Genomic DNA, 57,671 nt, shown 5'->3' on the forward strand with positions numbered 1-57,671 from the left:
GATCAAAGGACAGCGCCGGATTCACTTCTGCAAAATGATAATGCGATCCTATCTGCACCGGCCGATCACCGGTATTTTCCACTCGCAACGTGCGCACTTCACGACCGGGATTTAACACAATGTCTCCGCTCGCAGTTTTTATCTCGCCGGGTCTCATAACGTTACTCCTTCACTCATACCACCCCCTTCTGCGCGTATTTTCCGCGTCACTCAATCAGTCGCTTCACTCAATGAGAGAGCCCTCAGCCAATGAGAGGCCTCAGCCAATAAGCGGTCACACTCAATTAATCGGGTCGTGGACGGTCACCAGTTTGGTGCCATCCGGAAACGTGGCTTCTACCTGAACTTCGCTGATCATCTCGGCAATCCCATCCATGACCTGATCACTGGTGAGAATTTTTTTCCCCTCGCTCATCAATTGCGCCACGGTTTTACCTTCCCGTGCGCCCTCAATAATCTCCATACTGATCAGCGCCATGGCTTCCGGATAATTCAGTTTCAAGCCCTTGGCCAAACGCCGTTCCGCCAACAGGGCTGCCGTAAACAGCAGTAACTTGTCTTTTTCTCTGGGCAATAATTCCATCGCTAACACCTTACTTTCTTAATCGTTCAAACGGGCAAACGCTTGAATCTATGAATTCTGTGTCGATAAACGCTTTAACGGCTAGCCTCTGAGCCTGAGGCCTTTGCGGCAAAGAGACTCAGGTGAACCAAATGCGCGGCGGGCACGCTAGCCGCGCCAGTAACTGCGGCCGCAACTGCGCCCACCAGCGCTGGAACAGCTGCCGCGCCTGTTCGGAGCAGTGGCCCAAATAGCGCCCGACGACAAAATCTCCCACCTGACTCAGCCCCACCAGACTTTCGCCAACCAGACTCTCGCCAGCCATCCCCGGGCCAGCGCTGTTCAATAACGCTTCAGAATGGTGGTGGTTTTGCTGCGCAATCCACTCAGCCCGCTGGATGCTTTCTTCGGATTTCGCGCCAAAGGGGGAGTCGGTGGCAAAGGGGCCGGCCACAAAAACCGCGTTAATCGGTTTCGCTTGCATCCCCGCCATCGCGTTAAAAAGGCGACGGGTTTGGGCGTTCAAATGAAACTGTTCGACAAACACCGGCTCCCCCTCACACGTTACAGTCAACCGCTGGGAGACTTCGGCCTCCTGCGCGTCCAGCTTGCACGCCGGCAACCCCAGCGACGTCACCTCCCAGCCAATGAAGCGAGCGCCGGCGTGCAGGTCTACCCGGGTCTCCAGACGTGTGCGGGCGTTGGGGTAGATAATCGTTTCCAAAGGCAACCACTCCAGGCTAGAACCCGCCCCCACCTGAAAATGATTGAGTTGATGCTGCAGCGCCCGATCGGCGCGGGCCCGATACACCCGCCCGGCGCCCGGCGTCGTTAACAGGGTTTGGGCGCCATTGCCGACCTCCACGTCCAGCTGCAAACGATCACCGGACACCAGACCGCCAGGGGGGTGCAACACATACAGGTGCGCCAGCTCATCCCCTTCCGGATAAAAAGGTTTTTGCACATAGAGCGGCCCTTCGTGCTCGTTATGAACCAGTCGTGTCCCCCGGGGGCCGAGCTGTAAACGCAAGTTCAAGCGGGCGTGCCAATTTAAATGAGCGGGGGAAGAGACGGCCTCCTCCCCGGTCGTAACATCGGTAATACCGGTGTCGTTTTTGAGTACGGCGGTTAAAGCACTGTTCACATTTACACGGCCAAATGCTGTTTAATCAAATCGTCATTGAGGTTCGCCATCTTGTCGCTTGCCACAACACGCCCCTTCTCCATCAGGCGGAACTCTTCACCCACCCGGCGAGCAAAGCCCAGTTTCTGCTCTACGAGGATCACGGTCAAGCCATCTTCCTGATTCAGTTTTAAAATGACGTCGCCAATTTGTTTGACGATGTTGGGCTGTATGCCTTCATTGGGCTCATCCAGAATCAACACTTTCGGGTCAATCACCAGAGCCCGCCCAATCGCCAGCTGTTGTTGCTGACCACCGGACAGGTCGCCCCCCAATCGACTTTTCATGTCTTTTAGTACGGGAAACAGTTCGTAAATTTTGTCCGGTATGTCTTTGGTTTTTTCCTTGCGACAGGGCAGGCCGGTGCGCAGATTTTCTTCCACGGTCATTAACGGGAAAATGTGCCGGCCCTGCGGCACATAGCCAATCCCCATGTGGGCCCGGGCATCGGCAGGACGCCCCTGAATCGCCTGTCCCTCAAACTCGATACTGCCACTGGTCACCGGCAGCAGACCCATCAAGGCTTTTAACAAGGTGGTTTTGCCAACACCGTTACGCCCCATGATGCACGTGCAGGAACCCTGTTTAATGTCCAGGTCCAGATCCCAAAGAATTTGCGTACCGCCATAATGCTGGCTGACTTTATTGATGGCAATCATGCTCTTTCTCCCCTGGCTGCAGCGATCTCTTCGCCCCGGGCATCAGCGCTCTCTTCTCCCAGGTACACTTCGATCACATCCCGGTTGTTTTGCACTTCATCCATGGTGCCTTCCGCCAATACGCTGCCCTGGTGCAACACCGTCACGGTACGGGCGATGCTGCGCACAAACTCCATGTCGTGCTCAACCACAATCACCGTCCTATCCCCGGCGAGCGAGGTCAGCAACTCCGCCGTGCGCTCGGTCTCCTGGGCCGTCATGCCCGCCACCGGCTCATCGATTAATAATAGCCGCGGATCAGAGGCCAACAACATGCCTATCTCCAACCACTGCTTTTGCCCATGCGATAACGCGCCAGCCAACATAAAGCGCTGCTCCTTGAGCCCGATCAAATCAAGAATGCTATCGATACGGTCAATATCCGCCGAGTTCAGTTTCACCCTCAAGGTATACCAGATACCCTTGTCAGCCTTGAGGGACAATTCCAGATTATCGAATACCGTATGCGCTTCAAACACTGAAGGTTTCTGAAATTTACGGCCGATGCCCAGCTGGGCAATTTCCGGCTCAGAGCGCTGCAGCAAATTGATCGTCTGGCCAAAGTACACGCTGCCGCTATCACATTCGGTCTTTCCGGTGATCACATCCATCAGCGTCGTTTTACCGGCGCCATTGGCGCCGATTAAGCAGCGCAGTTCACCGTCATTGACGTACAGGTTTAAATCGTTCAACGCTTTAAAACCATCAAAGCTCACGCTCAACCCTTCCACATACAAAATCATGTTGTGAGAAACATCCACCATCGAATGTTCGGGAGCGAGAAAGGGCCAAACCTGATCGCGACGGAAGATTTCCCGTGTTGTGTCCAATACCGTCATGCCGACGCTCCTTCTGATCCTTGTACGCGGTCTGATCCTGAGGCACCTTTTTTCAGTGATTCCACCCGCTGTTCAATAAAACCGGCAATGCCTTTCGGCAGAAACACCGTGACCAATACAAACAGCGCCCCCAGGGCAAACAACCAGCCATCGGGCATGATCGCGGTAAAACGGGTTTTGGCGTAATTCACCAAAACGGCACCGATGATCGCCCCATAGAGCGTCCCGCGCCCACCGAGAGCGACCCACACCACCACTTCGATGGAGTTTATCGGAGAGAATTCACCCGGGTTAATGATCCCCACTTGCGGTACATACAATGCCCCCGCGACCGCAGCCAGCAGCGCCGAATAAACAAACAACCACACTTTAAAACGCTCAGTGCGATAGCCCATGAATCGCGCTCTGGCCTCGCCATCGCGAATCGACACAATCACACGACCAAAGCGCGAGCTCATGATGAAGTGACTGAGCACATACGCCAGCATCAACATCAAGGCCGTGATTGCGAACAGCGCCACCCGCACCGTATCCGACTGTAAACTGAACCCCAGGATGTCTTTAAAATCCGTCAGGCCGTTGTTACCGCCGAACCCCATTTCGTTGCGGAAAAACGCCAGCATCAAGGCGTAGGTGAGGGCCTGGGTCATGATCGACAAATACACACCGGTCACCCGTGAGCGAAACGCCAGCCAGCCGAAGACAAACGCCAGCAGTCCCGGCACCGCCAGCGCAATCACCATGGCAAACCAGAACTGATCCATCCCCAACCAGTACCAGGGCAGAGAATCCCAGCTCAAAAACACCATAAAATCCGGCAGTTCCGGGTTGCCATAAACCCCGCGATCACCAATCTGACGCATCAGGTACATGCCCATGCCATAGCCACCCAGGGCAAAGAAAGCCGCATGCCCCAAACTTAAAACCCCACAATAGCCCCACACCACGTCTACGGCCAACGCCAGTAACGCGTAGCACAAATACTTGCCCAGCAAGGTAATGGTATAGGTGCTCACGTACAGCGGTGAATCGGGCGATAGCCAAAGATTCGCCGCTGACGCCAGCAGCGTCAGCGAAAACAATACCACCACCACGATGGCCGTCGTCTTGGAAGTAAAACCGGAGGTTAAACTGCCTGCCGTCAACGGCGTTTTTGCAATCATCATTCAGCCGCCCTCCCTTTCTGTGGAAACAGGCCTTTGGGTCGTTTCTGGATAAACAAAATAATGAACACCAAAATAATAATGTTGGCCAACACTGCACCGGTGGCCGGTTCAAGAAATTTATTGGCAACGCCCAACGAGAAGCTGCCCACCAGGGTACCCAACAAATTACCGACGCCGCCGAACACCACCACCATAAAAGAATCAATAATATAAGACTGTCCCAGGTTGGGTCCGACGTTGGTCAGCTGACTCAGTGCCACACCGGCCACGCCGGCAATACCTGACCCCAAACCAAAGGTCATGGAATCAACCCGCTCGGTTTTAATGCCCATGGCCCGGGCCATGTCGCGATTTTGCGAGACAGCACGGACATTCAGACCCAGTGAGGTTTTCTTCATCACCAACATCAGCAAGCCGAAGACAATCAGTGAGAAAATCAAAATAGACAGGCGGTTATAGGTCAGGGAAAAAATCGGATTCAATTCAATTGATCCACTCAGCCAATCCGGCGTAGACACCTGACGGTTTAGCGGTGAGAAGATGGTACGCACCAGCTGCTGCAAAATCAGGCTGATACCAAACGTCGCCAGCAGGGTTTCCAAAGGCCGTCCATGCAAAAAGCGAATGACACTACGCTCAATCAACACACCCACACTGCCCGACACCAGAAAGGCGGCGGGGATGGCTACCAGAATGGTCCACTCCAGGTGATTGGGCATCAACAGCTGTACAACATAGGTGGTATACGCACCCAGCATAATCATTTCGCCGTGGGCCATATTGATCACCCCCATCACGCCAAAGGTGATGGCCAGGCCGATTGCCGCCAACAAAAATACCGAGCCCAGACTCAGGCCAAAAAACAATTTCTCCAGCAAACCATAATAGGCAATACGACCGTCAATGTCTTTTAACGCACTTTCCGCTGCAGACCGAACCAGAGGATCAGCTTCCTTAAATTCACCGTCAGAATTTTTATCCATCAACCGCATCAACAGGTTTTTTACCGGCAGCTCCAGCCGGCTCGACAAGGCGCGAATGGCGGCAACCCGCTCTGTCGAGTCGACTGAAGTGGATACGGTATTCATCGCCAGCCCCACATCCAGCAGCTGCTGTACCTCTTTAACCGTCTCTTTCTCACGCGCCTCTTGAAACAAAGCCACCGCACTGTCAGACATAGCGCTCAACATGGTTTCTGCGGCCGCTTTGCGTTCCGACTCTTCGCCGTAGAGTAATTGAATCCGGGCAATGCTGTTACGCAACTGTTTGCGCAAACTGTTATTAACCCGAACTTTCTTGAATTTTTTAATGGACAATCCGTCCACCAGTTCACCACCGAAAACGGAATACGCCACGGCGTTACCGCTGGCATTTTCTTTGACCTGATACAACTGCAAACCATCTGGCTGATAATACAATTCGCCATTCAGCATGGCTTCGAACATTGGCAGCATCTCGCGACCGGAATGCTGATCCAGCTGTTTCAAAATTTTCGACTTATCCCTCAGGCTGGCCGCGACCAGCTCTTGAAATAAGACTTTTACTTCCGCCGAAATGGAAACGGCATATTGATCAGGAGCAGGATTCTCACTATTGGGTTCCTGTGCATGGAGCCAGGAGCTGCCCAATGACAGAGACAGCGCCATTAACAGCCCGAATCTCACTATAATCTGCTTCACCACAGTCATCTGCTTCACCACAGTACCTCGTCATTGCAAAACATCATTGCGCTCTGGAGAGCGCATGTTTCCTGCCGGCCAACACAAACCTGCCCAAACGCTGATGCAGTTCAGGCAGGTGTGACGGCTGCGATCAACTTGATCGTTATTAACCGTTAGTGTTGCCGGACCAACCTAGTAGGTCTGGCCTGAGCAAGTTTTGGTTTTGGTGTTGTAGTTGCCACACAGGATGGGCGCGGTCCAATCTGCAATCAGATCTTTTGACCCTTCCAGAAAATCAGACCAGGCATCACCTTTTACTTCACCGTCGGTGCTCCAGACCACTTCGAACTGGCCGTCATCCTGAATCTCGCCAATCAATACCGGCTTGGACAAGTGATGATTTTTATTCATGACCGCAGTTCCGCCCGTCAGATTGGGCGTGGTCACACCGATCATCGCCTGCTCAACTTTATCCACATCCGTGGTGCCAGCTTTCTCCACCGCTTTGGTCCACATGTTAAAACCAATATAAGTGGCTTCCATAGGATCATTGGTTACCCGTGTGTCGTCTTTGGTGTAGGCGTGCCAGCCATCAATGAACGCCGAGTTTGCATCGCTCTCCACACTCTGGAAATAGTTCCACGCGGCCAGGTGACCGACCAGGGGCTTGGTGTCGATACCGGACAATTCCTCTTCCCCTACAGAAAAGGCCACTACCGGAATGTCTTCAGAGGAAACGCCCTGATTGGCCAACTCTTTGTAAAACGGGACATTGGCGTCACCGTTGATGGTGGACACCACCGCGGTGGCTTTACCGGCACTGCCAAACTTTTTAATGTCGGAGACGATGCTCTGCCAGTCAGAGTGACCGAACGGGGTGTAATTCACCATGATATCTTCTGGCGCCACGCCTTTCGCTTTCAGGTAAGACTCGAGAACTTTGTTGGTGGTACGAGGGTACACATAGTCGGTACCCGCCAGCACCCAGCGCTTCACCTCAAGGTCATTCATCAGGTAATCGACGGCAGGAATGGCTTGCTGATTGGGTGCCGCCCCGGTGTAAAACACGTTTTTCGAAGACTCTTCCCCTTCGTACTGCACCGGATAAAACAGCAACCCGTTCAGCTCTTCAATCACCGGCAGCACGGATTTGCGAGACACCGAGGTCCAGCAACCGAAGATCACATCCACCTGATCCTTGGAAATCAGCTCACGCGCCTTCTCTGCAAACAGCGGCCAGTTTGACGCCGGATCAACCACCACGGCTTCCAGCTTTTTACCCAGCAGTCCGCCCTTTTTATTTTGCTCTTCCACCATCATCAGGACCGTGTCCTTGAGCGTGGTTTCACTGATGGCCATGGTGCCCGAGAGTGAGTGCAATACGCCCACCTTGATGGTGTCCGCCGCCACAGCAACGTATGAAAATGCAGAAGCACCAATGCTGAGGGCTAAGCCTGCGGCAATTTTTTTCAGTTTCATAATTGTTATTCCTTAAATTGTCTGTTGAAAATTCCGGAAGATGAAAAGCTTACAATTGAATTTGAAAACCTAACGTCAGGGCATTGACGTCTGGGCCACCGTAGCCACTGATGTTGGCATCGCCGTCGATGTAATTGAGATTGACGCGGGCATTGTGGCCCGAGATCACATAATTCAGCCCAATTTCGGTGGAGTCGGTGGTGTCCGCATCGCTCGGGTCATTCTCGACATAACGCACGTAAGGCTGAAATTTACCCGGCCCCACTTCGGCGCCAAACATAAACGCGGCGGTGGCAAAGTAAGAGGTGCCATCGAACAGACAGAAACAGTCGCCGGTCGCCTCTGCCGGCGGTGTGGCCAGGGTGTAGTCCGCATCGAAATCTTTATACTCGCCTTCAAGGGTTAACACGTTGCTGCCAAACACCGTCTCTGACAACACATCCACGGTGTAGCCACTGAAGTCACCGGCTTCACCTTCGCTGCCGGTGCCGTCACTTTGTGTTTGAAACGAGACAGCAGCGGTTAAGATGTTGCCCAGACCGCCGTAGTAGGTGGAACTGGTGTAATAGCCCGGGTTCGCTTCCATATTCAAGAAATTGAAGGCAAAGCGACCGGCAAACAGCAGGTTGTCCTCTTGATTGGAATAGCCGTTAATGCCATCAAAGGCACCGATGGCGTACTGAAATTTACCCAGTGTGCCCCACACCGTGACACCGTCATCGCGACCGTAGCGACCCGCCACGTTGCCGCCCTGATCCGACGGGTAAAGCGGCACGGTGTATTGATTCCAGCTCAACGCGTAAAAGGGGCCGTTCATTTCGATGCGGTCGGCCGGGGTTAACATGCGCCCCACCCAGACATTAAACGCCGGGCTCATTTCAAACTGGGCGATTGCGTCCAGCACGATCATTTCTTCATCACTGACCTTGTCAGTATTGAAGGTAAACTTAATGTATTCGTGCACTTGACCTGTCATGTACAGACGCATATTGGCGACAGCAAAATCGTTGCTGCGGTCATCGCCGCTGGGCGCGCCGTCCTCAATCGATTGGTATTGAGCTCGCAAGCCTGCGCCGACGCTCAACCAGCGGGTTTCGTCCAACTCAACTTTTGCGCCCGCCATGGCTGGCGATGACAGACACGCCACGCCCAACAGACCGGCGGACACTCCGGCCCGCCAACTTAAACGTCGATACAATGAAGAAATCAGTTCCTTGTTCATAGTGATACCCTAAGACCCCAATGTTGTTTTTAAACAGCGGTGAAACTTTCCTGCCAACGGCTGATCTGAGAAAGGTCGTTGTTAAGAAAAACTGCTGTTAAGCGGATTGCTGCGTAATACTTTTTAGAGCCTCTATTTACCCACAAGCCCATTGCGCCCACCATTCGCCAATTGGCCCAAGCACCTACGTCAAATGACGTAGCCCTGCTCAAAGACAGCGCACCCCCCGGCTGGATGAACGCGCCACCAAGCCGCCGGCGTCCCGTCCCAACAGCGGTGCGGCAGTCCCAATGACCAGGCTCTCCGGCTCATAGCGCGGACGGGCCATAATCTGTTACATTGGCGGTTTCCGTTACCCTCTTACCCCCTACAGTTCAGGTTGACTCACATGCCTCTGCCCAATATTTTTACCCAGCTCCAACAACTGGTTGCCAGCCCCTCGGTGAGCAGCCACAGCGACAAGTGGGACATGAGTAACCGGGCGGTAATCGAGCTGCTGGCGGGCTGGCTGGAAGAGCTGGGCTTTGTCACAGAAATTCTGGAATTGCCGGGAACCGGCGGACGGAAATGCAACCTGATCGCAACCCTGGGCACCGGTCCGGGCGGGCTGGTGCTTGCCGGCCACACCGACACCGTGCCTTACGATGACTTTCAATGGCAGAGCGACCCGTTTACCCTCACCGAAAAAGACCATCGCTGGTTTGGGCTCGGGGCCACGGACATGAAAGGGTTTTTCCCCATCGCCATTGAGGCAGCCCGGGCGTTTGTGGGCACGCCCCTGCAACAGCCGCTGATTATCCTCGCCACTGCCGATGAAGAAAGCTCCATGAGCGGGGCTCGCGCGCTGGCCGAACTGGGCAGGCCCAAAGCCCGCTACGCCGTCATCGGTGAGCCCACCGGCCTGGTGCCGATCCGGATGCACAAAGGCATCATGATGGAAAAAATTCACATTGAAGGGCTGGCTGGCCACTCTTCCAACCCGTCACTGGGCAACAGTGCGCTGGAGTCCATGCATCAGGTCCTCAGCGAGCTGATGAGCTACCGCCAACAGTTGCAACAGCGCTACCACAATCCCGGGTTTACCATTCCCGGTCCGACCCTGAACCTGGGCTGCATTCACGGCGGCGACAACCCCAACCGCATCTGCGGCCACTGCGAACTGCAATTTGATTTGCGCGCAATCCCGGGCATGGACAACGACGAGCTGCGCCAGGAGATTGATGCCCGCATCCATCCCATCGCCCTCAGCACCGGCACAACCATCCGTCGTGAGACGCTGTTTGGCGGTGTCCCGGCGTTTGAAGAGCCGGCCAACTCGGCACTGGTGCAAGCGGCAGAACGGCTCACCGGCAACGGCTCCGAAAGTGTGGCGTTTGCCACCGAAGCGCCATTTCTGCAAGCCCTGGGAATGGAAACCATTGTCATGGGCCCCGGGCATATCGACCAGGCGCATCAACCCAATGAGTACATTCCGCTGGAACAGGTCAAACCGGCCATTGAAACCCTGAAAGGCTTGATTAAGCAGTTCTGTTTATAATAGGTTGAGTTATCTTATTTTTTAGTCATTACAGCGAAGACAAGGACCACCGGTGAGCAGCAACAGTCACGGCAAACACAAGCAGGCCGCACACGCGTCAAAAGACCCTGCCAAGGGCTACTCCAAAGACTACGTACAGTGGTTTCGTCAGTCCTCGCCTTACATCAATGCCCACCGCGGCAAAACCTTTGTGATGATGCTGCCCGGCGCCGCGGTGCAAAACGAAAATTTCGCCAACATCATTCACGACATCGCTCTGCTCAACAGTCTCGGCGTGCGGCTGGTGCTGGTACACGGCGCCCGCCCGCAAATTGATGCCCGCCTGGGCCTGGAACACACCCATTCGGACTTTCATCAGCAGTGGCGAGTGACCGATGCCGCCCAGATACACGGGGTCTGCCAGGCGATTGGCGAAGTGCGCTTCAGCATTGAAGCCGCACTGTCCACCGGGCTGCCCAACTCCCCCATGCACGGTGCTCATATCCGTGTGGTGGGCGGAAATTTCGTCACCGCCAAACCGATCGGCGTGATTGACGGCATTGACCTGCAGCACACTGGCAAAGTACGGCGGATTGACGATAAAGCCCTGCACCAGGCACTGGACAGCGGCGCTATTGTGCTCATCTCGCCACTGGGTTACTCCCCCACCGGAGAAATGTTTAATCTGGGCTTTGCCGAAATCGCCACCCAGATAGCCATCGCCCTCGATGCCGACAAACTCATCGCGTTCACCTCGGAAGAAGGCTTTTACGATCACGACGGCAAACTGTGTCGCCAACTGAGCGTGTCCGAATGCGGGCAACAACTGCAGCAGCTGGAAAAGGATCACGACCACTCCCAGTCACTGCAGGCCTGCTATGACGCCTGCCAACTGGGCGTTCCCAGAGCCCAGATGATCAGCTACCGGGACGACGGCGCACTGTTGCAGGAACTGTTTACCCGTGACGGCTCCGGCACCCTGGTACACCGCGACAACTACGAGTTCACCCGCCAGGCCACCATCGACGATGTCGGCGGCCTGTTGGAGCTGATCGAACCCCTAGAGCAACAAGGTGCACTGGTCAGACGCTCGCGGGAATTGCTCGAGAGCGAGATCGATCGCTTCACCATCCTCGAAAAAGACGGCACCATCATCGCCTGCGCCGCGCTCTATCCGTTTGGCGCCACACCCACCACTGCCGAACTCTCCTGCGTCGCCACTCACAGCGAGTATCGCAAGGGCGGTCGGGCCAAGCTGGTACTCGATATCATAGAAGAGCAAGCTCGCAACATGGGCGTGCGCGAGCTGTTTGTGCTAACCACCCAAACCGCCCACTGGTTTCAGGAACAGGGCTTTGTGGCGGCCAGTCTCGACCGCTTGCCAGCAGAAAAGCAGAGCCTTTACAACTTCCAGCGCAACTCCAAAGTCTTCATCAAAACCCTCTAAGCAGCGATCGCGGGTTGTGTTACCCGCAGATCGTCATCCCACAGGCAGCACCTTTACACAAGGCACTGCTGCTCGGGGCGATGAAACCCGCCCCACCCTTCAACGGCGATACTAAAGGCGCAATCGCAAGGCATTCAAACGCGGCAAAACCTGATAAAATGACCGATTCGATTGACGCTATCGCGCGTTTTAACCTGTATCAAACACCGGCAAAGAGGTTTCACCTATGCCCGTCTATCGCTCCAAGACTTCCACCGCTGGCCGCAACATGGCCGGCGCCCGCGCACTCTGGCGTGCCACTGGCATGAAAGACGAAGACTTTCACAAGCCCATCATCGCCATTGCCAACTCCTTCACTCAATTCGTACCCGGTCATGTCCACCTCAAAGACATGGGTCAACTGGTCGCCCGGGAAATTGAGAAAGCCGGCGGTGTCGCAAAGGAATTCAACACCATTGCGGTGGATGACGGCATTGCCATGGGGCACGATGGCATGCTCTACAGCCTGCCATCCCGTGACATCATTGCCGACTCGGTCGAATACATGGTCAACGCTCACTGCGCCGATGCCCTGGTGTGCATCTCCAACTGTGACAAGATCACCCCGGGCATGCTGATGGCCGCCATGCGCCTCAACATCCCGGTGATTTTCGTCTCCGGTGGCCCCATGGAAGCCGGTAAAACCAAGCTCTCCGAGCACAAGCTGGATCTGGTCGATGCCATGGTCATTGCCGCTGACGACAGTTTCTCTGACGAGCACGTGGCCGAAATCGAGCGCAGCGCCTGCCCCACCTGCGGTTCCTGCTCCGGCATGTTCACCGCCAATTCCATGAACTGCCTGGCCGAAGCACTGGGCCTGGCACTGCCTGGCAATGGCACCGTGGTTGCCACCCACGCAGACCGTGAACAACTGTTCCTGCGCGCGGGCCGCACCATCGTCGAGATGGCCAAGCGTCACTACGAAGACGACGACTACAGCGTTCTGCCACGTTCCATTGGCACCTTTGAGGCCTTTGAAAACTGCGTGGCCCTCGACATCGCCATGGGCGGCTCCACCAACACCATTCTGCACCTGCTGGCCATCGCCCAGGAAGCCGAAGTAGATTTCACCATGGCCGATATCGATCAGCTGTCCAAGCGCATCCCGCAGCTGTGCAAAGTGGCGCCCAACACCCAGAAATACCACATTGAGGATGTACATCGTGCCGGAGGCATCATGGCCATTCTGGGTGAGCTGGATCGTGCCGGCCTGCTCCATGCACACCTGCCCACCGTGCACAGCGCCAGCATGAAAGACGCTCTGGACGAATGGGACATCATGCGCCAACCCTCGGCGGAAGTGATGAAGTTTTACAAGGCCGGCCCGGCCGGTATTCCGACTCAGGTCGCCTTCAGTCAAGCCACTCGCTGGCCGTCACTGGATGCCGACCGCAGTAACGGCTGCATTCGTTCGCTGGAGAACGCCTACAGCCTGGAAGGTGGTCTGGCGGTCCTCCACGGCAACATCGCCCTGGATGGCTGTGTGGTAAAAACCGCCGGTGTTGATGACTCCATTCTGGTGTTTGAAGGCAGCGCGTACGTCACCGAGTCACAAGATGAAGCGGTTGCTGACATCCTTGACGGCAAGGTCAAATCCGGAGACGTCGTGATTGTGCGCTACGAAGGCCCCCGCGGCGGTCCCGGCATGCAGGAAATGCTCTACCCGACCACCTACATCAAATCCAAGGGTCTGGGCAAAGAGTGTGCGCTGCTGACCGATGGCCGCTTCTCCGGCGGCACCTCCGGCCTGTCCATCGGTCATGTTTCCCCAGAGGCCGCTGCCGGTGGGGCTATTGGTCTGGTGCGCAACGGTGACCGTATCAAGATCGACATCCCCAACCGCTCAATTGACGTCCTGATCAGCTCACAAGAGCTGGATCAGCGACGCCAGGAGCAGGACAAACTGGGCTGGAAGCCTGTCAAACACCGACCGCGCAAAGTCAGCGCCGCCCTCAAGGCCTACGCCCTGCTGGCGACCAGTGCCGATAAGGGCGCCGTCCGGGACTTGAGCAAGTTAGACTGAGCACCTGGCACGTCTCAGACAGCTGACTGCTTGCCACACAAAGGCCTCTCCGGAGGCCTTTGTGTTATCTGCAGGGGGCTCAAAGACACCCTGCTCCAGCCGTGATTGCTTTTGCCGGGACAGCAGCTTCCGCCCCGGCACTCCACCCAATGACGTTACCTGAAGCAGCCGATTGTCCAGTCAAACCTCGACTGAAACGCCTCGAACGCGATAAAAGCCTATATACTAAAGGCGCTGCCAATAAAGACGTTTGCCCATGAAAATCGAACACCTGCAAAATACCCAGAAAGACAACGGCAAAGCCCGCCTGCGAGCCGAGTACCCCCGCAAGGCTCATGAACAGTGGATCTATTTTCTCCCCGCGGAGATACAGGACGCGGTGATTGCCAACATGGACATACGCCACTACAAACGAACCGAAACCGTTTACGCCCATCACTCACCCACCAATGAAATTTATACCGTACTGGAAGGCTGCATCAAGCTGACCAATACCACGCTTTCCGGGAAGGACATCGCCATCACCACCCTGCCCAGAGGCTGCACCTTTGGTGAACTGAGCTTTATCGATGGTCAGCCCCGACAAAACATCGCGGTCGCAAGTACCGACTGCACGCTGGCAGTATTAACCCGCAAACAGTACCTGAGCCTGTCTCAGCAGCACCCGGAAATCCTCGCGGGCATGCTACAATTTACCGCCCATCGGCTGCGCGCGCTGGTTAACATTCATCAAGATACCACCAGCCTTGAACTGCCGCAGCAACTGGCCAAACGCCTGCTGTTCATCGCTCAGAAACAAAACGATGGCAATCACCACAGTCAGCCCACCGAAATCAGTGTGTCGCAAGATGAACTGGCGGCCACCCTGGGCGTCAGCCGGCAACACGTCAACAAAGCCCTGAAAAAATGGCAAACCGACGGATTACTGGAGGTCGGGTATCGAAAAATCACCCTGCTCGATTGCGAAGGTTTAAAGGAAGTCACTGAGGACATTTAGTACCGAAGCTGCGAGTCACCCCAGCGGGCTCTCTCTGGCTGCGCCATGCAACTTGTGTGATGAGCAGAGGAAGTAATAAGGAGGTGTGAGGTGTGAGGTGTGAGGTGTGAGGTGTGAGGTGTGAGGTGTGAGGTGTGAGGTGTGAGGTGTGAGGTGTGAGGTGTGAGGTGTGAGACAAGTATAAAAGATGACGCGGCCTTGTGAGCCGCATCAAAACACCCATTTACGGATTGCATAAATGGGTGTTTAGCTGATTAGCTTTTCAGCGAATCTTCCCGTTTCTTTTCGTTCTTACAGAACTCAATCCACTGGACAGCAAACTTCTTGCTGCGCTTATCTTTCGCTGCTTTTTCGAACTCTTTAATGGCTTTGCCATACTGTTTCAGATTGGCATTAGCCATACCAAGAACGATCTGCAACTGATCCGGACGCTTGATGCTACCGCGCTTGTAGGCTTTCGCCCCGGCCTCAATGGCTTTCTTGTTTTCGTCGTTGTCCAGATAAATACCGGCCAAACGAGCGTACAAATCACCTTTATCGGATTTAGACGCAGCCTCTTCCATCACTGGAATGGACTTCTTCACATCCTGCGACAGACGCCAGGCAGTCGCCAGCACTTCCAGGTTCTTGGAAGTCTTTTCGATCTTGCCTTCTTTCATGCCCTTATCGATGATCTTGGCAGCCTTGTAAGGCACATCCTGACCCATGTACAGGTAAGCAAGGTTCAACAGCTCTTTTTCATTGTTGAGTTCACCCGCCAGGTAAACCACATCCAAGGAATGCAGCTGATTCTTCTCCTGCTCTACCTGTCCATACATACCGGACAGTTGCTTCCAGTAAGTAATTTTCGGGTAGTGACGGATCAACTTCTCCAAGATCGAAATAACTTTTTTGTTATCGCCTTTCTCGTAGTAAATTGCCCGCTGCAGGGTGTACCAGTTTTCTTTTGGCACCTTGCCAGTACTTTCGAACTTATCAACGGCCGTGTTGATGTTGCTCAGCGCAGAATTCATGTCGTTCAGCTGGTAATAACCCTGTGCAATTAACACATAGGCATCAGCACCAACAATCGGCTGTAACTTCATCCACTTTTTCAGCAGATCAACCGCACCACGATAGTCTTCCTGTACGAACATCAGCTGTGCCAAAGTGTAGAGAGTCCCTAACTCCAGCGCCTCACTCAGTTCTTCTTCCGCCAAAACTTTTTTGTAGTAGCGAATGGATTGCGGGTAGTCTTCCAGCGAGTAATACACCCAACCAAAGTAGTTCCACAGGTTGGCCTTCTCAAAGCTGGTATACTTAGCGCCTTTGGACGCCTCGAGATCTTTCAAGACAACCAGAGCACCCTTCCAATCACTTGCATCGGTCTTTTCCTGCACCTTTGCAAAATCTTTAAAAACGTTCTGACGCAATGAGTAAGATTTTTTAGTCGTGTATTTGGGCTTTTCTTGCTCACCTTCCTGAGCGAACGCACTGCCAGAAGACAGTGCATCCAGACCCAGAGATTGCAGGACAACACTGGAAGCAGCTGGCGCTAACGCCAGTGGTGCCACCATCAGTGATTGTCTGACGAGCTTCAAAACCTTAGCCGTCATCTTCATAGTCTTTCCCATTGTTTACTTGGCAATAGCAAAGGTGATTTTGTTGCGTACACCAGGAACTTCCACCGCTTCGCCGTCAATGACGCGAGGCTTATACTTAAACTTGAGTGCGGCTTTAGTGGCTGCACTGTTAAAGATATTGGGTGGATCCGCATCAACTACAACAGGGTCTTTAACAGAACCGTTGGTCGTTACAGTGAACTCAACAATTACGTAACCTTCGATACCGCGTGACAAAGCTCGGCGTGGATACTGCGGCTGAACTTTTACAATTGGTAGGTACTCACCGTCAGATCCGAATCCACCCACACCTTTAACGTTCAGGTTTGGCTTGACTCGAGGAGCCGACATATTCAGAGCATCAGGGTTAACCTCAGGTTGGTCAAACTCTGGCTCTGGCATATCAGGTGGCGGCTCTTCCGGGTCTTCTGGCTTGTCCGGCTTCTCGGTGTCGTACTTGGTTTCGATTTGACGCTCCGGCATAAAAATGTCGGCCACTTTACGCTCATCCGCTTCTTCAGGAGGCTTATTGTCGGCCGCAATCAATGCGTGCATCAAAAACAGTAGGCCGAAGGTCGTGGCTGCTGCCAACAACCCTGCCAATACTAATCTTGCAACATTCATAGAGCGCTCTATTTCTTCTCAGTAGATACAGAAACATCCATTACACCCGCCTCGCGAGCTGCTTGCGCAACTTTGGTCAAGGTTTCGATATTGGAATCATCGTCCGCCTGGATAACGACAGCACCTTTCGGATTTTCCGCGTGCAGACGTTCGATACTGCCTTTCACAGCACGAATGTCAATACGGGATTTGTCGATCCAGACTTCGTTGTTAGAGCTGACAGCTATGAGAATGTTGGCGTTCTTTTTCAGCATTGCTGTCGTCGCCTCAGGGCGATTAATTTCAATGCCGGCTTCCTTAATAAAGGAAGCAGTCACAATGAAGAAGATCAACATGATAAAAACCACGTCAAGCATCGGCGTTAAGTCGATGGCGTTCTGATCTTCTTCAGCTGCCTTATTTCTTCTGCCCATGATAACTCTCTTAGTAACCGGTTAATGCTTTACTTAAGCCTTAATGGTCCATCGTCAAGTGGTCTTCAAGCAGCTGATTTTCACGCTCTGCAGTACGGGTAATGTAAGTGTTACCAAATACGCCTGATAGTGCCGCAACCATACCCGCCATTGTCGGGATTGTTGCTTTGGAAACACCACCAGCCATGGATTTAGCATCACCACCACCAGTTACTGCCAGTACGTTAAACACTTCGATCATTCCGGTTACGGTACCCAGCAGCCCCAACAGGGGTGCCAGTGCCACCAGAGTGGCAACCATATCCATATTCACGTTAACTTTTTCAGAAACGCGGGAAATCAGTGCATAACGAACTTGATGGGCATTCCAGGATTTGCGCTCTCCGCGAGCTTCCCAGACATCCAGGGCGCCTTGAACATCGTTCTTCAAGGCTCCGTGGAAATACCACACACGTTCAAAAATCAGAGTCCACATGACGAAGGTCAGTGCGGCGATCAACAACAATACATCACCGCCCTGAGCCACAAAGGCCTTAATGGCTGCTAGTGCGTCCATCAATGCCAACATGCGCTATCTCCTACTTACGTTCCGCGTTTTCGGCGATGATACCAGCACTTTGCTCATCCAAAATATGGAGAACACGCTTGGCACGGCCGTTAACTAAGGTGTGCATCAGTACAGTTGGGATGGCAACAACCAGACCCAGAACTGTGGTTACCAGAGCACCGGAGATACCACCCGCCATGGCTTTAGGATCACCCGCACCGAAGATCGTAATCGCCTGGAAGGTGATGATCATACCGGTTACGGTACCCAGCAGACCCAGCAGAGGGGCTACCATAGAGATGATTTTCAACAGGTTCAGACCGGATTCGATCGCTGGACGCTCTTTCAGAGTTGCCTCTTCCAGTTTCAGTTCCAGTGACTCACCATCCAGACCTTTGTTGTCCTCAGCCACTTTCAATACACGACCCAGAGGGTTGTTGGTATTGGCAGTGGTGGATTTCAACTGAGCATTAACTTTGCTGCTGATACCGGCCAGCACGATGAAGCGCCAGATAGCCAGAAGCATTGCGAAAGCACCAACGGCGGTGATGATGTAGCCAACCAGGCCACCCTGATGCCAGCGCTCAACAATCGATGGGCTGTTGATCAGAGCCGACAGGTAAGAACCACCGGTAGGGCCTGTAGGGTCAATACCGACACGGGTAAAGCCGTCGGTAGAAGACTGCAATTCAGACGCAGCAGACAACAGAGAACCCGCTGGCTGACGAGTCAGCTCGGCCATTTTTTCGCCTTGAGGTACGAATTCCAGGTATCTGCCATCAGACAACAGCTGGAAGTTACCAATACGTACCACATCCTGAGTAGCCTGCTCACCGTCCGGCTTAATTACCGTACCGCTGAAGACAACGGTTTTGCCGCCTTCGATGGTTTCACGCTGAATTTCAAACCACAGACGCTCAATCTCTTCGATGGTTGGCAGCTGAGTAGCGCTGTTCATCTTGTCGATCAGAGTATCCAGGAATGCAGCACGACCAGGGTACTGGGCAGAAACAATAGAAGTGCTCAAGTTGTTGCGCAAATCACCCGCAGTAGAGGTGAGGTGACCAAACAATTCTTTCAAAGAACCCAGACGTTCCTGCAGCTGCTTGCGCTTGGCAGTAACATCCAATTCTTGCTGACTGTACTTGGCTTCCAGAGCTTCAGAACGCTTTTCTTCGTTCAGTTTGGTCTGCTTAGCCTGGTTCAGCAGAGATTGTTGCTCACTCTTCTGACGACGAAATTCAGCTTCACGCTTTTTGTGTTCCGCAGATTCTGCAACCTTGCTTTGCTTAACCATGTTAAGCAGCTGTTCCAGAGACTGGGCTTTATCTTGTGCCATTACGACGCCAGAACTTAACAGTCCTGCGGCTGCCACGGCCAGGCAGCGTTTTGCAAAAGTCATTTTCATTGCGCAGCCTCCGGAGCCAGAATCGGCAATCTTAATACATCGATAGATGCTTGTTTCTTGGCAACGCGAATGCCTTTCAGAATGGCACTGCGGTACTCACCAGAGTCCAGCTCAACCCATGCTTTTTGACGCTGATCCCAAGCACCGGACAACTGGGTGTCCTTGGTTTGGTACATCAGGGCAACACGGCCAACACGCAGGATGTTCACTTCACGCTCTTGACCACCAACGGTCAGAGTATCGTCGTAAGTATCGATCTTGCGACCGTACTCAGATTCGATTTTGTAAGCTTCCAGAACCTGACGGAACTTCTCGGCAACCGAGATATCAGCACGCTCCTGATTGTTTCTCAACATTTCCAGACGCTGCTCGCGCTCTTCCTTATGAAAAGGAACATCCAGAGCAACAAATTGCTCCAGGCCATCCAACATCTTCAGGATCAAAGGCTGAACCTGACGCTCCATAACGGTCACGTTTTCGATGGATTCATCCAACTGAGAAATTACTTCCAACTGATTGGCAATTTGCTTTTCCAGTTGTCCGTTGTAAACACGCAACCCTTCGATCTGCTTGTTTACTACCTTGAAATCATTCAGCAGGCTGGAAGTCTGCTCAGCGATCTTGTCGACCTGTTGCTGAGAGGCTTGAGCAATTTTGGTTTTCTGCTCGCCAGTTGCCAGAATGGAATTCAACGTTTGGTCTGCTTGAGCCACGCTACCAATCAGCGCACTCGCAGAAAGCACGGTGGTTAACGCCACGGCTTTTAATCGCTGCTTCTTCATAAATCCCCCAGTGTGGGTGCGTACAATCAACTCATTTGCGACCGGTTAGGCCGCTCTTTTTCATTATTTACTGCTATGAAGCAATAATTTGAAGCTGGCCATTTAATAACAGCAGACTTAAACATTCAATGGTTAATCCGTAACTACCTATCTGTGTGTACATTGGTATCACGAAAGGTAACAACCCGACTTTTATTCACGGGATGATGGGTAACAACCCTTATCGAAAGTAAGCGCTAACCGCCGAAAACAGGAGAGTGAACACTCACTCTCGATCACATTCTTTTATCAGTTCGACAAAGTTAACTATTAGTAACACCGTTCAAACGTCAGAAACGAAAAGGCCACATCGCCCCGCTCTGAATGACCATCTTCCCGTGCCACCTCTCTCCAGCCGTCACCCAGCTCGGGAAAACGGGCATCGCCCTCGTAGTCCCGGTGCACCTGCGTCAGGTACACGCGATCCACCAGCGGCAGGCTGGCAGCGTAGATCTGAGCCCCGCCAATCACCATCACCTCATCCGTCGATTCCTGCTGGCCACGAGCAATCGCCGCCTCCAGACTGCTCACTACCACCGCCCCCTCGGCGTGCCAGTCAGGCTGCCGCGTAATGACGATATTGGTCCGTCCCGGCAAAGGCCGGCCAATGGACTCAAAGGTTTTGCGACCCATGATAATGGGCTTGCCCAGAGTGACCCGCTTGAAGTACTGCAGATCTTCCGGCAGGTGCCAGGGCATTTTGTTGTTGCGGCCGATCACCCGGTTGGAGGCCTGAGCCACAATCAAAGCCAGACGAGGTTGAGACATAATTTTTTCCTGAAAATTTGAACCATTACACACTAAGCCCGAGTCGTCAGCGGCCCATTCAGCGACAGAACAACGCGCTACACCGAGAACGGGTAGGCAATCGGCTCGTGGAACTCGTAGCCGCTCACCTCAAAGTCCTCCAGGGTCACCCAGGTCTCCAGATCTTCCAGGGTTTTAATCGCCGGATTGATGGTCAGTTGCGGCGGCGCAAAGGGCTCGCGCTTGAGCTGCACATCGCGCATCAGCTCCAACTGATCTTCGTAGATGTGGGCGTTAACGATCTTGTGATAGGCCATGCCCGGCTTGTGCCCGGTAATCTGAGCCACCAGTTTCAGCAGGGTAAACACCTGAATCTGGTTGAAATTCAAGCCCAATGGAACATCACAGGAGCGCTGGTAAGAGGTCAGGTGCAGTGTATCCCCCAACAGGGAGAAATTGTGGGTGTGCATACACGGACGCAGGCACCCCATGTGAAACTCACCCGGGTTGTAGAACGACAGGATTTCACCGCGATCGTCAATTCCGCGGGACAGGTCGTCCACCAGCTTGCGCAATTGATCTACGTGCCCCCCGTCCGGCTTTTGCCAGCGGCGACCCTGCACGCCGTACACGCGCCCCATGTCGTCGTCACCGCGGCGGTGCGGGTTGTTCAGCCAGGCGGCATTTTCATTGGCATTGGCGTCCCAGGTTTTGCAGCCGATCCGACGAAAATCCGCGGCATTGTCATAGCCACGCAGATAGCCCAGCAGCTCGGCGATGGCGGCTTTCCAATAGCTTTTGCGAGTGGTAATCAACGGGAACTGGTTGCTGCCGACATCGTGAGTCATGTCCGCATTAATCACCGTCAGGCAGCGTTTGCCGGTGCGTTCATTTTCGACCCAGTGGCCGTCCTGAATAATGCGCCGACACAAATCCAGATACTGTTTCATGAATTCCTCTCTTCTGTCATTCGGTGCTCGCTCTTCACTCTACACGTTTGTGGCCACACAACTTTAGTGCGCGACGAGCCGCTGTACGATGATCCGCAGCCAGCAGCTCACCGGCTTATCAAGCTCACTTTGCACTGGCCTTACGGCCATTGGCGGGACTCTGCGAGGTCGATCGGCCTCGATAGGCCAGAAACAGCAGCACCGCCCCCAGCACAATCATCGGCAAACTGAGTAACTGACCTCGCGTCACCCAGCCAAAGGCGTCAAAGCCAATAAAGCTGTCAGGTTCCCGGAAAAACTCCACCGTAAACCGGAAGCATCCGTACAGGAACAAAAACAGCCCACTGACGGCCATACGCGGTCTCGGCCTGGAGGAGAACCAGACCAGCACCACGAACAACACCAGCCCCTCAAGCGCCGCCTGATACAACTGCGACGGGTGGCGAGCCAACTGCAACGGGTCTTTGGGAAACACCATGGCCCAGGGTACATCGCTGGCTCGGCCCCACAGCTCCTGGCCAATAAAGTTCCCCAATCGGCCCAAGCCCAGGCCGAGCGGAACCAGCGGCGCAATAAAATCGGTAAGGTCAAAAAAGCGAACCTGAATTTTACGCGCATAGAGCGCCATCGCCACCAGCACCCCCAACAGGCCACCGTGGAAGGACATGCCGCCCTCCCACACCCGGAACAGCCAGGCCGGGTCCATCAAAAAACGGTCAAAGTGGTAAAACAGCACGTAACCGCAGCGACCACCGAGCACCACCCCCATCGCCCCATAGACGATCAGGTCTTCCACCTGCGTCGGCTGGCAGGCCGCACCCGGACGGGCGGCTCGACGCATGGCCAGAAACCAGGCACCGGCAAACCCCAGCAGGTACATGATGCCGTACCAGTGCACCTCCAGTGGCCCCACGGTTTTACCAAAGATATCAAATGGCCCCAGAGACAGGGCCACGGAGTCAATAACGGGATAGGTCAGCATAATTCCTGCTTGCGTGTTGTTGTAAACCATCGATCTAGCGAATCGATAAACCAGTCATTCAGGCATGTCGTTTGAAGAGCATGCCGCTGCGACAACGTGGTGGTAAATAAAAAACCGCTCAGGCTCTGCACTCAGGCCTGAGCGGTGGACATCATACCACTGACCAGCAGCTGTGCGGCAATCAGCAGCAGAACGATGGCAAACGCCTTTTGCAATTTAGCGGCTGGCAGTCGGTGAGCCAGTTTGGCCCCCACTCTTGAAGCCGGCGCACTGCACAACACCAACCCCAGGAAGGCGGGCAGATAGACAAAACCCAACGCCCCCTCTGGCAGAGTCTCCTCACCCCACCCCTGAACCACGTATGACACCGCTCCGGACAGCGCAATGGGTAAACCGAGGGCCGCAGAAGTCGCTACCGCACGCGCCATGGCGACCCCACAAAAGCGCAAATACGGCACCGTCATCGAACCACCGCCGACCCCAAACAGGGAGGAAAAGCCACCAATCGCGGCGGCCACCACGCCCAGTTTCACAGGACCCGGCAGGGCGCTGCCTTCGCTGGGCAGGCGTCGCAACATCGTCAGCGCCACTAACATCAGAAAGACGGCAAACGCCAGCTTCAGCTGCTCGCCAGCCAGTTGGGACGCCACCATCGCCCCCAGCCAGGCGCCAAGGACGACCCCCGGCACCAACGGCTTCAGCAGCGACCAGTCAATGGCGCCCCTCTGCCAGTGGGTCCAGCCGGCCACCGACGCCGTAACCACAATACACGCCAGCGACGTGCCCACCGCCAGGTGGACGGTGATCGCCTCGGGAAACGCCAGCGCGCCAAAGGTGTAAATCATGGCTGGCACCATCACCACGCCACCGCCCAGCCCAAACAACCCCGCAATCAAGCCCGCGGCAACCCCCACCACGGCAAACACAATCAATATCGTCAGCATAAATCCCCCAGATCAGCGGGCATTATCCGGACTTGTCGCCACAATGACCAGCCAGAGGGCTTAAGCCCCGATAATAATTAACGCTCTCGATCCGACATCAGCGGCGACATCCGCCGACCGACGAATGAGCAGAAAGCGCCATCTTGTGGCATGCTATGGGTCTGTCCGACAGCTTTAATAGCCTCAACAATAGCCACAACACCCGACCGTCATCCATGTGCCTGATTCTCTTTGCCCTGCGAGCCCACCCCGACTACCCGCTGATCGTGGCCGCCAACCGCGATGAATACTTTCAGCGCCCCACTCTGGCGGCCGACTATTGGCCGGACCAGGCCGACTTGCTGGCCGGGCGCGACCTGCAAGCCGGAGGCACCTGGCTGGGCGTCAATCAGCAAGGGCAATTTGCCGCCGTCACCAATGTGCGCAACGGGCTCGACACGCAGGTTCGACCGGGCTCGCGCGGCGAACTGGTGGCCAACTGTCTGACCCACCCGGACACCCTTGGCCAGCTCCGAAAAATCGCGGCCAAACACGCCCATTACAATGGCTTTAACCTGTTGGCTGGCACCCCAGAGCGACTGTTTTACAGTTCAAACCGCAACCACTCAGTCACCGCAGGCCCTCCTGCAGCCACCACAGAACTGCCAGGCGGTGTTCACGGCTTAAGCAATGGCGGACTGAACAGCCGCTGGCCAAAAGTCGATTCCGGCAAGGCCCTGCTCGCCGACCTTCTGGCCCGCGACTGGAGCCGGCTGGATGAACGCAAAGTCGATCTTCTTGCCCTGCTCGCGGATGACACCCAGGCGCCCACCGAACAGCTTCCGGACACCGGCATTTCCCCGGACAAGGAGGCAATCCTGTCATCGCGTTTTATCGCCTGCCCGGCAGGCGATCCGCACCGTCACCCCATGCCGGATTATGGCACCCGTGCCTCCACACTGGTGTTGTTCCACCGCAGTGGACACATTCACTTTGTGGAGAGAAGCTTCAGCCTGGCGGGCACCCGCTTCCGCCAGGAAGACGAAAACCTGAACCCGGCGAATAACAACCGGAACGACGAACTAACCCAATCGGGTTCACCGCCACCACTCCAACAACAAACCAGAGAATTTGTAATCTCCCCGGCCAGGCACAGAACCGGGCAGCCCAATTAACAACTGTTTGCTACTAGGAGGCGGAGACTTAGATTTATTTTAACTATAGAGGGGGAATTCTTTCCCTTCGGCCCTCAAAAACAGAGGCGTGAACCATACTTGGGGTACGATTCACAATCGGTATTCTGAGTTGTCGATGTATCCCCCTGCAGGTTCAGCTACCCATCGCCCCCAAGGCCCGCCCCCCAGGCGCACCACACTTCGCGTCCGGTTGTTGCGCGCACTGGAAACGCTGGTGGTGGCCAGCAGTGTCCTGCTGATGTCCGGTTACAGCGCCAGCCTATCCACGGACGCCCAGCCGTCCTTAACCCGAGTGGCCATTGCCCTGCCACTGAACCTCGCCTCCCCCTCACCGGCCCCCTCCGACAAGGCTCGTGATCACCTCCGGCGCTGGTTTGCCAATCCCGATGATGAGGCCCTGTTTGACCTGCCCCTCAATCACCAGCAAACACTCCGCAAAATTTACGCCCGAACCGGTTATCGGCTGCTCTGGCAAGAGAACGGGCGTATCTCCGCCGCCGGCAAAGAATTATTACAGCAACTGGCGGAAACCAGCGCCGACCTTATTTATGACTACCCCTATCATCTGGACACTCTGCAGCAGCGCTTACGACTGATCGCCCCCAACGCCAAACACACCGCCGCCCTTGATGTTTTGATGACGGACGCCTTCGTCGCCTATGCGGAAGACCTGTTCACGGGCAGGCTGCTGCCGTCGCACATGGAACAGCGCCTGCCCGCCACCCGCAAAGTCGCGTTTGTCACTCAGGATATTCTGGGGAGTGACGCGCTGGTCCAGGCCAACATCCTCAAGCTGTTCGAACAGGACCACAGCCCCCAGGGATTGCTGTACATTCTGGAAGGTATGGTGCCTGCTCACCCGGAATATGGCCGCCTGCGCCAAGCCCTGGATCACTACCAGCAGCTCGCCCAAAGCGGCGCATGGCAACCAATGCCCGAGGGTCCGGTACTGGAAAAAGGCATGCGCGGGGAGGAGATTGGTCTTCTGCGGCAACGGCTGCAATTCTTCGGGGATGCCACAACCCCTGCCTCACCGAGCCCGCCACTCAGTGTCGATGCAGAGGATAACGGCCAGGAGTTTGATGATGCGCTGGAGGCGAGCCTGAAGCGTTTTCAGGCCCGCCACGGACACACCGCGGACGGCCGGGCAGGGCCGGTGACCCGGCGCCTGCTGAATACGCCGCCCGAATACCGCATCCGCCAGATCGCCCTCAACATGAAACGCTGGCGGGAAATTCCCTGGCAGCTGGGCAGTCGCTACCTGTGGGTTAACCTGACGGACTACCGCTTGCAACTGGTGACAGATGGACAGACCGAGATGGACATGCGGGTGATCATCGGCACCCGGGAGCGCCCCTCGCCCGAACTGCAAAAAACCATCAGTACGGTCGTGCTCAACCCTTCCTGGAGCGTGCCGCGCCTCATCGCGGTGAAAGACATCATTCCGAAAACCCGCCAAAACCCCAACTACCTGAACCAGCAGGGCATCTACGTCTATAAAGACTGGACCAGCACCACCCCGATTCCCGCCGACAGCATTGACTGGGACAACCTCAATGAGCGCAATTTTCGCTACCGCTTGCTGCAGCAACCAGGCACCCAAAACGCCCTGGGGCGGGTGAAATTTGTCATTCCCAACACTGACGCCATCTACCTGCACGACACCAATGCCCCCCGACTTTTTCAGAAAAACATGCGCAGCCTGAGCTCGGGCTGTGTGCGGGTTGCGCAACCGCTGGAACTGGCTAAACGCCTGCTGAGCGACACCCCGTGGGACAACAAGCGCATTCAACGAACCTTGCGCAGTGGCAAAACTGTTTACGTCACACTGCCAAAGCGGCTGCCGGTCTATTTTTTTTACACCACCGCCTGGGCGGATACAAACCACCGGGTCCAGTTTCGCGATGACATCTACAAAAAAGACCGGCTGCTGAACCTGACCGACAATGTCGCTCGCTCCGCCGCCCAGCCGCGCCCTGATTTTCCAACCGCGCTCTGAGGATCACCGGCCCTCACCCTCGCTTGCCTCCCCCGGCAGCAACCTCGCCCCCGCAAAGTGTTAAGTTAAGTAAATATGCACCGCCAGACAACGATTACAGCGCCAATCTTGACGCCTGTTCTCAAAACCCCGAACCCGCTTTCAGGAGCAAGTATCCTCCAGAAAGGGCGCATAAATTAGTATCCGACCGGCAAAAAAACGCGCTTATTGAGAGCAATACCGCACGGCGCACAGTGACCTGTGTCACACCCAAACCGCTATGGCAAAGCAGTTATATCCCGAGCAGCCCCAAATGACCGTTCGAAATATGTACAATCTGATCACCTGTAGGCATAATTGACGCAACTTAACCCACTTGGTGGGTCGACATCCGCTTTACTAACCAGAAATAGAATGACGATGTACTCAAGACGACTTTTTTTAGGCATGGCAGGCTTTGCCGGATTGGCATTGAACAGCCCCTTCACCCTTGCCGCCGCCCAGCCGAAAGGCACCAAGAATTTGCGATTGCGCAACCTGCACACCAACGAAGCCATCGACTGCACCTACTGGGCCGAAGGTGAATACCAACTCGACGCCCTGGAGGACATTAATCATTGCCTGCGCGACCACCGCAGCGGGCAGGTGACCGTCATTGACCCCCTCTTGCTGGATCAGGTCCACGCCCTGCAAAGCACGTTGCAGCATCGGGGGGAAATTCACATCATCTCGGGCTATCGCTCACCGGAAACCAACGCCAAGCTGCACAGCAAGAGCAACGGTGTGGCCAAAAAGAGCCTGCACATGCAGGGCCGTGCCATTGATTTACGCCTGCCCAAGCACCAACTCAGCCAGGTTCGCCAAGCCGCCCTCGCCATGAAAGCGGGCGGCGTGGGTTATTACCCCAGTGACAACTTCCTCCACCTCGATACCGGCCGGGTGCGCCATTGGGGTTGAGGCACCGGCGCACGCAGTGCGCCACCAGCTCCCTGCAGTTGTAATAAGAGAAGAGAGAAGTAGAAAAGAGAGAAGAGAGCAGGAACTGCGGGGGGAGCGGGCAGGAAGAAGAAAGCAGCTGCGGGAGACGTGAGCAGCTGCGGGATGAAAAAGCGGAGGCAAGGGCCGCGACCGACAAGGTCAACCGCCAGAACAGCGTCAGTCTGGGCTGCAGGGATACCGGCAGCCGCGTCAAGAGCTGGCTTCAGACTCCAGGGAAATGCCCACCAGACGAGTTAAACCGCTCCCCAAACTGCGCTCCAGACAGCGGTTAATGGACGCCTCATCCTCCTGAGCCATCACCTCATCCAGCAGCTGTTCGGCCTGTTCCAGCGAAATACTGCGAATCACTTTTTTGACCTTGGGCAGGTTGGTGGCGTTCATCGACAAGACGTCGTACCCCATGGCCATCAGCAGCACTGCCGCGGCCGGATCACCGGCCAGCTCGCCACAGATACCCACACTGACCCCCTGGCTGTGACCATCGCGGACCACCTGGTGTAACGCTCGCAACACCGCCGGGTGAAATGGCTGATACAGGTCGGCCACCCGGGGATTGTTGCGATCCACCGCCAGCAGGTATTGCGTCAGGTCGTTACTGCCCACAGACAGAAAGTCGGAGCGGGCGGCCAGCTCCCGCGCCTGGTAGACCGCCGCCGGCACCTCGATCATGACCCCGATGGGCGGCAACTCCAGATGGAAACCTTCTTCGAGCAGCTCGTGAAAAGCTCTGTAGATCAGTGTCTTGGCCGCTTCCAGCTCCGACACACTGGAGACCATGGGCAGCATGATGCGCATATTGTGAAGCCCTTCACTGGCCTTCAGCATCGCTCGCACCTGCGCCAAAAAAATCTCCGGATGATCCAGCGTCACCCGAATGCCGCGCCAGCCCAAAAACGGGTTTTCTTCTTCGATGGGAAAATAACTCAGGGATTTATCGCCACCCACATCCAGGGTCCGCATGGTCACTGTGTGGGGGGCAAAGGCTTCCAGCTGCTCGCGATAGATCAACCGCTGCTCCTCCTCACTGGGAAAGCGGTCACGCAGCAAAAACGGGATTTCCGTTCGATACAACCCGACGCCTTCAGCGCCCCGCTCCAGCGAGCGCACCACGTCCGCCATCAGGCCGGTGTTGACCCACAGCGGCACCCGGTGGCGATCCAGAGTCTCGCAGGGCAAATCCCGCAGCGCTTCCAGACCGCGCACCAGCTCCTGCTCTTCGGCACAGATAGCTTCATAATGTTTGCGCAGCGTGGCACTGGGGTCGGTGTACAGCATGCCGCGGTAACCGTCGACAATGATGTCGCGGTCGGAAATCTGGGTGAAGGGCAGATCCACAGCCCCCATCACCGTCGGCACTCCCATGGCGCGGGCAAGAATGGCTACGTGGGAGTTGCTGGACCCCTGCACCGACACCAGGCCCGCCAACCGGTCTTTCGGCACTTCCCCGAGCATCGAGGCGGTCAGCTCTTCCCCCACCAGTACAGCGTGTTCGGGAAACACCCGGCATTGCTGGTTGGATTCCTGCAAATAGGCCAGCACACGCCGACCGAGATCGCGGACATCCGCCGCCCGCTCGCGCAGGTAGGTATCGGTCATACTGCTGAAATTGCGCTCGTGCTCCAGGATGACTTCACTCCAGGCATAAGCGGCACTAACCCCGGCGCGAATGCGCTCGGTCACTTCGCCGCCCAGAGAGGCATCATCCAGCATCGACAGGTAGGCATCAAACAGAGCCCGCTCCTGCGCATTGAGACGTTTTTCCAGCTGCTTGCCGAGACTTTTGATGTCCTGGCGAGCCAACTCCAGACACTGGTGAAAAAACACCAGTTCTTTGTCCACATCCTCACAGGGGTGAAAGGGGACGCCGCGCAAATCCGCCGCCGGCGACATCACCACCACCTTGCCGATGGCCACCCCCGGCGAGCCCGCTACGCCCTTAAAACGCGCTTCCTGGGCATTCTGCCCCATGGCTTTGAGGACACCGGTCGCTTCCGCGTGCGCGATTACCCCCGCCAGCTGTGCCGACATGGTGACCATGAACGCCTCTTCGCCTTCATCAAACCGGCGGCGCTCAACCTGTTGCAGCACCAACACCCCCAGCACCTGCCGCTGATGGATGATCGGCACCCCCAGAAACGAGCTGTAACGCTCTTCTCCGGTGGCTTCGAAATACTGGTATTTGGGGTGCGCCGTTGCCAGCTCCAGATTGATGGGCTCCTCCCGCTGGGCCACATAGCCCACCAGTCCTTCGCCCAGTGCCAGGCTGACGTGGCCCACGGCATTTGCGTTGAGACCGTCGGTGGCCATCAACACATACTGCCCTTTGCCGTCCCGCAAATACGCTGAGCACACCTCCGTGGCCATCACTGCCTTAACCCGCTGCACAATAATGTTCAGGGCAGACGCCAGATCGCGGGCGGCATTTACCTCCTGAACAATACTGCGCAACGAATTCAGCATGGTCTTCATAAAATCAGGAGTCCGTTCATTGGCGTTAGGTTACTCATCAAGGCATGCCCCATCCTACCCCACTTTGCCGCACGGCAGCAGTTTATCAACCGGCGACCCGTTATTGCCCTGCGGTCAATGACCCGACAGTTCCCCATCAACGATCAGCCACGCGGTCGTAACCACGCGCCTCCTCAACCTGGCCCTGGCCCTGGCCCTGGCCGTGGCCGTGGCGAGCCTCCAGCGCGGCGTGCGCCATCGCCAGCTCTTTCATGGCCCGGCGATAAACATCGCGTTTAAAAGACACCACCTGATCGAGCGGGTACCAGTAGGAGACCCAGCGCCAGTGGTCAAATTCAGCGGGGCCGCCATTCACCAGACTGATGGCCGAATCGTCGGACTGCAGCTGTAACAGAAACCATTTTTGCTTTTGCCCGATGCACAGCGGATTGGAGCCGTGACGCAGCAAACGCTGGGGCAACCGATAGCGCAACCAGCCGCGGGTGCGGGCGACGATTTTCACATCCTTTTTTTTGAGCCCCACTTCTTCATAGAGCTCACGAAAGAGAGCCTGCTCGGCATCTTCGCCTTGTTGAATACCGCCCTGAGGAAATTGCCAGGCGTCCTGACCACCGACCCGGCGAGCCCACAGCACCTGACCTTTTTGATTGGCCAGGATAATGCCTACATTGGGTCTGAAACCGTCAGCGTCTATCACTACAACTCTCCCTGGCGCGCATTGGCAATTCTGCTTATTGAACGGCTATTGTTCCACAAACAAACAAGTTTCATCAATGCGGCCAATGACTTACGAGACGAGTTTTACCAAAACAACTGTCGTTATCGCAAAATCAGACCCTTTGAGTCACAAAAACATCACCATTAGTAACACTTACTGAGGAGCTGCTGTATCCTTATGCGCCAATATTCTCTGCTCCGGTCGACAGTCCGTTCCCGCATACCGAGAACTGGACACGCTCAGGCAATGACGCAACGGCAAGAATTGCTTATTTTTAGCGCGAATAAACCGCTGGCGAGCAGCCAGCCATGACCAACCGCAGGCACAAACAAAGAGGACCCTTCGTGAGACTGGCTATTTTCGATCTGGACAACACCTTAATCGCCGGCGACAGCGATCATGGCTGGGGGGAATTTATGGTCTCCGAAGGCATGGTCGACCCCGTGGAGTACAAGCGCAGCAACGATCAGTTTTACGCCGACTACGAGCGCGGCGAAATGGATTTGCAGGCCTACCTCAATTTCTCTCTGGAGCCGCTGACCCATTACAGCCTGGAAGAACTCGCGCAGCTGCACCAAAAATTCATGCGTGAGGTGATCGACCCCATGCGCCTGCCGCAGGCGGAAGCCCTGCTGGCCAAGCACCGCGCGGAGGGTGATTATCTGCTGATCATCACCTCCACCAACGGCTTTATCACCAAGCCCATCGCCGCCTCTCTGGGGGTTGATGACATTCTCGCCACGGACGCCGAAATCATCAACAACCGCTACAGCGGTAAAATGACCGGTACCCCCTGCTTCCAGGAAGGCAAAATTACGCGCCTGCACCAATGGTTGGCGAGCGCCAAAAGCGCCGGCTTTGAGGGCGACCTCAGCGACTGTTATTTCTACAGCGACTCCATCAACGACCTGCCCCTGATGCAGGTTGTAGACAACCCTGTGGCAGTGGACCCGGACGACAACCTGAGACGCCACGCCGAACAGCAGGGCTGGCCAGTGATCAGCCTGAGGGATTGCTGAGAAACGCCTTGGGAGCCCCCACGAAAGCAGGCGACAGCGACCGCGTGTCGCCGCGCCAGACCGCACCTGTTCGGTGGCAGCACGGCCAAGCGACAAGCGCTTGCGCTCAACACGCACACCAACCCCCAGAACCATAAAGACCATTACCGCTCAAGGATATTTCCCGCATGGCCAGATCACGTCCGCGCCTTACTCTTCGACAGCTGAGTGGACCCCTGCTCACCACCTGCTTGCTGAGTGTACTGCTCAGTGGTTGTGACCCGTCCGGGACACCCGAGAACCCGACGCCCACCAACCCAGCGGGCTCCCTGGCGGAGGCGCCCCCCGGCATGGCCATCAGCACCGAACACACCTGGGAGCTGGCCAGAGGACTGCACCGGAAAGCCCGTGAGGAGTCCCTGAAGTTACAGCAGGCCGTCGATCATCTGATTGAGGCTCCAACCGGGGAACACCTCAAGGCCGCTCAGACTCAGTGGTTTAGCACACACCAACAACTGCAAAAGGTCATGCCCTTGCTGACGTTTGGCCGAACTGCCCCCGAGTCGTTCCGGCAGCTGGAGCAAGCCCGCTGGCAACTCGACGCCTGGCCCATTGAGCCCGGCTATCTGGATTATGTGGCCGAATACTCCTTCAGCGGCATCGTCAACGACATCTCCCTGCCCCTCAGCGCCGAAGCGCTGCAGCAACAGCACGGTCTCACCAGCGAGGCGGACATCAGCCTTGGCCTGCATGCCATGGCCTACCTGCTGTGGGGGGAACAGCAACAGCGCCCGATCAGTGACTACCGCGCCCAACCACTGACCGAGGAGCAACGGCAGAACGGCCTCACCGACGCCGACAGACCAGCGGTTCGCCGGGCCACCCTGCTGCGACTGCAAGCCAGCGCACTGGTCGAGGAGATGGAAAGTCTGGGCTATAAGCTGTCACACCCGGCCAGCGCCATCAACACCCTCTACAGCGCACTGCCTCCCAGACAACAGGTCAAGCTGTGGGGTAACAGCATCGTGACACTGCTCAATCAGGAACTGAACCCACAGCTCCTGGCGGACGAACAGTCACCTGCCGATGCGCCTCTGGAAGCTACGCCTCTGGCAGCACCGACCGCGGAAGAACGTACCGCCAGCGAGCAGGCGGTCGCCCAGCAAGAGGCTGGCCCACCGTTCCCGCACAACACCTTCTCCGGGGCAGAGGCCCAATCCCTGATCGCGACCCTCAACGGCCTGGAGAAATTACTGCTGGATCACGACGCCGGAGCCCAACCCCTGGCCTACTGGATGCAGCCGGACAGGGACGTTGAAAGCCTGAAAACAGCCCTGCAGAACTGTCGCAGCGTGCTCATGACGCTGGAGCCGCGCTGGGGAGAAATGACACCGGAAGAGAGCCTGCAATTGCATGAGCGGGCCCGAGCGCTGATCGACTGGTTCCCGGCCGCGACAAGCGGCTCACAGAGCGGCGGCTGAACATCAAGCGCCGCGGGCACCAGGGCTTCACCAGAGCCCGCCAGCCGGAAACCGTCTTCTTTTAGGTAAGTGCACCCGCGTTTTACGGTAAGTACACCCGCGCAAACACCGCTTTCAGGTAATCCGTTTCCGGAATGGCCGGGTGGACCGGATGATCGGCCCCCTGGCCACCCTGGTAAATGATCTGCGCATGGCGGTCGAGATGACGGGCCGCCCCCCGCACAATTTCCACCAGTGCCGTCTTGTCCAGGTGCATGGAGCAGGAGGCGGACACCAGAATACCGTCGCGGGCCAACAGCCGAATGGCCAGCTCATTAATGTGGCGATAGGCCGCCTCACCGGACTTCTGATCTTTCTTGCGCTTGATAAACGCCGGCGGGTCAAGCACCACAATATCAAATTGCTCCCCCTGCTCAATCAGGCCCTTGAGGACCTGTATGGCTTTGCCGTGCAACCCGGTCATGCGCTCATCCACTCCGTTGAGATGGGCGTTCTCTCCCACCCACGCCAGAGCCTGCTCGGAGGCGTCCACACACACCACCTCACTGGCGCCGGCAGCCGCAGCCTGGACGCCCCAACCGCCCACGTAGGAGAACACATCCAGCACTCGTTTGCCGGGGGACAGGCGCTGCAGCATGGCGCGGTTTTCCCGATGATCGTAGAACCAACCGGTTTTTTGACCGTCGGCGATTGGCGCCATGAAGCGCACACCATTTTCAACCAGCTCCACCGCCTCGGGCACATCACCAATGGCCTCGACGTAACTGTCCAGACCTTCAAGGCTGCGCGCAGAGTGATCGTTGCGCAGCAGGATCGCCTCCGGCTTGAGGCATTTCTGCAACGCTTCCACGATAGCGTCCTTCTGGGCTTCCATACCCGCCGTCGCCATTTGCACCACCAAATAGTCACCAAAGCGATCCACCACCAGTCCCGGCAGCAGGTCGCTGTCACCGTAAACCAGGCGATAGTAGGGCTCGCTAAAGCAGGCTTGTCGCAACGCCAGCGCCTGCTTGATGCGGTGGACCAGTAAGGATTTATTCAACGGGTGGGAGACATCGCGATTCACCACCCGCCCGCAAATGAGGCTGCCCGGATTCAGGGTGGCAATGGCAATCTCCTTGCCCTGATGATTACACACCAGCACCTGCTCACCCGCGGTAAAGTTTTTCAGCGGCGTTTTCTCAACATCCACCTCATTGGAGAATATCCACAGGTGTCCGCGCTTTAAGCGGCGATCGGACTGGGATTTAAGCACCAGCTTGGCAAGGGTCGTCTGGTCAGTGGTCATAGTGTTCTCCGGGTCGGGTAAGCTGGGCTTCTGGGACAGATTAGCAATCAATTCAATCGCCGTCAGGGGGTCCTCATCAGCGCGCGCGCATTATAGGTGAAAAGTCACATGGCCGCTTCGGAAATGTCGCCCCTTTCCTGCTAAGCTCATTACGGCTGCAATGTTTTAAGACAGCTGCAATGTTTTAAGACGACTGCAATATTTTAAGACTGCACTGTTTTAAGACTGCACTGTTTGCAAATACGGTGGCCGAACACCTTAGCCAAATGCGTTGGTCGGATGCGCCGGCCCGGATTCTGGCTACACACGATTCTACTTTCACTGACGACCCTGGCTTCACTCACGATAGGATATCCGTTATGCGTCTGCTCCTGCCCCTGCTGCTCGCCACCCTGCTGTCGGCCTGTACACACACCTATTACAAGGAAATGAAGACCTCTGTCGACGAGCTGTCGGCCATGAAAACCTTCATGTGGGAAAACCCCAACACCGACACAGGCAATTCCAACGAAGCCGTTTTTGACCGGGCTTTTGAAAAGAGTTTTACCGCCCAGCTGCACAATAAAGGTTACCGCTCCGTCACCGAGAATCCGGACTTTCTGGTGGACTACCGCATCAGTGTGGTGCCCTCCAGCATCACCCCGACCTCAATCTCCGAGGAACATGGTGGCTGGCGAATCGGAGAAAACGGTGAGCCCGTCTATGAGGGCTGGAATCGCCCCGAAGGCAGGAGCGAACTGATCGAACGCGGGCTGGTCATTCTGACCATCACCCGCACGCTCGACAACGCCATTGTCTGGCAAGCCGGGGCCGCTCGCACGGTGAGCTACGAAGACAGCAAGGGCACGTTTGAAGGCCATGCCTCCAGCTCGGCCAAACGCATTGGCCGTGACCTTCCCAAGGCCAAATAGCGCACACGCCGACAGCCAAAAAAATCGGGGTCCTGCTGGCTTAAGGCTCGGCTGACTTAAGCCATTGCCGACTGAAGCCAGTGTCGACTTAAAACACTGTCGACCTCTGCAACGGCTGTCCCCCGGAACGGCCGGTTCAGGAGTCTCGATGGCCGGCTTGTGCCCTGAGCTGCTCTGATGTGTCCAGCAGGTGCGGCATCAACTGCAAAAAGTGGTGCTCCAGGGCGGCGTAATGTTGCAGGGCCGCATCGCCCGCTGCCACCAAATTGGTTTCAAAGCGAATCCGCTCATCAATGCGCTGCAACACCGGCAAGAACAAGTCCCGATCGCCATACCCTTGAAACAGGTCGTGTTGCGACGCTCGCGCCATAAAGCGGGCTGCAGAAGGCGGCAACCGCTGACTGCGCTGCTCGCACAAGCGGTAGAAGCGCTGACTGAAGGCCTGCAGCGGCTCATCCGAAAAGCGCGCCCAATGCCGCACCAGCAGATGATCAAACAGCACATCCAGTGCGATGCCCCCAACCCGGCGGTAGTCCGACCCCAACAGCGCCAGACACTGCCCATAGTCTTCCCGGCGATCGACGTGGGCGTCCAGCCGACGGTGCAGGCGCACACCCTCCAGCACCCCCAACGCCCAGGGATCCCCCTGGCGATCCAGCAGCTCAGGCTGAGCCCGTTGATCGGGTGATGACGACCTGGAAGCGGCCTCAGGGACTAACGGGGTTAACGGCAAGGGACCTTTGATGAAATCGCCGAGAAACCCGCCCAGCTGCCAGTCGGGATCCGGTCCCGACAGCAGTATGTGAGCGAGGTAGTTCATGGTGGCGAGGTCATGGTGGCGAGGTCATGGTGGCGAGTTCATAGCGGGAAGTTCATAACCGATGGTTCATCACTAACACTTCATGAGCGAGAGCGAATCCCCCAGCTCATCCGCGGGTGCGCAACACCGGAGACTATTGGCAGCAGGTGTATTGCGCATAATAGGCTCGCAGGTAGTCTTCAAAATCGACCTGCGGCTCAGCGTCCAATTCCGCCACACGTTGCAGGGACGCCTCGGCCTCTCGCTGCATGGCCAGCAGCTCATCATCCGACAGCGGACGCTCGATGTACGCCTGGCTGTGTTTCAAAGACTGGTTCATGGCAAAGCGGAAAAACGTTTCGCCATGGGCGTTCATGTCCGCCAGGATCCGGGCCGACGGTGTCAGCTCCGGATGGGTTAATTTGATGCGCTGGGCCTCGACCGCCTCGGAATAACGCCGGCTGTCGTAACTGCGGTCGAGAATGTCCGCCACCCGGGCCATATCATCGAGCAGCGCGTTCCCCCACTGCAGGATGGACAATTCACCGGAGGCACTCAACAGGCGAGTCTTTGGGTCGCGCCCCAGGTTCACCATGCGACGCTGGTTTTCCTGGGCGTTACGGTATTGCACGTTGTCGGTCTCGGGGCTGTCACTCAACAGACAATGCAGCAGAAATACGTCCAGAAATTCAACCTGCTGGAGGTTAATGCCCAGCGGTTCATAGGGGTTGAGATCAATACAGCGCACCTCAATGTACTCGATACCGCGATCGTTCAGAGCACCCAGGGCGGTTTCCCCGGAACGCGCCGTACGCTTCGGCCGGATGGTGCTGTAAAACTCATTCTCGATTTGCAGCAGGCTGGTGTTGAGCTGCTTGTAATTGCCGTGTTCGTCTTTTAGCCCATTGGCCACATAATCGGGGTGAGGCTGCGTGATAGCACCGCACAGTGTGCTCAGGTAACTGTCGAGATTGTTGTAGCACACCACCAGCGAATCCTGGGCGCCGCTTTGGTAACCCAGGTTGCCCATCCGCAGGGAAGTTGCAAAAGGCTTGTGCATGCTGTGCGCATCGCCCTCGACCGGCTGCAGATCGTGCTCGCGGTGTTTGACAAAGCTTCGACAGACCGCCGGTGAAGCCCCAAACAAGTACAGCAATAACCAGAAATTGCGCCGAAAATTGCGAATCAGGTCGAAATAGCGGCGATTCTTATAGGCTTGCAACGACTCATTGTTGTTTTCCCGCGCGTGCCAAAAAGACCAGAAGTCATCGCCTAACGAGAAATTGTAATGAATACCGGCAATGGTTTGCATCGAGCGGCCATAGCGCTCACCCAACCCCAAACGGTAGATGGTCTTCATCTTGCCGGGGTTGGAGCTGCCGTAGCGTCCCACCGGAATCTGCGCATCGTCGTTGAGCATACAGGGCATGCTGGCCACCCACAGGTGTTCATTTTCCAGCTGCTGATAGGTAAAGCGCTGCACCCGGTCGAGATCGTCCAGCATTTGCTGGCTGCTTTCCGTCGGCGGGGTAATGAACTCCAGCAAAGCTTCACTGAAATCCGTCGTGATCGAAGGATGGGTCATGGCAGACCCGAGGGTGCGGGGGTGAGGGGTTTGTGCCAAAGTGCCCTCTGGGGTCACCCGCAAACTCTCTTTTTCCAACCCCTTAAAGATACGCGTGAGCTTTTCATTAGCGGGTTCTGCAAACACCGCCAGACGTTGATTCAATAGTGACAAACCATTTCCCTCATGGGTCGCACAAGAAATTATGCGACGGGGTGGGTCCAATCCAAACTTAAAACAAAGACGCTGACAATTTCTCGTCGGCCTCTGACCCTGCACCTGGTTCGTGGTTGTCCGCTGTTTCCAATTCAGCGTCGTCACCAGCATCCACAGCTGCTTCAAGCTCCACCGCAGTGGCATCTGGCGTCGTTTGCGCTGCCTCATCCCCGGCAACGTCAACCTGTACTTCCGCGCTTGCTGGCTCAGAGTCTTCTACTGCCAACACATCGGCAGAATCATCTGCCACCGCGTCCAGAGTGGTACTTGCTTCCCCTAATGGGGGCATATCTTCATCCTTCAAGAGGGGAACGCCACGATCGTTCAATTCACACTCGAGGACCTTAATACGCAAAGTATAGTCACGACTGTTCACTTCTATCATTTGATTGAGCGCTTCGTCGCGATGTACCGAGCGATAGAGGGTATTGGCTTCACGCCCATCGACCCACTCACCCTGCTTGTTCAACAGGCGTTTGTGCTGATTTTGCAATAGGAACACACTTTTCATGAAAAACTCTTGAACCCCGGTCTTGTTGTCAAAACAGATACGACGACGGTTTGGGCCGAAGGTCATCGGCCACGGCCAAGCTCGGCCAGTATCGCGAGAGACAGGGGGTCAAGTTTACTCGGAAAGGCAATCGGGTTCCAGACACCCCGCTCCTCGCTGCCAGCCGGGTGAGGTCAGGTGACGGGCTGCCGGGAGGTTAGCGCACTTCCCAGGCTTGATGGTACCAGCCCGGGAGGTTCGAGCCCGCTGCAGCGCAAGGCTGGCCGCTGCCAAAGCACCTTGGCTAGCTGGGCTGCGTCAACTCTTCAATGATTTCAGCAATCAGGCGGATGCCCGGCTCAATTTTTTCTTCCGGGATAACCGTGAAGCCCAGACGGAAATACTGTTGGGGCGAATCATCCCCGGTCAGGGCTTTCACCCCCGAAACCTGGGGATCCCCATACACCTCTTCACCAAAGGCAATGTCCCCAAGCTCCAGCAAAAGACCCCGCTCAGCCGCTACCTGGCGCAACTTCCGACAGTCCAATCCCTTCGGGCCTCGCACCCAACAGCTGGTGCCGCCAAACACCGGACGCTGCAAATTGGAGGGGATGTAGCGCTCAATCGCTCGCGTAATCAGCCCCCAGTTGCGCTTATATTTACGCCACAAGCGCTTTAACAGGGCATCATAGTGACCCCGGGATAAAAACAGTGCCGTCATGCGCTGATTGTTCATCGGTGGATGACGCATCATCAGCCGGCGCAAGACCCTCGCTTCCGCAATCAGCGGCTCCGGCGCGACCATGAAGCCAATGCGCAGCCCTGGAGCCAACACCTTCGACAAACTGCTCATGTAAATAACGCGCCCGCAGTTGTCGAGACTCTTCAAGGCCGGCAGCGGGTCATCAATATAATTGGTTTCGATTTCGTAATCGTCTTCAATCACCACCAGGTCATCGTCCTCCGCCAACTGCAGAAGTTTCTTGCGGCGCTCGATCGGCATGGTCACGGAGGTGGGCCACTGATGGCTGGGCGTGGTGTAAACATAGTCACAAGCGCGCAAGGGCTCTGACAACACCAGGCCATAATTGTCTATGGGCAGCGGCACCAGTTCCTCAAATTGCGAGGCAAAGATGTTGCGTGCATCCGGGTAGCCGGGATTTTCCATCCCCATGCGCTTGCCGGACTTGGACAGCAGGGAGGAAATCAAATACAGCGAGTGCTGCGTTCCCACCGTCACCAGAATTTCTTCCGGCTTGGCCCAGATACCGCGGCGCGGCAAGACCCGGGTGCGAATCTGCTCAATCAGGAGCGGATCATCGGTATCCATACAGTCCCCGGTCCAGTCACGCACCGCCAACACGCTGAGCGCCTGCTTGGAACACTCACGCCATTCCGCCAGCGGGAACGTTTTCGGGTCAATCTGACCGGAGAGAAAGGGGTATTCATAGCGCTGCCAATCGGAAGGCTTGTCGATGTTGCGCTGCAGCGAAGGCTGGCTGGCAAAACGCTCAGTCCAGTCCGGTCCCGGAGAAGTCTCAGCCGCGTCAGCAGCGGCTGACGAGTGGCCAGCTTGACCCGCCGTGTCTTCGAGCTTGGCGCGGCCATCCAGAATGGAGGGGTTCACAAAATAGCCACGCCGCTCGCGGGCAATAATATAGCCATCATCCACCAGGTCCTCGTAGGCAAACATCACTGTTTGACGGGACACCGACAGAGCTTGAGATAACTTGCGGCTGGAAGGAATCGGCTTGTCCAGGGGCAGATGGCCATCGAGAATCGCCACCGCCAGGGCTTTGCGAATCTGTTGTTTTAAATTGTCATCGCTGGATTTATCCAGATGAATCAGTTGTTCGAGCACCGTGTTACTCCGCCCCGCTGTCTCTGTAACCTGAAGAACATCCTGTAGCCGTTGAAGTCCCTAAAACCTAGAAGACCGCCTGTAATGTGCCAGCTTTCTGCAATCGGCAGAGACCAAAATGGCACAGCCGGCAGGATAGCCAACCTGTGCCATTTTTCCCACCATCTTTGCGCCCTGTTAACAGCTTAATCGAAACTCAGTCACAGCACCTCAAGCCCGGTGGCGGCGATCCAGAGAGAGGCCCGCGCAGCGGGCGGGACTCCCGCGGTTCACGTGTTGCTGCGAGCTTAGATCACCAGCGTCTTGACGTAACTCATTTCGCGAATGGCGTACTTGATACCCTCGCGACCCACACCGCTCTCCTTGACGCCGCCAAAGGGAAAGTGTTCGGTCCGAAATCCGGGGCCATCGTTGGTCGCCAGAGTGCCTACGTCCAACTCTTCAAACAGGTAACGCATCACCCCGAGGTTCTGGGTAAAGACACCCGCCTGGAGACCATAGGCGGTGTTGTTAATCAGCGGCACAATGTCCTCGACATTGTCAAAGCGGCACAACGGCATCACCGGGCCAAAGGTCTCTTCCACCATCAGGTCGCAATCCACCGCCACGTTTTCCAGAATCGTCGGATACACCAGCGCCCCTTCGTATTGATTGCCGAGTGCCACGGTTGCGCCTTTTTCAATCGCGTCTTCAATACGCTGGCGGATTTCATTGGCGGCCGCCTGATGAATCACCGGTCCGACAAAGGTATCGTCTTCCATGGGATCACCCACTTTTAAGGCGGCGCTCTCCTTGACCAACAGCTCACGGAACTCATCATAAACCTCGGTGTGCACGAACAAACGCTTGGCCGCCGTACAGCGCTGGCCCGCCGTCGCAAAGCGCTGATTGATCGACGCCGCGACCGCCGCCGGCAAATTGCCATCGGGCATCACGATGAGGGGGTCGTTGCCGCCCAGTTCCAACAACAATTTTTTGTATCCGGCCGCGTCGGCAATGGCATTCGCCGCCGCCGTACCCCCGGTGAAGTTCACTGCGCTGATGTCGGCGTGGGTAACCAACGCTGCCATGTCTTTTAACTCAGGCACCGAAAGCTGCAGCACCTCCCTGGGGATGCCGGCCTCGTGACACAAATCCACCAGCAACTGAGACGACGCGGTATTCTGCGGGCCCGGTTTAAACAGAATACTGTTGCCCGCAGCAAAGGCAGGTCCGATTTTATGCAACGCAATATTGATTGGAAAATTGAACGGTGTGATGCACAGAATTGTCCCCAAGGGTCGCCAGCAAACCACCCCGATTTTGCCGCGGGCCGGAGCATAGGCGTCAGAATCGAGGGATTCGCCACTGATCTGCCGCGCCTCTTCCGCGCTGGCAATGGCAGCATTAATCGCGCGGGTCATTTCTACCCGGCTGTCGGAAATGGTTTTACCGGTTTCACGAGTGATCAACTCCGCCAGCTGTTCGGCACGCTCTTCCATCAACTCCGCCAGGCGACGCAAGATTTCAGCGCGCCTGAACGCAGGAATATCCCTCAAGGTACGACGCCCCTGTTTTAACAGCTGAACTTTTTCTTCAACTTTGTGCCAGCTATCGTATTGATACTCACCCAACAGTTCCTGACTATACGGATTCATCACCTGATAGTTTGTCGTCATTACATTACCTCGATCTTCAAAAAAATTACTCTGTGAACAGGCCTTTACCCGCGGCAAGCGCGTACGCACAGCCACCACAAACAACGCCAGTTTCAGTCACAAAAAATCAATCCGTCTGCATTGCGTGCACCATAAAAATGCCCAACGTTGCCTCAACGACTCCCGCCAGACGCATAATCGCAAGCAAACCGGCATGATCAATTCATGCAAGCCTAAGAACAATATACGCGGGCATGTTGCGCCAGTGCGCGACCAGCTACCGCATTGATGTGTTGGGCAACGCGCGCGCTCAGGCGAGGTCTTCGCGCATGACAAAAGCGGCCAACCGCGGCGGGCAACAGTGCCGGCCAAGATGATGCCAGCCAACATGCCCACGATTCGGCAGCCAGCTCCCGCCCGCATAAACAGCTCGGCCATTTCCAGAGATAACAACATGGGGCAGTGACTCCGGGAAGACTGCACTGTAATCAAGAGGCCGACACACCCACAGATCCAGCCCTGTTTTTTTTATCAGTCCAGTTTGCAACTGGTATGACGGGCGGATGACAAGCGGCCATCCCAGAGGGTTTCCAGGCTGCGCCATTCACCTGGCAGTGAATTTGAAGGACCCGTATGGCCAGTCCAGCCCCCAGGGACGCCCCAACCAGGAGCAACCAAAAACATTAGGCACTGGCGCAGTGCAGTTCAACCAAAAACAAACTCTGGTCCGCAAAATACTGTTCAACTGGCCTTATTCGCAGGGTATTCTTCTGGGTAGGGTAAGGCATGGGGGTTTGCAGGATGTTCATATGGCGTTGCACCATTCACCGACGCCGCCGCTGCCCAGTCTAAGAAAATAGGGGAGTTAACAAAACCTATGTTGATACATCGATTATACGCGGGTTTTTTGCCAGGACTGTGTGCGCTTGCCACGCCCAGTTTCGCCAGTGCCACAGCCACCGAGAGCTTCGATCAAAAGGTCGATCGCTGGATAGAGCCCTTCAGCACCGGGTTGTCGAACTTTATTTTTTACAAGGCTGATCTGTTTGGCCACGCCATACCGCTGATCGTGTTGTGGCTGGCGGTGGCGGCCCTGTTCTTCACCCTGTACATGGGTTTTATTAACATTCGGGCGTTTGCGCACGCCATCAGGCTGGTCCGCGGCGATTATCACAACCCCTCCCACCGCGGAGAAATTTCGCACTTTCAGGCGGTGGCCACCGCAGTGTCTGGCACGGTTGGCATCGGTAACATCGGCGGCGTTGCCGTCGCCATCTCCATCGGCGGGCCCGGTGCCGCGTTCTGGCTGATCATTGCCGGATTCCTGTCCATGTCCACCAAGCTGGTGGAGTGCACGCTGGGCGTGAAATATCGCCGCCACAACCCGGACGGCTCCGTCTCCGGTGGCCCCATGTACTACCTGGAAGCGTTTCTCGCCCAGCGCAACAAGCCCCGACTGGGCAAGTTACTGGGTGGTTTTTACGCCCTGGCCCTGGTCATCGGCTGCTTTGGTATCGGCAACATGTTCCAGTCCAACCAGGCCTATGCCCAGTTCGTCAACATTACCGGCAATGAATCCAGCTTTTTTGCCGATAAGGGCTGGCTGTTTGGCCTGTTTCTGGCCGCGATCATCGGCGTGGTCATCCTCGGCGGCATTCGCTCCATCGCCCGGGTTGCCGGCAAGGTGGTCCCGTTTATGGCCGTGTTGTACGTGGTGTCGGCGCTGGTGATCATCGGCCTGAGTGCCGAACACATCCCAACCGCCTTTGGCATGATGTTTCAGGGCGCCTTTACCAGTGAAGGCGCGACCGGCGGCATGATCGGTGCCATGATTGTGGGCTTTCAGCGGGCGCTGTTTTCCAATGAAGCCGGCATTGGCTCCGCCTCCATCGCACACTCAGCGGTGCAGACCGATCAGCCTTCATCCGAAGGCATTGTGTCCCTGCTGGAACCCTTCATTGATACCGTGGTGATCTGCACCCTGACCTCGCTGGTGATCATCACCACCGCCTACCCTTACGGCTTGATGGATTCCGGCCTGGAAGGCATTGCACTGACCTCAGCGGCGTTTGAGCATCACATCAGCTGGTCCCCCTACTTGCTGGCGATTGCAGGCCTGTTGTTTGCCTTCTCCACCGCCATTTCCTGGTCCTACTACGGCCTGAAAGGCTGGACCTACCTGTTTGGGGAAGCCATCTACAGCCAGAACATCTTCAAGACGATCTTCTGCCTGTTCATTGTTCTGGGCTGCATGACCAACCTGACCTCGGTGCTTAACTTTTCCGACGCCATCGTCTTTTTGATCGCGATCCCCAACATTCTCGGCCTGTACCTGTTTGCGCCGGAGGTGAAACGGGAAGTGAACCAGTATCTGGCCAAGGTGAAGAGCGGTGAAATCGCCAGCTTTCGCAACGCGAAGGTGCTCGGCACTGGCGCCGGAAAAACCGCCTAACCGCAGGCAAGGCAGGGCTGCAGCACCACCGCCAGACAGCCCAGAGCCTTAAATAGCTTAAACGTCTTCGAAAACCGCAGTAAAAACCCCAAAAAAGGAGGCTTACAGCCTCCTTTTTTATGTTCTCTTCATCACCTCAGGTTCCGCCGCTGGCCCCAATGATGTCGCCAGCTCAGACCCAGAACCCCGTCACGGCACCTCGCGCGCAGCACCGCGGAAAAGCACAGATCGCCTGCCCCATTGCCCATACATTTCAATATTTCGTGGGTAAACGCAAACGACAGGCACAAAAAAGGAGGCCTTAGCCTCCTTTTTTTAGGTCATCTCAGTAGTCTGAGACTTACAGAGGAACGATGTCCTCGGCCTGTGGGCCTTTTTGACCTTGAGTTACAGTGAACTCTACTTTTTGGCCTTCAGCCAGAGTTTTGAAACCTGAACCCTGAATGGCGCTGAAGTGAGCGAATACGTCTGGACCAGACTCTTGCTCGATGAAACCAAAACCTTTAGATTCGTTGAACCATTTAACCGTACCGGTAGTCTTTGACATTTGTGTAAATCCTAATCTTTCTTCAATAGTAAAAATTGCCCTATAAAAAAGGCGGCTGTGCTGAAGTGTGTTGCTACTTACTTATGAAAACAGGACGAGGTACTCAATACGGACTTCGAAATGGTGTGCATAAATATTCAGTCGCACTTTCAAGCGGCCTCTAGCTTATAAACAAGCTTACGGCCGAGTCAACAGTTATTTTCAATATCTGGCAGATAGATTGTTAATATTCCAATTTAGGCGCTGAAATCAGCCGGCAAGGCTAATTTGCCGCGCCGTCATAACACTCTCGCTTTACTTTTCCTTTCAATCCCGCAAGCGCGATTGCCGGTTTTTGCTCACCCCGCAACCGGGCAGCGGCGATCACTTTATACTTTTGTACTACGCCGTGAAGTTAATGACTACACTGAGTATTAACCCCTGTCATTCTGCCCGAAGAAGCACTTTCACCATGACGCTGACCTACGGCTCCTACTTAAAAGTTGACGAACTTCTGCAGCTGCAGCAGCTGCAATCCGACCCGCCTGAACACGATGAGCTGCTGTTCATCATCATTCACCAAACCTACGAGCTCTGGTTCAAACAGGTACTGCACGAAATGGGCAAGCTGCGCAGCAACCTGAGCGCTGGAGAGACCTGGGGCAGCGCCAAAACCTATCGCCGAATTCTGACCATCTTTAAGACCCTGGTCAGCCAGATCGATATTCTCGAAACCATGACGCCGCTGGAGTTCATCAGCTTCCGAAAATTTCTCGCCAGCTCCAGCGGCTTTCAATCCTGGCAATTTCGCGAAGTGGAAATCCTCTGTGGCATGCACTCACCCGTGGCGATTGAATTGCAGAAAAGTGTGCCCCAGCATTACCAGCGCCTGCTAGAGCGCATGCAAGAGCCGACCCTTTGGTACTGTTTTATTGAATACCTGAACACACGCCAGCATCAATTACCGCTGCCGGTGCCGACTCACAGCGAAGGGCTGATTTACAGTGGCGATGAGCAGCTGCAGGAAAAGCTGGCGGACATCATCCGCAAGGATCCGGAAGCCAGTCTGGTGTCCGAGTTAATGGTGGATTTTGATGAAGGGTTGCAGGAGTGGCGCTATCGTCATGTGAAGATGGTCGAGCGCACCATAGGCTCCAAGCCCGGCTCCGGTGGTTCCCCCGGCGCCAGCTACCTGCGCTCCACCTTGCACCGCAGCATCTTTCCTGACCTGTGGGCGGTGCGCGCGCACCTGTAAGAACATCCATAGCCTCAGCCAGTAACAACGTCACTGTGGAGTCACCCGGGTCTGCCCCCCCGGCCCACGCCATAACCCAATAAAAAGAGGCCCCGGTAACGCAATGCCCACTCCCGCAAAAGACTTCGACACTCTGGCACAGCAACTGGCTCCCCACTACTCCCGGTTTGCTGTCGACCAGCGCCTGCTGTTTACCGGACACTCTCACCAAGCCTGGCCCGATGTGGCGCGGGAAGGACAACTGGAAGCGTTCGACTGTGCTGCTCAGCACGTGGATGAAAAATGGGAAACCGCGCTCACAAAAGCCAATGTATTGCGCAACTATTTAAAAAACTGGTACGACGATGATCGTGGGCAGTATTGCCTGGCGGAAAACACTCACCTGTTATTATGCAGTTGGTTATCCGCCCTGGACCTCAAGCGTAAGCCGCGCATCCTCACCACCGACGGTGAATTCCACTCACTCTATCGCCAGCTGCATCGCTTGCAGGAAATGGGAATCGAGGTCATTCAGGTTGCAAGCCATCCCATCGAATCCTTTGCGGATCGCCTGATCGACCAACTCAACGATCGCACCGCGGCCGTGATGATATCCCGTGTCTATTTTGAAACCTCCCTGATTCAACCGTCACTGCAGGCCATGGCCGCGGCTGCGCAAGCGCACCAGGTCCCCATGCTGATAGACGACTACCACGGCACTCATGTCGCACCGCTGTCGATCCAGCGAGAGCAACTGCAACACTGCTATCTGGTGACAGGGGGTTATAAATATTTACAGTGGGGCGAAGGCAATTGCTTTCTCCGCTACCCGGAGGACTGCCCACTGAAGCCGGTGATGACCGGCTGGTACGCGTCCTTCTCAGACCTGGATCAACCTCGAGGGCCACAACCGGTAGGTTTCAACAGTGACCATCAAAAATTTGCCACCGCCACCTACGACCCCACCTCCCAATTCAGGGCGGCCAGGGTGGTTGAATTTTTTCAACAGCAAGGCCTGACCAAAACCGTGCTGCAACACCATTACCAGACACAGATTCAGTATTTGGCCAACGCCTTCAGCGAATTGAAACTGCCGCGCGCTCACATTGAGCGCGCGCACGCCCAGCCGCTGTCGATGAACGGCGGCTTTTTATCGTTGCGCAGCGCCAAAGCCAACGCTCTCTGTGAGCAATTGAAGTTGCAAGGCGTGCTGACAGATTGCCGCGGAGACTATTTACGGTTTGGTGTTGCCCCCTACATCACTCGAGCGCAAATGGATAAAGCGATGAACATTCTGGCGGCAACGATGAGCCTTGTTGATTTTGCATAAGTGGGCGCTCACTTAATTCGAATTGTCCCGTGAAAGCAGACCGCCACAATTGCGCACAATTTTTATTGGCGCTATGGTAGCCAACTGAAATTTCAGGCGCTCTGAGTGCCGGCGAAACATAGGACGATCCGCCTCACGATGCGGTCATCGGCTCAATGGTGCGGTGGCGCTCATCGCGAAACGGAATCAAGGCGCCACTGAATACCCAGCGGACGAGATCCAGGCTGCCAAGCGGCAAACTTGATGACACAAACGTCAACCCACAATTCCTTGCATGGAGACCGCATGATGAAAGCCGTCGGCTTATATCAATACCTACCGATTGAAAATGAACAGTCCCTGCTCGATGTCATCATAGACAAACCCGAAGCCCCGCAAGGTCACGACCTGCTGGTGGAAATCAAAGCCATCTCCGTCAATCCGGTGGACACCAAAATACGTGCCCCTAAAGAGCAGACCGAAACCGCGCCACGGGTACTCGGCTGGGACGCTGCCGGTGAAGTGGTGGCCACCGGCCCCGATGTCGAACACTACAAAGTGGGGGATCGCGTTTACTACGCCGGCGACATCACCCGCGCCGGCAGCAACAGTGAATTCCAACTGGTCGATGAACGCATTGTCGGCAAGATGCCCAGCAGTCTGGATTTCGCTCAGGCGGCAGCGCTTCCCCTGACCAGCATTACCGCCTGGGAAGCCCTGTTCGATCGAATGGGCATTTCCGCAGAGGGGCTGGATGCCGGCAAATCCTTATTGATCATTGGCGCGGCAGGCGGGGTGGGTTCGATTGCCACCCAACTGGCCAAACAGATCGCCAAGCTGAACGTCATCGCCACCGCGTCACGACCCGACACCGTTGACTGGGTAAAGACCATGGGCGCCGATCAGGTCATCAACCACCGCAATGCCATTGACGAGGAATTAAAAGCGATCAATACGCCGCAGGTGGATTACATTCTCTGCCTCAACGCCACCGACCAGCACTGGAGCGCGATGGCCAACGCCATCGCACCGCAGGGCCACATCTGCTCCATCGTGGAAACCGAGCAACCGGTAAACCTCGGCCTGCTGAAAAGCAAAAGCGCCAGTTTTTCCTGGGAGTTCATGTTCACTCGCGCCATGTTTCAAACGGCGGATATGATCGAACAGCAGACACTGCTCAATAAAGTCGCTGACGGCATTGACCTGGGCATACTGCAAGGCACGATGAAAGAGGTATTGATGCCCATTTCGGCGGAAAACCTGCGCAAGATTCACGCGTTTCTGGAAAGCGGTCACGCGATTGGCAAGGTGGTTTTGGCGGGCTGGGATTAACCCCCCGACCAGCCATCATGATAACAGAGTATAGACAGCCACCATGCCCCGCTCACAACCTCTCGGGCAATTCACAGCGGGCAGCGTGACACCAGTGCTTCAGGCTGGAGGCCTAAGACAGACAGCCACCAACGCTATTGAGCGATGGCGGTCAGGATGTTGTGGGTACTGATCACACCGCAGATAAGACCGTTTTCAGTCACAAAAATCCGGCGAATGCCATGCTGTAACATGATATAGGCGACTTCCTGCAAACCGGCTTTACCGTCGACTTTGATCACGTGCCGGGTCATGACCTGGTTTACCGTACAGTTTTCATCGGCTTTCGACATCATGGTTTGCAAAATATCGTCATCGTAGGTTTGCCCCACATACTCGGCGTAAACCTCTTGCAACAGCTCGCTTTTTTCCTCGCAGGACTTAGTTTCAAACGACAGAATGTCCGTCACTGTCACCACCCCCACCAGACTGTGATCACTGGCAATCACCGGCGCACCACTGATTTTGTTTTTCATAAAGAATCCAGACAAGCGTCTGATCGACCAGCCTTCATAGGCCATCAATACGTGGGGGGTCATGATGTCTTGAGCACAAAGATCGGTTTTCATGGGCCTGTCTCCACAGAATGCCTGTCTGAAAAATCGCCAACGTCTTGACCTAAGCCTACCACCGGCCCGGGGAAATTCAAAAAAATGGAAGATTTTGTGGGTTTAGCGGGAAAGACAGTCGCTCACAAGGGGCGGCCGCCCTTACCAACAAGGATCTACGGTCGACGGCTCACAACCGGTCACAGTAGTCTTCATCGGTGGCCATGGGGCTGAACCACACATAATCCGCCTGCACCGCGCCAGCCTGATCGGTTTGCATGGCGGAATACTGATCCGCCTGCAACTTGTCCGGCGCCACCTCCCTCAGCAACAGCGTGACACTGTGAAGCGAGGTCGGCAAATGTCTTGGGATACCGATATCCTTGCGCGCGTGAACCGCACCGGCAATCATGACGCTTCGCGGCATCCGGGATTGCGCCAACACAAAGCCCATACTGGCGTCTTTGGCCCATTGAATCTCCACCATTGGCTGCAGCTTGTCCTTGTCCATCTTGCCGCAGTGGGATTCAAACACGAGATCCAGTATCGGTAACTGCAGATCCTGCTGCAGTGATGCAATGGAGGCAAAGCGCGGTTGGTCCATGAGCGATGACACACCTTTGCGGTAGATGTTCATCATGGTCGGGCGATCGATATTGCCCGCCCTGAGCAGCCCACCCTGATCAATCACCTGGAGAAACAGCGGGCCATAATCCTCCCAGGACCAGCCTTGTGGTGGCCACTGCAGCTGTGTTTTCAAGGTCTCGAGAGAAAGCTCTGCGGGCAGACTGTTGAGCGCTGAACGCTGCTGGTCATCGAGCATTTCAAACACCACCGCCGTTTCAGCGTCGACCAGGGCAGAAAGCAGTTGGGACTCAAACACATGATGATCCGGGTTATCGTGCTTCTCACCAATCAAGATCACCGGGTAGCGTGTGAGACGAGTGACGAGTTCGGCGAAAGAGAGTTCCCGCCCGGTTTTCTGCTCAACGATTTTTCCCACCAAAGGGTGATCCTGCAGCAGTGGTGATTTCCAGGCGTCCGCGCTGCCCGTGTTCACCCACAACAGGGCCATCATCAGCACGGCCACCGTCGACATCATCGTGTATGTCACATCCGCGAACGGTCTCAAAAATGCCATGGGCCATCGCCTCCTGACTCGGTCAAGGCGTCGACGATTGCATGAACCCGTCTGACGATTCAAGGAAACACCGGGTCTGTTCAAGCCAGCGCCGAGTCAAGCAAGCATCGAGGCCATCACGTAAACCGCATGACACGCTCAACCCACTGCAGCGACAATCGCCTGCCACTCTTGCGCGCGCACCGGTTGTACCGATAAGCGCCCCTGTTTCACCAGCACCATCTCATTCAGTGCCGGCATGGTTTTGATGGTTTGTAACGGCAACACCCGGGCAAATTTTTGCACGAATGCGATGTCGACAGAGATCCAGCGCGGCTTGTCTGGCGACGATTTGGGGTCAAAGTATTTACTGTCGGGATCAAACTGCAGCGGGTCTGGATAGGCGCCGGCAACGACTTCGGCAATGCCGGCCACCCCCACGTTTTTACAGCTGCTGTGGTAGAGCAACACCTGGTCACCCACCGCCACTTCGTCGCGCAATAAATTGCGGGCCTGATAGTTGCGAATACCATCCCAGCGCTCGCGCTGACAAGCCGCCAGATCATCAATACCAAATTCATCCGGCTCGGATTTGAACAGCCAATACTTCACGCTTTCACTCTCCCTAACCTCGCCGAATAAAAAACACGCACCGGCAACCGTTTACAGTCGACCGTTTTTCTTTTTGTTCGCCTGCGCAAACAACGCCGCCATGGTACCTTCGGCAGATTTGCTCTGGCCACCACCGGAGCGACCCGCGCTGGATTTGCGCTCGCCGTTGCCGCCAAAACTGCGCTGGCTGCTGCCCTGGTTCTGGCGACGGGATGGGCGACGTTCACCGGCGACCGAGGTTTGCTCTCCCGGAGTGTCGTCAAGGCGCATGGACATGCCAATGCGTTTGCGCGCCACGTCCACTTCCATCACTTTGACTTTCACAATGTCGCCGGCCTTGACCACTTCGCGCGGGTCTTTAACAAAGGTATTCGACAGCGCGGAGATGTGTACCAAACCATCCTGATGAACCCCCACATCCACAAACGCCCCGAAGGCCGTCACGTTGGTGACCGTACCCTCCAGGATCATGCCCGGTTCCAGATCCGAGAGTTTCTCCACGCCGTCCTGGAAGCGCGCGGTTTTAAACTCCGGACGCGGATCTCGACCGGGCTTGTCCAATTCGCTGATGATGTCGGTAACCGTCGGCACCCCAAATTTTTCATCGGTGTAATCGGCAGCCTTCAAGGCCCGCAGGAACGCAGAATCACCCATGAGGTTGCTGATGGGGCGTGCGTTTTTGGCGGCAATTTTTTCCACCACCGAATAGGATTCAGGGTGCACCGCTGACGCATCCAGGGGGTTTTCACTGCCGGCCACACGCAAGAAACCGGCCGCCTGTTCAAACGTTTTTGCGCCAAAACGCGGCACTTTTTTCAACGCTTCGCGACTGGTGAAGACACCATTTTGATCCCGGAACTCAACGATATTGTTGGCCAGCGTTTGGTTCAATCCGGACACCGCTGCCAGCAGGGGCGCCGAGGCGGTGTTCACTTCTACCCCCACCGCGTTCACACAATCTTCGACCACCGCTTCCAGTGATCGTGCCAGTTGAGTCTGTGACACATCGTGCTGGTACTGACCCACACCGATGGATTTGGGTTCAATCTTAACCAGCTCCGCCAGTGGGTCTTGCAGACGGCGGGCAATGGAAATCGCCCCGCGGATGGTTACATCCAGGTCCGGAAATTCTTTCGCCGCAAATGCTGACGCGGAGTAAACCGACGCTCCCGCTTCGTTCACCATCACTTTCTGCGCCTGGATGTCTTTATGGGCTTTTAACATATCACCGACAAACTTGTCGGTTTCCCTCGAGGCGGTACCGTTGCCGATAGCGATCAAGCCCACATCGTATTTTTTGCAGAAATTCACCAGCACCGCTTCGGCTTCCCGCACTTTGTTTTGCGGTGGTGTCGGGTAGATCGCACAGTGGTCCAGCACCTTGCCGGTGGCATCCACCACCGCCACTTTACAACCGGTACGCAAGCCGGGATCCAAACCAATGGTGGCCTTCTGACCCGCCGGGGCGGCCAGCAGCAAGTCTTTCAGGTTGCTGGCAAACACGTGAATGGCCTCTTCTTCCGCGCGCTCGCGAATCTCACCCAACAGATCGGTTTCCAGATGCGTCAGCAATTTCACCCGCCAGGTCCAGCGCACCACTTCACCCAGCCATTTATCCGCCGCCCGCCCCTGATCGCGGATCTCCCAGAAGTCGGCAATCATGGCTTCACAGGGATGGGCGACGGTGCGGTCTTCAGCATCACCCACCGTCACCGCAATGGACAGGAACCCCTCATTGCGGCCGCGAAACATGGCCAGGGCCCGGTGAGAGGGAATGCTCTTCAAGGGCTCATCGTGCTCAAAATAATCCTGGAACTTGGCCGCTTCAGCCTGCTTGCCATCCATCACCCGGGCCGTAATCGTGCCTTCGGTCTTGAGGAAGTCCCGCAGCCGCCCGAGCAGGTTGGCGTCTTCACTGAAGCGCTCCATCAAGATATATTTGGCGCCGTCCAGGGCGGCCTTGAGGTCGGTGATTTTTTGCGCTTCTTCGCTGTTGTCGTTGAGCTCACCGCCAACAATGTATTTCAGGGCCTCCACCTCGGGGGCCAGCGTCGGGTCCGCTTGCAAGTCATTGGCCAGAGGCTCCAGACCGGCTTCTTTGGCAATCTGACCCTTGGTCCGACGCTTGGGCTTGTAGGGTAAGTACAGATCTTCGAGACGATTTTTGGTCTCGGCGCTGTTGATGTCTGCGGTCAGTTCAGGGGTCAGTTTGCCCTGCTCGTCAATGCTTTTGAGGATCGCGGCACGGCGATCTTCCAGTTCCCGCAAGTAGCGCAGACGCTCTTCGAGGTTGCGCATCTGGGTATCGTCCAGCCCGCCGGTGACCTCTTTCCGATAGCGAGCGATAAACGGTACGGTGGCACCTTCATCCAGCAAACTAACGGCAGCATTGACCTGCTGCTCCTGAGCACCAATTTCTTCGGCAATACGGGCGGAAATACTTTTCATAGATAAAACTCTTAATAGATAAAACTCTTAAAAGACGGGCGAATCTGATGGTTATACGGGCAGTCCTGAAGCGCTGCGGTGAGCGTGTCGCACTGACGGTCAAAAACTGTTTTTCAAATCCGTTAACGGCCCTGTCGGGCACTTAAAATCCCTCTGGCCAAGGTGCCAGCATGTCACCCTTGCAATAATCACTCTCCCGATACCTCATCACTCAGGAGCCAGATAACAAACCGGCAGGCCCCGTGCGTTCTGAGCTCGGGGCTGGTGGGTCATTATGCGTAAATGGTGCGGATGAAAACAGCCTTGTTTTTGCGGCGGTTTTATGGTCGCGCGATAAGATCGGTAAAGGCTGGAGACAGAAGCCTATCGCACTGGCTAAACTGATGAAAAATCACTCATCTGCCGACTTTTGGCGTTTAAAACCTTAAATAAAACAACACAAATGGCAGGCTGTAGAATAATAGCCCTCTGAACCCCCGGTATTTGGTCTCCTCGCACCCCGTTTCAGCAGTTGAAATTGCGAATTATCATGATCAGACTAGGGTGTATGGATCACACTTCAGAGAATTGCCATAAAATACTGCAAGGAACCTGCTGTGACCTGGCGCACGCTCAAGCTTAACCCCAGTCTAAAACCTGTCATCATCCTGATCCTTGGCGGACTCGTCGTGGTGGCTGTGGCGACCCTCAAACCCGCCCCCGAACCCACCCCCGTGCAACCGCCGCCCCCGGTAAAAGTCGCCGTCATTCTCGCCGCGCCTTCAACACAATCCCTGACCGTCAACTCGCAGGGCACCGTCGCCCCCCGGCGGGAAATCGACCTGGTGGCAGAGGTCAGCGGCCGAATCACCCAGGTGGATCCCCATTTTGTCGATGGCGCCTTTGTCAAAGCCCACAAAGCCCTGGTCACCATTGACCCAAGGGATTACAACGTCGCCCTGCTGCGGGCCGAGGCCAAGGTCGCCGATGCCCAACAAGTGCTCGCCACGGAGCGCGGCCGCAACCGGCAGGCCCAGCGGGAGTGGCGGGATCTCGGCAACAAAGAGGCAAACGCGCTGTTTTTGCGCCAACCGCAACTGGCGGCGGCGCAAGCCCTGTTGCAATCGGCACAAGCCGACTATGAGCAAGCCCAACTGAACCTTGAGCGCACTAACGTCAGCGTGCCCTTTGATGGCCGTATCCGCCAAACCCAGGTCGATATGGGGCAATACGTCACCCCCGGCACCCCTATCGCCAGTGTCTATGACACCAGCGTTGCCGTCATACGACTGCCGCTGACCGACCGACAAATAGCGCTGGTCGATTTACCTCTGGGGTTTGACGCCGGTAACACCGGGGCTGCCCCGGATGTAGACTCAGGGGCGGGACCGGGACCGGTGATTACGACCATGAAAAAAACAGCAAACCCGCGCGGTCCGGCCGTTTCCATCAGCGCGATCATCGCGGGCAAACGCTACTTCTGGCAGGGACACATTGCCCGCACCGAAGCCAGCCTCGACACCAGCACCCGCCTTTACTACGCCATCGCCGAAGTGCAGGATCCGTTTAGAGTCACCGGCAATTTTCTCAACAACGACCAGGTGCAGGCCCCCCTCATCGTCGGATTGTTTGTGGAGGCCGAGATTCAGGGGCGTGAACTGGAAAACGTCATTACCATCCCGCACACGGCCTTATTCAAACGCAACCACATCTATACCCTGGATAAGCAGAATCGAGTGCATGACAAGACCGTCACCCTGCTGCATTCCAACGGCAAGCAGGCCTGGATTCGCGGAGACCTCCAGAAAGGCGAGCCCATCGTGGTGGGACGGCAAAGCTTTTTGAGTGAAGGCATCGTGGTCTCACCCCAGATCGAACATAAACAAGTTGCCGGCTCATGAATCGGTTGATCCAGTGGTTCGTTGAAAATCCCATTGCCGCCAACCTGCTCATGGTGGTCATCATCCTGGGCGGTTTAAGCAATCTCGCCAGTCTCAACAAGGAAGTCTTTCCGGGGGTGGAAACCAACCTCATCCGGGTTGACATTCCCTACCCCGGGGCGGGTCCGGTGGAAGTGGAAGAACAAGTGGTGAAGCGGGTGGAAGAAGCCATTGCCGACCTGGAAGGCATCGAAGAAATCACCTCGACTGCCAGGCTCAGCCTCGGCACGGTGCAGGCAGAAGCCATCAATGGCTACGACTCCCAGCGCCTGCTCAACAATATCAAAGCCCGGGTCGACGCCATTTCGACCTTTCCCGCCGACGCGGAAAAACCCATCATCACCGAAGCTCTCTGGCAGCGGGAGATCATGAGCCTGGGCATTTATGGTGATGTCAGCGAAGCGGCCCTCAAACAAGCGAGTGAAAAAATCCGCGATGAAATTGCACTGCTGCCCGGCATTTCCATCGTCAATATTAAAGCCACCCGGCCGGATGAAATGGCCGTGGAAATCTCCGAATACAACCTGCGGCATTACAATCTCAGTTTTGAGCAGGTGGTCAACGCCGTGCGTCAGGCCTCGCTCAACCTGCCCGCCGGCACCATCAAATCTGACACCGGCGATATCCAGCTGCAAACGCGCGGCCAGGCCTATTCCGCCAGCGACTTTGAACGCATTGTGGTGGACAGCCACGAAGACGGCAGCCAGCTCACCATTGGTGACGTCGGCACGGTGACGGACGGCTTTGCGGAAGACAATATCATTGCTCGCCTGAACGGCAAGCCGGCCGTTTTCCTCGAGGTCAAAAGCACCGAAAAACCCGACATCATCAATATAGCCAAGACGGTGAATGACTACCTCGTCCAGGCGAATCAGGAACTGCCTGCGGGCATTGAAATCACGGTTTGGCAGGACTGGTCAAAATTGTTCGAAGGCCGCATGAACCTGCTGCTGAAAAACTCTCTCTCCGGACTGGTACTGGTGTTTGTCATTCTGATGCTGTTCTTGCGCCCGGCGCTGGCCGCCTGGGTGTGCGTGGGCATCGCGATCGCCTTTCTGGGAGCGCTGTGGCTGCTGCCGCTGTTTGGCGTCAGCCTGAACATGATTTCCATGTTTGCGTTTCTGATGGTGCTCGGGATTGTGGTGGACGATGCCATCATTGTCGGCGAAAGCATTTACTCTAAACAGCAAAGCGGGCTTAAAGGACATGCCGCTGCCGCCAGCGGTGCCAAAGCCATCAGCAAGCCGGTCTTTTTTGCCGTCGTCAGCACCATGATTTTCTTTGCGCCACTGCTGGTGATACCGGGCGGTATGGGCGACATGAGTTACGCCATCCCCATCGTCGTCATTCTGGCACTGGCCTTCTCGCTGTTGGAATCCCTGCTGATTCTGCCCTCCCACCTCTCCCACCTGAAACCCGAGCAACCCTCCACCCATGCCTGGAGCAACAGGCTCAGCCAAACCCGGGGGAAATTCGCCCACGGACTCAATGCGTTCGCCGTCAATGTTTACCGCCCCGGTCTTCTCAAAATGCTGCGCAACAACGGCACCACCATCTCGCTGTTTCTGATTGCCTTCGGACTGTCCGCGGCCTTATACGGTGGTGGCTGGATGCACCGAACCTTTATGCCCGTGGTGACGTCCGACTTCATCCGCATTCAGGTCAGCGTACCCGAGGGC

At 55.9% G+C, this 57,671-nt stretch carries 49 protein-coding genes (2 of these 49 running past the window's edge); 16 read left to right on the plus strand and 33 right to left on the minus strand.

Features of this window, described 5'->3' with window-relative positions; all coding sequences use genetic code 11:
* The 9 genes from G8770_RS13595 to G8770_RS13635 all read right to left on the minus strand — a co-directional run.
* Nucleotides 1–157, minus strand: the 5' end (the start) of a protein-coding gene (locus G8770_RS13595) for an urease subunit beta (RefSeq protein ID WP_167187671.1). It extends 224 nt beyond the left edge of the window; the window shows 157 of its 381 coding nt (coding positions 1–157); the start codon lies at nt 155–157; the stop codon falls past the left edge of the window.
* A gap of 123 nt (nt 158–280) precedes the next feature.
* Nucleotides 281–583 carry an urease subunit gamma gene (locus tag G8770_RS13600; RefSeq protein ID WP_167187674.1) on the minus strand — a complete coding sequence of 101 codons (303 nt, stop codon included), beginning with the start codon at nt 581–583 and terminating at the stop codon, nt 281–283.
* Between the two features lie 118 nt (nt 584–701).
* Nucleotides 702–1,706 carry an urease accessory protein UreD gene (locus tag G8770_RS13605; protein WP_208022251.1) on the minus strand — a complete coding sequence of 335 codons (1,005 nt, stop codon included), beginning with the start codon at nt 1,704–1,706 and terminating at the stop codon, nt 702–704.
* Nucleotides 1,707–1,708: 2 nt separating this feature from the next.
* The gene (urtE, locus tag G8770_RS13610) at nt 1,709–2,404 is read right to left on the minus strand and encodes an urea ABC transporter ATP-binding subunit UrtE (protein WP_167187677.1); all 696 of its coding nucleotides are present in this window, start codon (nt 2,402–2,404) and stop codon (nt 1,709–1,711) included.
* Nucleotides 2,401–3,207 (minus strand): urea ABC transporter ATP-binding protein UrtD, encoded by an 807-nt coding sequence (urtD, locus tag G8770_RS13615; protein ID WP_243760504.1) that lies wholly within the window; start codon nt 3,205–3,207, stop codon nt 2,401–2,403. The genes urtE and urtD overlap by 4 nt, the downstream gene beginning before the upstream one ends.
* 71 nt (nt 3,208–3,278) lie before the next feature.
* Nucleotides 3,279–4,448, minus strand: a complete 1,170-nt coding sequence (urtC, locus tag G8770_RS13620; RefSeq protein WP_279537161.1) for an urea ABC transporter permease subunit UrtC — start codon at nt 4,446–4,448, stop codon at nt 3,279–3,281.
* Nucleotides 4,445–6,136, minus strand: coding sequence for an urea ABC transporter permease subunit UrtB (gene urtB, locus G8770_RS13625; RefSeq protein ID WP_243760505.1), 1,692 nt, complete (start codon nt 6,134–6,136; stop codon nt 4,445–4,447). The genes urtC and urtB overlap by 4 nt, the downstream gene beginning before the upstream one ends.
* Nucleotides 6,137–6,301: 165 nt before the next feature.
* Entirely contained in the window at nt 6,302–7,588 is a 1,287-nt protein-coding gene (urtA, locus tag G8770_RS13630) for an urea ABC transporter substrate-binding protein (RefSeq protein ID WP_167187683.1), read from the minus strand.
* 49 nt (nt 7,589–7,637) lie between these two features.
* Nucleotides 7,638–8,810: a porin family protein gene (locus G8770_RS13635; protein WP_167187686.1), complete on the minus strand. Its 1,173-nt coding sequence runs from the start codon at nt 8,808–8,810 to the stop codon at nt 7,638–7,640.
* 388 nt (nt 8,811–9,198) lie between these two features.
* Between G8770_RS13635 and argE the strand changes: the two genes are divergently transcribed.
* From argE to G8770_RS13655, 4 genes are all read left to right on the plus strand, one after another.
* Nucleotides 9,199–10,347: an acetylornithine deacetylase gene (gene argE / locus G8770_RS13640; protein WP_167187689.1), complete on the plus strand. Its 1,149-nt coding sequence runs from the start codon at nt 9,199–9,201 to the stop codon at nt 10,345–10,347.
* 52 nt (nt 10,348–10,399) lie between these two features.
* Complete coding sequence (argA, locus tag G8770_RS13645; protein WP_167187692.1) at nt 10,400–11,773, plus strand: amino-acid N-acetyltransferase; 1,374 nt, start codon at nt 10,400–10,402, stop codon at nt 11,771–11,773.
* Nucleotides 11,774–11,999: 226 nt separating this feature from the next.
* Nucleotides 12,000–13,835, plus strand: a complete 1,836-nt coding sequence (ilvD, locus tag G8770_RS13650) for a dihydroxy-acid dehydratase (protein WP_167187695.1) — start codon at nt 12,000–12,002, stop codon at nt 13,833–13,835.
* 256 nt (nt 13,836–14,091) lie between these two features.
* Nucleotides 14,092–14,832, plus strand: a complete 741-nt coding sequence (locus G8770_RS13655; protein ID WP_167187698.1) for a Crp/Fnr family transcriptional regulator — start codon at nt 14,092–14,094, stop codon at nt 14,830–14,832.
* A gap of 254 nt (nt 14,833–15,086) precedes the next feature.
* Here the strand turns inward: G8770_RS13655 and G8770_RS13660 are convergent, their stop codons facing one another.
* From G8770_RS13660 to G8770_RS13705, 10 genes are all read right to left on the minus strand, one after another.
* The gene (locus tag G8770_RS13660) at nt 15,087–16,433 is read right to left on the minus strand and encodes a tetratricopeptide repeat protein (RefSeq protein WP_208022252.1); all 1,347 of its coding nucleotides are present in this window, start codon (nt 16,431–16,433) and stop codon (nt 15,087–15,089) included.
* A gap of 15 nt (nt 16,434–16,448) precedes the next feature.
* Nucleotides 16,449–17,057 (minus strand): energy transducer TonB, encoded by a 609-nt coding sequence (locus G8770_RS13665; RefSeq protein ID WP_167187704.1) that lies wholly within the window; start codon nt 17,055–17,057, stop codon nt 16,449–16,451.
* Between the two features lie 8 nt (nt 17,058–17,065).
* Nucleotides 17,066–17,470 carry an ExbD/TolR family protein gene (locus tag G8770_RS13670; RefSeq protein ID WP_167187707.1) on the minus strand — a complete coding sequence of 135 codons (405 nt, stop codon included), beginning with the start codon at nt 17,468–17,470 and terminating at the stop codon, nt 17,066–17,068.
* A 40-nt stretch (nt 17,471–17,510) separates the two neighbouring features.
* Nucleotides 17,511–18,038, minus strand: a complete 528-nt coding sequence (locus G8770_RS13675) for a MotA/TolQ/ExbB proton channel family protein (RefSeq protein WP_167187710.1) — start codon at nt 18,036–18,038, stop codon at nt 17,511–17,513.
* Between the two features lie 10 nt (nt 18,039–18,048).
* On the minus strand, nt 18,049–19,425 hold the full coding sequence (locus G8770_RS13680) for a MotA/TolQ/ExbB proton channel family protein (protein ID WP_167187712.1): 1,377 nt from the start codon (nt 19,423–19,425) through the stop codon (nt 18,049–18,051).
* Nucleotides 19,422–20,207, minus strand: coding sequence for a DUF3450 domain-containing protein (locus G8770_RS13685; protein ID WP_167187715.1), 786 nt, complete (start codon nt 20,205–20,207; stop codon nt 19,422–19,424). Before G8770_RS13685 ends, G8770_RS13680 begins: the two co-directional genes overlap by 4 nt.
* A gap of 309 nt (nt 20,208–20,516) precedes the next feature.
* Nucleotides 20,517–21,014: a dihydrofolate reductase gene (locus G8770_RS13690; RefSeq protein WP_167187718.1), complete on the minus strand. Its 498-nt coding sequence runs from the start codon at nt 21,012–21,014 to the stop codon at nt 20,517–20,519.
* A gap of 77 nt (nt 21,015–21,091) precedes the next feature.
* Complete coding sequence (locus G8770_RS13695) at nt 21,092–21,943, minus strand: thymidylate synthase (protein ID WP_167187721.1); 852 nt, start codon at nt 21,941–21,943, stop codon at nt 21,092–21,094.
* Between the two features lie 124 nt (nt 21,944–22,067).
* Nucleotides 22,068–22,925, minus strand: coding sequence for a prolipoprotein diacylglyceryl transferase (lgt, locus tag G8770_RS13700; RefSeq protein ID WP_167187724.1), 858 nt, complete (start codon nt 22,923–22,925; stop codon nt 22,068–22,070).
* A 131-nt stretch (nt 22,926–23,056) separates the two neighbouring features.
* Nucleotides 23,057–23,869: a sulfite exporter TauE/SafE family protein gene (locus G8770_RS13705; RefSeq protein ID WP_167187727.1), complete on the minus strand. Its 813-nt coding sequence runs from the start codon at nt 23,867–23,869 to the stop codon at nt 23,057–23,059.
* A 155-nt stretch (nt 23,870–24,024) separates the two neighbouring features.
* Between G8770_RS13705 and G8770_RS13710 the strand changes: the two genes are divergently transcribed.
* The 3 genes from G8770_RS13710 to mepK all read left to right on the plus strand — a co-directional run bounded on the left by G8770_RS13710 (nt 24,025) and on the right by mepK (nt 27,979).
* Nucleotides 24,025–25,023: an NRDE family protein gene (locus tag G8770_RS13710; RefSeq protein WP_208022253.1), complete on the plus strand. Its 999-nt coding sequence runs from the start codon at nt 24,025–24,027 to the stop codon at nt 25,021–25,023.
* A gap of 136 nt (nt 25,024–25,159) precedes the next feature.
* Entirely contained in the window at nt 25,160–27,043 is a 1,884-nt protein-coding gene (locus G8770_RS13715; protein ID WP_167187730.1) for a L,D-transpeptidase family protein, read from the plus strand.
* 393 nt (nt 27,044–27,436) lie between these two features.
* Nucleotides 27,437–27,979 carry a peptidoglycan L,D-endopeptidase MepK gene (gene mepK, locus G8770_RS13720; RefSeq protein ID WP_167187733.1) on the plus strand — a complete coding sequence of 181 codons (543 nt, stop codon included), beginning with the start codon at nt 27,437–27,439 and terminating at the stop codon, nt 27,977–27,979.
* Between the two features lie 231 nt (nt 27,980–28,210).
* Here the strand turns inward: mepK and ptsP are convergent, their stop codons facing one another.
* Nucleotides 28,211–30,481 (minus strand): phosphoenolpyruvate--protein phosphotransferase, encoded by a 2,271-nt coding sequence (ptsP, locus tag G8770_RS13725; protein WP_167187818.1) that lies wholly within the window; start codon nt 30,479–30,481, stop codon nt 28,211–28,213.
* Between the two features lie 145 nt (nt 30,482–30,626).
* Nucleotides 30,627–31,187, minus strand: a complete 561-nt coding sequence (gene rppH / locus G8770_RS13730) for an RNA pyrophosphohydrolase (RefSeq protein WP_167187736.1) — start codon at nt 31,185–31,187, stop codon at nt 30,627–30,629.
* A gap of 365 nt (nt 31,188–31,552) precedes the next feature.
* On the opposite strand from rppH, the gene G8770_RS13735 reads away from it, so the two are divergent.
* Nucleotides 31,553–32,227 (plus strand): histidinol-phosphatase, encoded by a 675-nt coding sequence (locus G8770_RS13735; protein WP_341771150.1) that lies wholly within the window; start codon nt 31,553–31,555, stop codon nt 32,225–32,227.
* Nucleotides 32,228–32,394: 167 nt separating this feature from the next.
* On the plus strand, nt 32,395–33,687 hold the full coding sequence (locus tag G8770_RS13740; RefSeq protein ID WP_167187742.1) for an imelysin family protein: 1,293 nt from the start codon (nt 32,395–32,397) through the stop codon (nt 33,685–33,687).
* Between the two features lie 82 nt (nt 33,688–33,769).
* Here the strand turns inward: G8770_RS13740 and G8770_RS13745 are convergent, their stop codons facing one another.
* Nucleotides 33,770–34,975: a class I SAM-dependent rRNA methyltransferase gene (locus tag G8770_RS13745; RefSeq protein WP_167187745.1), complete on the minus strand. Its 1,206-nt coding sequence runs from the start codon at nt 34,973–34,975 to the stop codon at nt 33,770–33,772.
* Between the two features lie 359 nt (nt 34,976–35,334).
* On the opposite strand from G8770_RS13745, the gene G8770_RS13750 reads away from it, so the two are divergent.
* A complete protein-coding gene (locus G8770_RS13750; protein WP_167187748.1) occupies nt 35,335–35,886 on the plus strand; it encodes a DUF4136 domain-containing protein in 552 nt (183 codons plus the stop codon).
* A 136-nt stretch (nt 35,887–36,022) separates the two neighbouring features.
* On the opposite strand, the gene G8770_RS13755 is transcribed toward G8770_RS13750, so the two are convergent.
* The 5 genes from G8770_RS13755 to safD form a co-directional block, all read right to left on the minus strand.
* Nucleotides 36,023–36,706: an acyl carrier protein phosphodiesterase gene (locus G8770_RS13755; RefSeq protein ID WP_167187751.1), complete on the minus strand. Its 684-nt coding sequence runs from the start codon at nt 36,704–36,706 to the stop codon at nt 36,023–36,025.
* A gap of 133 nt (nt 36,707–36,839) precedes the next feature.
* Entirely contained in the window at nt 36,840–38,423 is a 1,584-nt protein-coding gene (gene gshA / locus G8770_RS13760) for a glutamate--cysteine ligase (RefSeq protein ID WP_243760494.1), read from the minus strand.
* A 58-nt stretch (nt 38,424–38,481) separates the two neighbouring features.
* The gene (locus G8770_RS23910; protein WP_208022254.1) at nt 38,482–38,976 is read right to left on the minus strand and encodes a hypothetical protein; all 495 of its coding nucleotides are present in this window, start codon (nt 38,974–38,976) and stop codon (nt 38,482–38,484) included.
* A 283-nt stretch (nt 38,977–39,259) separates the two neighbouring features.
* The gene (gene pdxR / locus G8770_RS13770; protein ID WP_167187757.1) at nt 39,260–40,816 is read right to left on the minus strand and encodes a MocR-like pyridoxine biosynthesis transcription factor PdxR; all 1,557 of its coding nucleotides are present in this window, start codon (nt 40,814–40,816) and stop codon (nt 39,260–39,262) included.
* 287 nt (nt 40,817–41,103) lie between these two features.
* A complete protein-coding gene (safD, locus tag G8770_RS13775; RefSeq protein WP_167187760.1) occupies nt 41,104–42,474 on the minus strand; it encodes a sulfoacetaldehyde dehydrogenase SafD in 1,371 nt (456 codons plus the stop codon).
* An 856-nt stretch (nt 42,475–43,330) separates the two neighbouring features.
* On the opposite strand from safD, the gene G8770_RS13780 reads away from it, so the two are divergent.
* Nucleotides 43,331–44,905, plus strand: coding sequence for an alanine/glycine:cation symporter family protein (locus G8770_RS13780; RefSeq protein WP_167187763.1), 1,575 nt, complete (start codon nt 43,331–43,333; stop codon nt 44,903–44,905).
* A gap of 340 nt (nt 44,906–45,245) precedes the next feature.
* Here G8770_RS13780 and G8770_RS13785 read toward each other — a convergent pair whose 3' ends face one another.
* Nucleotides 45,246–45,452, minus strand: coding sequence for a cold-shock protein (locus G8770_RS13785; RefSeq protein ID WP_167187766.1), 207 nt, complete (start codon nt 45,450–45,452; stop codon nt 45,246–45,248).
* 451 nt (nt 45,453–45,903) lie between these two features.
* Between G8770_RS13785 and G8770_RS13790 the strand changes: the two genes are divergently transcribed.
* The gene (locus tag G8770_RS13790; protein ID WP_167187769.1) at nt 45,904–46,686 is read left to right on the plus strand and encodes a tryptophan 2,3-dioxygenase; all 783 of its coding nucleotides are present in this window, start codon (nt 45,904–45,906) and stop codon (nt 46,684–46,686) included.
* A gap of 103 nt (nt 46,687–46,789) precedes the next feature.
* Nucleotides 46,790–47,995: a kynureninase/PvdN C-terminal domain-containing protein gene (locus G8770_RS13795; RefSeq protein WP_167187772.1), complete on the plus strand. Its 1,206-nt coding sequence runs from the start codon at nt 46,790–46,792 to the stop codon at nt 47,993–47,995.
* A 133-nt stretch (nt 47,996–48,128) separates the two neighbouring features.
* Here G8770_RS13795 and G8770_RS24410 read toward each other — a convergent pair whose 3' ends face one another.
* Nucleotides 48,129–48,254: a hypothetical protein gene (locus tag G8770_RS24410; RefSeq protein ID WP_279537162.1), complete on the minus strand. Its 126-nt coding sequence runs from the start codon at nt 48,252–48,254 to the stop codon at nt 48,129–48,131.
* Nucleotides 48,255–48,280: 26 nt separating this feature from the next.
* Between G8770_RS24410 and G8770_RS13800 the strand changes: the two genes are divergently transcribed.
* The gene (locus tag G8770_RS13800) at nt 48,281–49,306 is read left to right on the plus strand and encodes a zinc-binding alcohol dehydrogenase family protein (protein ID WP_279537163.1); all 1,026 of its coding nucleotides are present in this window, start codon (nt 48,281–48,283) and stop codon (nt 49,304–49,306) included.
* Nucleotides 49,307–49,440: 134 nt separating this feature from the next.
* On the opposite strand, the gene G8770_RS13805 is transcribed toward G8770_RS13800, so the two are convergent.
* The 4 genes from G8770_RS13805 to G8770_RS13820 form a co-directional block, all read right to left on the minus strand.
* Nucleotides 49,441–49,914: a CBS domain-containing protein gene (locus G8770_RS13805; protein WP_167187774.1), complete on the minus strand. Its 474-nt coding sequence runs from the start codon at nt 49,912–49,914 to the stop codon at nt 49,441–49,443.
* A 169-nt stretch (nt 49,915–50,083) separates the two neighbouring features.
* Nucleotides 50,084–51,034 (minus strand): ChaN family lipoprotein, encoded by a 951-nt coding sequence (locus G8770_RS13810; protein ID WP_167187777.1) that lies wholly within the window; start codon nt 51,032–51,034, stop codon nt 50,084–50,086.
* Nucleotides 51,035–51,172: 138 nt separating this feature from the next.
* A complete protein-coding gene (locus G8770_RS13815) occupies nt 51,173–51,625 on the minus strand; it encodes an EVE domain-containing protein (RefSeq protein WP_167187779.1) in 453 nt (150 codons plus the stop codon).
* Between the two features lie 51 nt (nt 51,626–51,676).
* Entirely contained in the window at nt 51,677–54,073 is a 2,397-nt protein-coding gene (locus G8770_RS13820) for a Tex family protein (protein WP_167187782.1), read from the minus strand.
* Nucleotides 54,074–54,669: 596 nt separating this feature from the next.
* Here G8770_RS13820 and G8770_RS13825 point away from each other — a divergent pair.
* Nucleotides 54,670–55,953 carry an efflux RND transporter periplasmic adaptor subunit gene (locus G8770_RS13825; RefSeq protein ID WP_167187784.1) on the plus strand — a complete coding sequence of 428 codons (1,284 nt, stop codon included), beginning with the start codon at nt 54,670–54,672 and terminating at the stop codon, nt 55,951–55,953.
* A protein-coding gene (locus G8770_RS13830; RefSeq protein WP_167187787.1) for an efflux RND transporter permease subunit crosses the window boundary here: on the plus strand, nt 55,950–57,671 show its 5' portion. Its footprint extends 1,407 nt past the window's final position; 1,722 of the gene's 3,129 nt are visible here — the first part of the coding sequence; the start codon lies at nt 55,950–55,952; its stop codon lies beyond the right edge, outside the window. The genes G8770_RS13825 and G8770_RS13830 overlap by 4 nt, the downstream gene beginning before the upstream one ends.

Source organism: Pseudomaricurvus hydrocarbonicus (assembly GCF_011602365.1).
Taxonomy (GTDB): domain Bacteria; phylum Pseudomonadota; class Gammaproteobacteria; order Pseudomonadales; family Cellvibrionaceae; genus Pseudomaricurvus; species Pseudomaricurvus hydrocarbonicus.

Excerpts from the sequence above, each read along its gene's own strand:
- G8770_RS13600 (WP_167187674.1), bottom strand. The coding sequence starts at position 583 with ATGGAATTATTGCCCAGAGAAAAAGACAAGTTACTGCTGTTTACGGCA.
- urtE (WP_167187677.1), bottom strand. The coding sequence starts at position 2,404 with ATGATTGCCATCAATAAAGTCAGCCAGCATTATGGCGGTACGCAAATT.
- urtD (WP_243760504.1), bottom strand. The coding sequence starts at position 3,207 with ATGGTGGATGTTTCTCACAACATGATTTTGTATGTGGAAGGGTTGAGC.
- urtC (WP_279537161.1), bottom strand. The coding sequence starts at position 4,448 with ATGATGATTGCAAAAACGCCGTTGACGGCAGGCAGTTTAACCTCCGGT.
- urtB (WP_243760505.1), bottom strand. The coding sequence starts at position 6,136 with ATGACTGTGGTGAAGCAGATTATAGTGAGATTCGGGCTGTTAATGGCG.
- urtA (WP_167187683.1), bottom strand. The coding sequence starts at position 7,588 with ATGAAACTGAAAAAAATTGCCGCAGGCTTAGCCCTCAGCATTGGTGCT.
- G8770_RS13635 (WP_167187686.1), bottom strand. The coding sequence starts at position 8,810 with ATGAACAAGGAACTGATTTCTTCATTGTATCGACGTTTAAGTTGGCGG.
- argE (WP_167187689.1), top strand. The coding sequence starts at position 9,199 with ATGCCTCTGCCCAATATTTTTACCCAGCTCCAACAACTGGTTGCCAGC.
- ilvD (WP_167187695.1), top strand. The coding sequence starts at position 12,000 with ATGCCCGTCTATCGCTCCAAGACTTCCACCGCTGGCCGCAACATGGCC.
- G8770_RS13655 (WP_167187698.1), top strand. The coding sequence starts at position 14,092 with ATGAAAATCGAACACCTGCAAAATACCCAGAAAGACAACGGCAAAGCC.
- G8770_RS13660 (WP_208022252.1), bottom strand. The coding sequence starts at position 16,433 with ATGAAGATGACGGCTAAGGTTTTGAAGCTCGTCAGACAATCACTGATG.
- G8770_RS13665 (WP_167187704.1), bottom strand. The coding sequence starts at position 17,057 with ATGAATGTTGCAAGATTAGTATTGGCAGGGTTGTTGGCAGCAGCCACG.
- G8770_RS13670 (WP_167187707.1), bottom strand. The coding sequence starts at position 17,470 with ATGGGCAGAAGAAATAAGGCAGCTGAAGAAGATCAGAACGCCATCGAC.
- G8770_RS13675 (WP_167187710.1), bottom strand. The coding sequence starts at position 18,038 with ATGTTGGCATTGATGGACGCACTAGCAGCCATTAAGGCCTTTGTGGCT.
- G8770_RS13680 (WP_167187712.1), bottom strand. The coding sequence starts at position 19,425 with ATGAAAATGACTTTTGCAAAACGCTGCCTGGCCGTGGCAGCCGCAGGA.
- G8770_RS13685 (WP_167187715.1), bottom strand. The coding sequence starts at position 20,207 with ATGAAGAAGCAGCGATTAAAAGCCGTGGCGTTAACCACCGTGCTTTCT.
- G8770_RS13690 (WP_167187718.1), bottom strand. The coding sequence starts at position 21,014 with ATGTCTCAACCTCGTCTGGCTTTGATTGTGGCTCAGGCCTCCAACCGG.
- G8770_RS13695 (WP_167187721.1), bottom strand. The coding sequence starts at position 21,943 with ATGAAACAGTATCTGGATTTGTGTCGGCGCATTATTCAGGACGGCCAC.
- lgt (WP_167187724.1), bottom strand. The coding sequence starts at position 22,925 with ATGCTGACCTATCCCGTTATTGACTCCGTGGCCCTGTCTCTGGGGCCA.
- G8770_RS13705 (WP_167187727.1), bottom strand. The coding sequence starts at position 23,869 with ATGCTGACGATATTGATTGTGTTTGCCGTGGTGGGGGTTGCCGCGGGC.
- G8770_RS13710 (WP_208022253.1), top strand. The coding sequence starts at position 24,025 with ATGGGTCTGTCCGACAGCTTTAATAGCCTCAACAATAGCCACAACACC.
- G8770_RS13715 (WP_167187730.1), top strand. The coding sequence starts at position 25,160 with ATGTATCCCCCTGCAGGTTCAGCTACCCATCGCCCCCAAGGCCCGCCC.
- mepK (WP_167187733.1), top strand. The coding sequence starts at position 27,437 with ATGACGATGTACTCAAGACGACTTTTTTTAGGCATGGCAGGCTTTGCC.
- ptsP (WP_167187818.1), bottom strand. The coding sequence starts at position 30,481 with ATGCTGAATTCGTTGCGCAGTATTGTTCAGGAGGTAAATGCCGCCCGC.
- G8770_RS13740 (WP_167187742.1), top strand. The coding sequence starts at position 32,395 with ATGGCCAGATCACGTCCGCGCCTTACTCTTCGACAGCTGAGTGGACCC.
- G8770_RS13745 (WP_167187745.1), bottom strand. The coding sequence starts at position 34,975 with ATGACCACTGACCAGACGACCCTTGCCAAGCTGGTGCTTAAATCCCAG.
- G8770_RS13750 (WP_167187748.1), top strand. The coding sequence starts at position 35,335 with ATGCGTCTGCTCCTGCCCCTGCTGCTCGCCACCCTGCTGTCGGCCTGT.
- G8770_RS13755 (WP_167187751.1), bottom strand. The coding sequence starts at position 36,706 with ATGAACTACCTCGCTCACATACTGCTGTCGGGACCGGATCCCGACTGG.
- G8770_RS23910 (WP_208022254.1), bottom strand. The coding sequence starts at position 38,976 with ATGAAAAGTGTGTTCCTATTGCAAAATCAGCACAAACGCCTGTTGAAC.
- safD (WP_167187760.1), bottom strand. The coding sequence starts at position 42,474 with ATGACGACAAACTATCAGGTGATGAATCCGTATAGTCAGGAACTGTTG.
- G8770_RS13780 (WP_167187763.1), top strand. The coding sequence starts at position 43,331 with ATGTTGATACATCGATTATACGCGGGTTTTTTGCCAGGACTGTGTGCG.
- G8770_RS13785 (WP_167187766.1), bottom strand. The coding sequence starts at position 45,452 with ATGTCAAAGACTACCGGTACGGTTAAATGGTTCAACGAATCTAAAGGT.
- G8770_RS13790 (WP_167187769.1), top strand. The coding sequence starts at position 45,904 with ATGACGCTGACCTACGGCTCCTACTTAAAAGTTGACGAACTTCTGCAG.
- G8770_RS13795 (WP_167187772.1), top strand. The coding sequence starts at position 46,790 with ATGCCCACTCCCGCAAAAGACTTCGACACTCTGGCACAGCAACTGGCT.
- G8770_RS13800 (WP_279537163.1), top strand. The coding sequence starts at position 48,281 with ATGATGAAAGCCGTCGGCTTATATCAATACCTACCGATTGAAAATGAA.
- G8770_RS13805 (WP_167187774.1), bottom strand. The coding sequence starts at position 49,914 with ATGAAAACCGATCTTTGTGCTCAAGACATCATGACCCCCCACGTATTG.
- G8770_RS13810 (WP_167187777.1), bottom strand. The coding sequence starts at position 51,034 with ATGGCATTTTTGAGACCGTTCGCGGATGTGACATACACGATGATGTCG.
- G8770_RS13820 (WP_167187782.1), bottom strand. The coding sequence starts at position 54,073 with ATGAAAAGTATTTCCGCCCGTATTGCCGAAGAAATTGGTGCTCAGGAG.